Genomic DNA, 57,296 nt, shown 5'->3' with positions numbered 1-57,296 from the left:
CCCCGGCTGTGCCCTGCTGGGCGGCCAACTTCGCGGATGCGGCCCGCGCCTTTGCCCGCGGCGGCGCGCAAGGTGAAGAACCCGGCGCGGGCGGCAAGGAGAAAGCCCATGCCTGACGCGCCGCGCGTTTCCGTTATTATTCCGGCCTGGAATCTGTGGGAGCTGACCGCCGCCTGCCTGCGTTCCCTGGCCGCTCATTCCCAAGGGGAAAATCTGGAAGCGGTGGTGGTGGACAACGGCTCCACCGACGCCACGGCAACGGAGCTGGAACCCCTGGGCCGGGCCCTCTTTGGTGCGGCCTTCCGGCCTGTGCGGCTGGCGGAAAATCAGGGCTTCGCCAGGGGGTGCAACGCCGGGGCTGCGGCCGCAGCAGGGCCGCTGCTGTTTTTTTTGAACAACGACGCCACGGTAACCCCCGGCTGGCTGCCGCCCCTGCGCGCGGCCCTGGAATCGCCCCGCGTGGGGGCCGTGGGGCCGCTGCTGCTCTACCCCGACCGCACGGTGCAGCACTGCGGCATTTTTATCACGCCGTTCCACACGGTGGGGCATCTGTACGAGCATTTTCCCGCCGGGCACCCGGCCGTGGCGCGGCCGCATCCGCTGCAGGCCCTCACGGGCGCGGCTCTTTTGCTGCGCGCGGCGGATTTTCAGGATTGCGGCGGTTTTTTTACGGGTTATCGCAACGGCTTTGAAGATCTGGACCTCTGCTGCGCCCTGCGGGCGCGGGGCCGCAAACTGCGGGTGGCGGCCCAAAGCGTTGTGCTGCACCACACCAGCCGCACGCCGGGGCGCTTTGACCACGACCAGGCTAACGGGGAGCTCTTTGCCCGCCGCTGCGGCGCGGCCTTGCGGCCGGACTGGCACCTTCTGGCCGCCCTGGACGGTTACCGGCTTTGCCTCGGGCCTGGGCTGGCCCTCTGGCTGGAGCCGGAGCCGGAGCGGCAGGAGGCCTGCGCCCGCGCATGGCGGGAGGCGGGCATGAGCCCGGAGGCCTGCGTCCGCCTGCTGGAGAAAGAGCCCCTGTGGCGCGAGGGCTGGCTGCGGCTGGCGCGCCGCCTGGCGGATTTGGGCCGGGCGGAGGAGGCTTTTGCCGCGGCCCTGCGCTGCGGCCGGTTTTTCCCGCACCCGGAAGTGGGGGCCCTGCTGTTGCGCCTGGCGCGCGCGCTGGGCGATCCCCAATGTCTGCGCGAAGTGATGGAGATAGTGGCCAGCCTGCCTCAGGCCCACGCCCTGACGGAAGTGGAGCGCGCGCGGCTGCGCCAGGCGCGCCGCCGGGCCATTGAGGCGGGAGACGACCTGCTGGCCGGGCTTTGCGCCCGCTGGCTGCGGACGGCCTGATCCCCACCGCGCGGCGGCGTTCGTCGGCAAAGCCGACAGCGCGGCCCCGTTTCCCCCGGCCTTCGTTGCCCCTGCCCCGAACGCCGGACTGCACGACGGCGGTTTTATTCCGTCGTTTCGGGCTGCTCCTGGCGTTGCCCTTCTTCCTTGATCTGCCGCATATAGTTGTAGACGGTATAGATGGAAATGCGCATGGCTTTTGCCAGGTGCTGCACCATGCCTTTGATCTGGAATGCGCCTTCTTCGTCCATCATCCGCACAAACTGTTTTTTCTCCTGCCGGTTCATGGCGGCGGGGTGTTTGCCGGCCTTGCGGATGGCCGTCTCAATGATGGAATAGCTGGCATCGCTGGTGCAGGCGGGGAAGAGGTTGGTCGGCTCTTTGTCCGAAGCGTTTTCAAAGCGCAGCAGGCCGTGCAGCACGCCCTGAAAGCGTTCCAGGTCCGTAAGGTCGAAGTGCAGGCAGACAGCGCCCACCACTTCGCCCCGCCGGTTGCGCAGAAAGCAGACGGAGGATTTGAGCGTCAGGCCCGCAGGCGTGGTGGAGGAAAAAGCAATGGCGTCTTCCACCTCGTGGCCGCTCCGGCGCAGGGCTTTGGTCAGGAGGCCGGCGACGGGCGCGCCCACGCGCCGCCCTGTGAGGGAACCCTCAATGTGGATAAGGGAGTGGTCCATATCGCTGAAGTCGTGTACGGCCACCTCGCAGAAGGGGCCCAGGGTGCGGACCATCATGCTCGCCAGGCGGACGGCGTTGGCAAAAATGGCGGCGTTTTCTCCCTGGCTGCGGGCGGCCCGCTGCGGGACGCGGGGGGACGTTGGCGTGCGGTCGGGCGGGGCCGGTGGGGGTTGGGGGGCATTGGGTGCGGGCATGGGGCCTCCCGTGCAAAAGGAACAAAGTTTTTTGTTACCATATACCAATAAAACGATTTTGCCTACCCCGTTGCGCAGGGCCCCGCAAGGCTTGTGGACCGCCGCACGGCGGACGGCTTGCCAGCCGGGCGGGCCTGCCCTATGGTGCCACACTGACGCCCCCGCCGGGCGTGGTTGCGGCGGCTGCGTCAAGGAGACGCTATGGAACAACCCAGGATCACCCCGGCCAACGTGATCAAATCCATGGGCCTGGTGTTCGGCGACATCGGCACCAGCCCCATCTACACGCTGGCCGTGGTCTTTATGCTTACCGGGCGCACTGAGGCCCATTTTTTGGGCATCCTTTCCCTGATTGTCTGGACACTGCTCCTGCTCGTCACCGTGGAGTACGCCTGGCTGGCCATGAGCCTGAGCAAGGGGGGCGAAGGCGGCACCATTGTGCTGCTCTCGCTGCTGCGGCCCCTGCTGCGTTCGGGCCGCTCCGCGCGCGCGGCCACGCTGCTGGCCTATGTGGGCATTTCTCTGCTTATGGGCGACGGCGTCATCACCCCGGCCATCAGCATTCTTTCGGCCGTGGAGGGGCTTACGCTCATCCCCGGGCTGGCGGCTGCACCCAGGGCCGTGCTGGCGGGCCTGGCCGTGGCCGTGGCCGTGGCGCTGTTCTCTTTACAGCGGCGGGGCAGCGGCGCGCTGGCGGCGGTGTTCGGGCCGGTCATGGCCCTGTGGTTTGCGGTGCTGGCCGTCTCCGGCCTGGCGGCCCTGACGCAGGCCCCGCAGGTGCTCAAGGCCCTGAACCCCTGGTACGGGCTGGACTTTATCCTGCACAACGGGCTCACGGGCTTTTTTGTCCTTTCGGAGGTCATCCTCTGCGCCACGGGCGGCGAGGCCCTGTATGCGGATATGGGGCACATGGGCCGGCGGCCCATTCTGGCGGCCTGGGGAGTGGTCTTCTGCGCGCTGGTGCTGAATTATATGGGCCAGACCGCCTTTCTCATCCGCAATCCGCAGACGGACAACGTGCTCTTTGCCCTGATCCACAGCCAGACGCCCCTGCTCTACATTCCCTTTCTGGCGCTCTGCCTGCTGGCCACGGTCATTGCCTCCCAGTCGCTCATCAGCGGGCTTTTTTCCATCATGTACCAGAGCATGGCCACCCACATCATGCCCCTGTTCAAGGTGGACTACACCTCGCCGGAGATGCATTCCCAGATCTACATCAACACGGTGAACTGGGCGCTCTGCCTGGCTGTGGTTCTGGTCATCTGCGGCTTTGGGGAGTCGCACCGGCTGGCTGCCGCTTACGGCCTGGCCGTCACGGGCAGCATGACCATCACGGCCGTGTTCATGGTCTGGATTTTCCGCCTGCGCAGGCAGCCGGGCCGCTGCGCCCTGGCCCTGGGCATCTGCGCGCTGGATGTTGTCTATCTGCTGGCCAACTTTTACAAGCTGCCGCACGGGGGCTACTGGTCCGTGGTGCTTGCCGCGGCTCCGCTCTCGCTCATTCTGGTCTACACCTGGGGGCAACGGGCCGTGTACGCGCGCATGCGCCCCATGCGGCAAGGGGTCTTCCTGGCCGCCTTTACGGCCCTGCGGCGCAAAAACCGCCCCATCCGGGGCACGGCTATTTTCTTTTTGCGCAGCCTGGAGGCCATCTCGCCCTATATTGTGAAGACCATCTTCATGAACGGCATTATGTACGAGCGCAGCATTATGCTGAGCGTGACGCGCACTTTTGAGCCCCTGGGGCTGGAGTGGCGGCTTACGGCAGGCCCTGCGCCGGGGCTGAGCGTCTTTGAGGTCAGCGCGGGCTATATGGAGGTAGTGGATATCGCCGCCATCCTGGCGGCGGCGGGCATCCGGCCCAGGGCCATTTTCTACGGGGTGGAGGACATCATCACCAATCGGCCCCTGGCCAGGGCTTACGCCCTGATCAAGCGCCTGGCGCCTTCCTTTGTGCAGTTCTACAAGCTGCCCACCCACGCCGTGCATGGGGTGGTGAGCCGGGTGACCCTGTAAGGGGCCGCCCACAACGCCCAGGGAACGGCTGCCGCAGCACACGACAATTGATTATGAAAAAGCGCCTGCCCAGGGTACGGCCTGCGCGCTTCCCCCGCCTGAAAAGCACATGCCGCGCGCAGCGCTACGCGGCTTCCTGCGGGCAGGGGAGCCCGGCGGCGCGGCGGCGGGCCAGCAGATCCTGGAGGACGTTCCAGCCCACAAACAGGCCGCCGTAGCCCTTGCCCAGGCTGATGGCGGGTTTGTTGGCCCCGTGGTAGTCGGAGCCGCCGCTGACGCCGAGGTTGAAGCGTTTGGCCAGGGCGAGGCAGGTGCGCACGTCCTCCTGGGAATGTTCGCTGTGGTAGGCCTCTATGGCGTCCAGGCCGCAGTCTTTGAGGCGGCCGAGCATTTTCCCCAGCCAGCCTTCCGGGGCTTTCCAGAGCAGGGGATGGGCCAGACTTACGGTGGCCCCCACGCGGGAGAGAAGGCCCACGCCGTCTTCGGGTTCCAGCACGGTTTTGGGCAGATAGGCCTTGCCCTTGCAGCCCAGGTAAGCACGGAAGGCCTCGCCCGGGTCGCGCACATAGCCTTTGCGCACCAGCACGGCGGCGATGTGCGGGCGGCCCACGCTTTCGCCCCTGGCTTCGGCCCGCACCTCGTCCATGTCAACCTCCAGCCCCAGGGCCTGGAGTTTGGCCACAATGCCTGCGTTGCGCTCGTCCCGCTTGCTGCGCAGCCAGGTCAGCTTTTCCTGCAGCGGTTCTGTTTTTTGCGGCAGCCAGAGGCCCAGGATGTGCAGTTCGCCCAGCTCCGTGCCCGTGGAGATTTCGCAGCCGCGCACCAGCATGACGCCCGTTTCCCGCCCTGCGGCGGCGGCTTCGTCCAGGCCGGAAAGGGTGTCGTGGTCGGTTACGGCCACGGCCGCCAGCCCGGCCTTGGCCGCGTTGCGCATGAGTTCGGCGGGGGCGTCGGTGCCGTCTGAGGCGGTGGTGTGGGTGTGGAGGTCTATGCGTCGCATGGGGTGGTGTCCTGACGGCAAGGCGTTCTGGACTTCAAGGTTCCGTTGCCGTTGCGTTTTGCTCGGCGCGTCCGGGCTGCCGGGCACTGCGAAGATACCAGTATACCGCACAGCGGTGCAAGCGGGCAAGTCTTGAACTCCCGACGGCAAGGGACTATGCTTGCCTTTTGCCATCTGGAGGAACCCATGCCCCTGGAAACCGGAGAATTGCTGCGTATTCTGGCCTGCCCCCGCTGTCTGGGCGGCCTCAAGGCCCTGGAAGAGGGCGGACAGACGGTGGGCTTTGCCTGCCCGGCCTGCAAGGTGGTCTATCCTGTGCGGGACGAGATCCCCATTATGCTGGACGAAGAAGCCAAGGATCGCGCCGCCTGGGACGCGGCGCACCCACAGGCCGTGGAGCGCGGCTGATGCGGCTGCTCATTGCCTCCGATTTGCACGGCTCCCTGCACGGCCTGCGTTTTTTGCTGGAGCGGGCCCGCGCGCTGCAGCCGGATCTGCTGGTGCTGCTGGGCGACCTGGTCTACCACGGGCCGCGCAACCCGCTGCCCCAGGGCTATGACACGCCCCAGGTGCTGCGCGCCATGCCAGATCTGACGGGCCTGCCCTGCCCGGTCATGGCCGTGCGCGGCAATTGCGACGCCGAGGTGGACCTGGGCCTGCTGCCCTTTCCCGTGGCGGAAAACGCCTGGATCGACGCGGACGGTCTGCGCATTTTTGCCAGCCACGGGCACCGTCTGCCGGAGCGGCCCCCGTGCCCCGGCTTTGCCCCCGGCACGGTGCTGCTGCGGGGGCATACCCATGTGCCGCGCGGCGAGACTCTGGGGGGCCTGCACTTCTGGAACCCCGGCTCCCTTTCCCTGCCCAAGGGCGGTTTCCCGCCCAGCTACGGGCTCTATGAGGCCGGCGTTTTCCGCGTTCTGGACACGCAAGGCGCGGAAGTGCTGCGCCACGCGCCGCAGGCCTGAGCCCCGCATGGCTGGCCGTTCCGCCTTGTCCGCTCCACGGCGGCGCTGCCCCCTATGAGCGCCCCCGTCTTGGCGCCGCTTTTTGCGTTGCGGCCCGGCTGCCGCCTGGTGCTGGCTTCGGCTTCGCCCCGGCGGCGGCAGTTTCTGGAAGAGTGGGGCCTGTCTTTCACGCTGGCCCGCCCCTTGGGCGCAGAGCCCCGGCCCTGGCCCGGCGAGCCGCCTGAAGCCTATACCCAACGGGCCGCAACGGCCAAAGCGTCGGATGTGGCCGCCGGGCTGGCTGCGGCGGAGCGCGCCTGCAGTCTGGTGCTGGCTGCGGATACGGTGGTGGCCCTGGGGGACGAAATCCTGGGCAAGCCCCGCGACCGGGCCCACGCCCTGGAGATGCTGCGGCGTCTCAACGGGCGGGAACACGCGGTGGTCAGCGCCGTATGCCTTGCGCCGCCGCGCGGCGCGGCGCGGGTGTTCAGCGACGTAAGCCGGGTGCGCTTCGGGCGTTGGCCTGAAGCCGTGCTGCGGGCCTATGTGCGCACGGGCGAACCCGACGACAAGGCCGGGGCCTACGCCATTCAGGGCCAGGGCGCTTTTTTGGCGGAGCGGGTGGAAGGCTCCTGGAGCACGGTGGTGGGGCTGCCGCTGGCCCCGCTGGCGCGCGAGCTGCTGGCCGCGGGCTGGATGACGCCCGTTGGCGACGCCGGCCTCTGAGGTCTTCCCAAGAGTTTTTCTGCCGCGCCGCGGGCGCAATCCTCATCAAAATCAGGGCTTACAGCCCCCGGGCGCGGAAGCGTGCCCGCAATTCCCGCACGTCCTGCCGGGTAAGGCCCAGCACTGCGGGCACCCCCAGGCAGAGCAGCCCCAGGCAAAGGGTGTAGACCGCGCCGGAAAGGATGAAGCGGGGGATGGAATCCACGCCGCCCAGGCCCAGGGCGGGGGCCAAGTGCAGGGTGCCCTCCCGGCAGGCGAAGGCCAGGGCCAGCAACACGGCCAAGCTCCAGACCTGATGGGCCAGGTTGCGCCAGAAGTGCAGGGGGATGAAGCGCGATGCCAGCCAGAGATAGAGGTTGACCGTGATGATCTGTACGGCCACGGTTTTTATGGCCAGGCCCACAGCCCCCAGGTTGCAGCCCCAGAGATCCGGCGGGGCCAGCAGGAACCAGGCCGTGCTGAAGCCGTAGACGCATTCCAGGGCGGCTATGTTGCGCAGCACGCGGGTGCGGCCCGTGGCGTGGAAGACGGAGCCCGCCAGTTGTCCGTAGGCCTGGTGCAGGGGGTAAAGGGCCATGATCTGCACGGGCAGGGTGGCGGCGGCGAACTCCGCCCCGCCGAAAAAGCGCACCAGGGCCGCGCCTTCCGCCAGGGTAAAGCAGGAAAAATAGGCGGCCACCACATAGAGCAGCGGGGCAAAGCGGTCCAGCAGGCGGCCCATGGCCGCGCGGTCGCCGTGGCCCCAGGCTATGGAGAGCTCGCGCATGATCAGGGGCGTCATGGCCGAGACAAAGAGAAAGCAGGCCATGCTCACTTTCTGGGAAAGGGCGAAAAAGCCTTGCTGCACGCTGCCGTCAAACCACTGCAGCAGCCAGCGCTCTGCCGAGAGCAGCAAAAAAGAGAGCAGGGCCTGGATGAACAGGGGGTGACTGTAGGCGAAAAATTCCCGCCCGTAGGCGCGGGTCTGCTCCGGGGTCAGGGTCAGGCGCAGAACCTGATCCCGGCTGCGCCAATAGGCGCGGGTCACCAGCCAGTAGGCCAGGGCCGTGGCCCCCAGCATGAGGTATTGCTGGGCAAAGAGGCTGTAGATGTTCAGCTGATCCGCCCAGAACAGCAGGCCCAGCAGGCCCACGGCCAGCAGGGAGAGCACGGTGCGGGCGAGCTCCGAGGAAACCGTGATCCCCACGGCGTCGTTCATGGAGCGCAGCACGCGCCCCCACCAGGTGAGGAAGGCCCAAAGGGCGGCCAGTGGGGCCAGCCAGAGGGGCACGTCGGGCATGAGCAGGCCGCCCACGGCCGGAATCTGCAGGCAAAGGGCGGCCAGGGCGCTGACGCCCAGCACCAGCAGACCCACCCGCAGATAAAAGGCGATGAGGCCGCATTCCTCCTGCCGCCGGGAAAGGGCGTTGTAGAAGCAGGTGGAGGTGCCCATATCCAGAAAGCCGGAAAGCTGCTGGAAGAGATTGGTGGCAAAGCTGTAGTTGCCGTACATGCGCGGCCCCAGCGCGCGCGGCAGGATGGCCTCCATGGCCAGATAGACGGGCACGGAAGCGACATTGGCCAGCAGCTTGAAGACGTAACGGCGGGCCAGGGTGGGGGTGGCGCTTTGCATGGCCGGAAATTAACGCACTTCCCGGCGGGCCACAAGGACCAGACGGCGCGCAGGCAGATGCCCGCCGCAAAGGCGCAAGTGCAGCTTTGCGGCGCTGTTAAGCGCTGAAACGAGCGTGCCGTAAACTTTGAGGATGCATATTCTCGACGTTAATCTGCCCTAGGGCTGCGGCGGGGGGAGGGGCGCGCCCAGGACTTCGGCGATGCGCCGGACGCGCTGCGTATAGCTGTGGCGGGCGCGCAGGTGCCGCCGCCAGGCCAGGCGCAGATCGCGGGCCTCTTGCGGCCGGGCGCGCAGCTCCGCCAGGCGGCGGGGGAAGTCTTCCGGCCCGCGCAGGGCAATGGGTTCCGTCAGTTCGCGGGGGAAAAGATCCAGTCCTTGGGTAGCGTCGCTGAGCAGCAGGCCGCCGGCGGCCCAGACGTCAAAATGCCGCTGGCTCAGGCTGTGGGGCAGGAGCAGGCTGGTGACGTTGAGCACGGCCGCAGCCGCGGCGTAGAGCCCGGACAGCTGTGTGTAGTAGTCCACGGGCGGCAGGATTTCAGCTTCCGGCAGCAGGGCGCGCCAGCCGCCGTCGCCCACCACGCGCAGACCGCCCCCTTCGGCTCCGGCGGCCTTGAGCCAGTGGGCCCGGTTGGCCAGAGAGCAGCGCTCCGCGCCGAGGCCCGCGCGGCGCACGTCGTTGCCGGGCCAGGGCGCGCGCAGCCCCAGGCTGCGCTGCCACCAGAAAAAGTGCGGCGCATCGGTTGGGCCGCGGCTCTGCTGCAAAAGTGCGGCGGCCTCTTCCCCGGCGGCCTGCGGCAGGCGTGCGGCGGCAAAAAAGCGGTCTTTTTCGGGGAAGGCCGAACGCCCCACAAAGAGCGGCGGGGCCGTGAGCTCCGGCAGGTCGTCGTCCGCGCCGCGCCACATGTGCGGGGCTGCGGCCAGGGGCAGATAGCTCACGCTCTGCGCCCCCTGGGCGCGCAGATCCGGCATGAAGCCGGGGTCGGTGACGAAGAGGTGCGCCCCGCGCCACCAGGGCAGGCGCAGGGCGGAGAGCACATGCCAGGGGTTGTCCACAAACCAGACGCCCACCGGAATGCCCAGGGCCCGGCAAAGATGGAAAACCCTGCCCTCAGGATCCAGCCCGCGCAGGTTGACGGAAAGCAGCATGGCGGGCTTCTGGGCGGGCAGCAGGTCGCGCCAGGCCGCCGCAAAGGCGTCCGCAGCGCGCGTGCCCCGCGCGTTCCGTTCCGGATCGGGCCGGGGCAGACGGGTAAGCACCGGCCCGTAGCCGCAGGCCGCACAGGCCTGGCGCAGCTCCGCATGCAGAAGCTGGTTGTCCGCGCCCGGCAGGAGGACGGCCCCAAGGCCCTCGCCGTCCTGATCGGGAGCGTCCGAAAAGGCGCGGGCGGGGCCGGGGGCCAGGCCCGCTTGGCGGGCGGCCCAGGCCGGAAGCAGCAAAGGCTCTGCCGTCGCCGCGACCAGGGCGGCGTCCACGCGCCCCAGCAGGGGGCCCCAGAAGTCGGGGGCCAGCCGCAGGCCGGGCAGATAAAAACAGCACCGGCAGCGCGGGGCCAGGGCCACGGCGGCGCGGGGCGAAACCTCCCGCCAGTGGGGAGGCAGGCTGCGGCGCGCGGCGGCCGCCTCCGGAGCGCAGGCCTCCAGGGCGCGTTTGACGGCGGCCGCCTCCAGCCAGAAGACTGTAGAGGCCTCGCGGGCAAAGGGCAGGTCCTGGGGGCGGTCCGGGCCCAGGCCCAGCAGCAGCACGGCCTGGCCCTGGCCCCGGCATTCCCAGGCTTGCGGGCTTGACGAAAGGTGTATGGGCGCGCCGGTGTGGTCGGGCAGGCGCACGCGCCCCAAGGCGGGACTGGCCGAAGGCATGCGCGGTTCCCCTAATACACGACGCTGTAGGACATGACCTCAGGCCGGTGGAAGAAAAATTCCACCCGGCGGTTGGCGGCGCGGCTTTGCTCGTCCAGGCCGGGGCGCAGGGGGCGGGTATCGCCGTAGCTCACGGCGCGCATGCGGGTGGGCTTGATGCCGTGGGTGGCCAGGTAGTTGACCATGGCGGCGGCGCGCGCGCCGGAAAGCTCCCAGGCCGAGGCGAAGGGGGGGCGGGTTTCAGCGGCGTCGGCGTGGCCGCGCACCACCAGGTACAGGTTGTATTCGTTCATGAGCTGGAGTACGCCCTGGAGCACCTTGTCGCCCTGGGGCAGGAGTTCCACGCTGCCGGGCTTGAACAGCACGTCGGAATTGACCCTGAGCTGCACGCCCACGTCGTCGGCGCTGATGCCCGAAGCGCTTTGGGGGACGGCGTCGGCCATGAGCATCTGCTTGATTTTTTGGGCGATGGCGTAGTGGGATTTTTCCACTTCGCTGATTTTCAGGTCGCGGGTATCGATTTTATCCGTATTCTGGATAAAGGGATTGTTGGAAATGGGCGAGGTGGAGCTGGAATCGAAATTGCGGTCGCCGCTGAAGTAGGCGGCAAGGCCCGCCTTGGTGTCCGGCGGCACCATGCTGAGCACCCAGAGCAGCAGAAAAAAGGCCATCATGGCCGTGACAAAGTCGGCGTAAGCCACTTTCCATGCGCCGCCACCCATACGTTTTCCCCCTTGCGCCGCGCGCAGCCTGCAGTCAACCAGAAACGGAAAAGATGCGCGGGCCGGCGCCGCGTCAGGATGCGCCTGAACGCGCCGCGCCTCAGGACGAGCCCGCGGTCAGGCTTGTCCGGCCCGCAGGGCCTGACCATTGCCAGGCCAGGGCGCAACGGCGTCGACCGCGCAACGGCAGTGCGCTGCAGGCGTCGGCCGCGCTAGCTGCTTTTGAGCCGCTCTTCCATTTCCGCAAAGGCGGGGCGGAAGGGGTAAGGGATGGCCCTGCGCCCGTATTCCACGGCGATGAGCGGCGTGGAGCCCCGGATGGCCGCAGCCACGGCTTCTTTGACGGAATGGTAGTAAAAGTGTTCTTCGGCCACATAGTTTTCCAGCTTGGAGCCCATGGGGCCAAACAGGCCGTAGCAGCACAGGATGCCGAAAAAGGTGCCTACCAGGGCGGCCGCGATGTAGTGGCCCAGGATCTCCGGCGGTTCGTTGATCTTGCCCATAGCCAGCACTACGCCCAGTACGCAGGCCACAATGCCCATGCCGGGCATGGATTCGGCCATATGCGACACGGCGTGGGCGGGCAGAATGCCTTCTTCGCGCATGGTGTTGATGTCCACGTCCATGAGGCTGTCAATATCGGCCGGGTCGCCGGTGGTCAGGTAAACGCGCAGGGTATCGCCGATAAAGTTGACGACCTTGCTGTCTTTGGAAATATTGGGATATTTGCTGAAAATGGGGCTGGATTCGGGCTTTTCCACGTCGCTTTCAATGCTGATGACGCCTTCGCGGTGCATTTTGGAAAACAGGGCATAGAGCAGGGCCAGGGTTTCCAGGTAGCGCCCTTTGCTGGAGCCGGGGTCGGCAAACAGGTGTTTGAGGCTTTTGACGATGAGGCTGAAGGTGTACTTGGTCTGTGAACCAAAGAAGGCCCCCAGGCCGCAGCCCAGGATAATGATGAATTCGGCGGGCTGAAACAGCACGGCCCACTCGCCGTGGGAGAGCGTGTAGCCGGTAAACACCGAAATTGCGACTATGACCAGACCAATAACTAGATACATACTGCCGCCTGTGGGCTCAGGGCTTGCCAGGGGTATTGCCCCTTCCTGGGAAGGGGCGGGGCCGCTGTTCGGATCCCGCGCGGGGGGCGCGCGCCGGGGCGATGTTCCGGCCGGACCGCCGAGGCGGGGGGTCTCTATTCTTAACGTCAGGCCGCCCAAAATGTTTAGTCCATACGACGCAAAAGGCAAGCCAATAGAAAAATTCTTTCTTCACACAAAGGGCTATTTGCCCAGTAACTGCCGCAGCAGGCCGCCTGCGCCCTTGACGGCCTCGCCGCCTGCCGCGCCCGCCTTGCCGCCCGTATCCAGCAGTACGCCGGGGAGTTTGCCGGCCACGTCCAGAGCAAAGCGGGGGTCCACCCCGTAGCTCAGGTGCTGCAGCGGCCCCTTGATCACGACAGGCACGGCAAGGCCCAGGGTACGCACTTCCGCTCCGGCGTCCAGATGCTGACGCGGCAGGCTCAGCGCGGCTTCGCCCTTGGCGTTGAAATCTTTGGCCGTAACGGTGACGGGCCGGGCCACGAGCAGGCCCTCCTTAACGGTAAAAGGCGCGCGCACAAGGTCAAAGGTTTCGGGCACCAGGGCCCGTTTGCCGACCAGGCCGGGAATGGGCTGGGAAGCGGCCCCGCCGGGGCGCAGGCGGCGGATTTCCAGCAGGCCCTCGCCCGTGAGGCTGCTGCTCAGCGCTGCGGCCGAGGCGCAGTCGCCCCGCAGGTCCGCGCGCAGGTCCGCCAGGCCGTCCACCGAGCTGCCCTGACCCAGGGCCTGGAGCAAAGGCCCCAGGCGCACCGCTGCGGCCGTGCCTTTGAGGGCGCAGCGCCGGCCAGGCAGATCCACGTTGCCCGTTGCCCGCACTGCGCCGCCCGTTTCCAGGTCGGCGGCGGCCTCGGTGAGGGCGTAGCGTCCGGCGCTCCCTTTGAGGGCCAGGCGCACGGCGCGCAGCGTCAGGCCGTCGTAGCGCAGGCGATCCGCCGCCAGGTGCAGATCCAGGCCGGGCAGCGCGGCGCGGTCCGCCGCCGCACGGCGTTCGTGGGCCGCGGCAGCCGCGTTGTTCCCGGCCGCTTCGGCGGCAGGGGCGGGCGCGGCCGGCGCGGTTGCGGCGGGCAGGGGCAGGGCGTTGAGGTCCAGCACGTCCGCGTGCAGGTCGGCCTTGAGCTCCAGCGGCCCGTCCGCGTGCAGGCGCAGCCGGGCCGCCCCTGTGAGGGCCGCGGCGTCCAGCCGCGCCGTCAGCCGGGGAATGTCCAGGGCGTCGGCGGCGTAAACCACGCGGGCTGCGCCCGCGAGCGCATCCTTGCCGCCCGCCGGGGCGGGCGTGAGGGGGCGGCCCCAGATTGCAGCCAGCCGGCGCGGCGCGGCTTCAAATTCCAGATCGACGGCCGCGGAAAGCGGCGCGAACCCCGCCGTGCCGCGCGCCTCCACATGGGCCTGGGGCGTGGTCAGGCGGGCCTTGTCCAGCCGCAGCTGCGGGCCCTGGGCCGGGTCCAGCCGCAGCGCGCCTTCGGCGGCCAGTTGCAGCGGCCCGGCCTTTTCCGGCAGGTGGCCGCCCAGGGGCGTCACAGTTACGGAAGTCTGCCGGAAGCGCAGCTCCGGCGGCGCGTAGCGCAGCTTGGCCGAAAGGGCAAGGGTGCCGGTCAGGGGCGCGGCGGATCCGTCAGGGCCGGGGCGTGCGGCCTTGTCGGGCGCGGCGGCTGCGGGCGCGGCGGCGAAGGCAAAGCCCTGCGGCAGGCTGAAGGCAAAATCGCATTGCAGGGTGGCTTCCGCATCGCTGCGCAGCTGCTCCAGCGAAACATTGAGATCCTCAAGGCGGGCCGTGCGTCCGGCGGCGTCGGTCCAGAGCACGCTGCCCTGGCGCAGCACCAGGCGGTCCAGCTCCACCGGCAGGGCGGCGGGCAGGGCAAGGGGCTTCTGCGCGGCCGCAGGATCCGGGGCCGCGCCGTCGTTTTTGCGGGCGTCTCCGGGGGCAAGGGCGGCCGCGCCCAGGCGCAGCACGGGCGCATCCAGGCGCACTTCCCGCACCACTATCCGGCCCCTCAGCAGGGCAGCCCATTCCAGCTGCGCCATGCCGCCTTTGACGGTCAGCGAGAGGCCGGTGGCGGGCTGCGGCGCGGGGGATTCGGTTTCGGCCCCGGCGGGCGGGGGCGCCTCCCCCCAGCGGGCCTCGCCGAAGCGGACCCCAGGCGGAAAAAAGGCAATGTGCGGCGCGCTGACGAAGACCAGCGGCCGACCGGTGGCCCTGGCTGTGGCCGCGGCGATCTGGCGCACCACAAAGGCCGTGTCCACCCGCCCCAGCAGCGCGGCCCCCGCAGCCGCCAGAAGTATGATAAGCGCCAGTATGGCCCAAAGCACCTTACGCATTCCGTCTCCTGGCCAGCCGGGTCTTTTCGCCGCAAGCGCGAACAGTTACCGGCAGCATTTCAAGTATACGGAATGCGCGTGGATTAGGCAAGGCGGCGGGACTGCGGCCTACAGGGCCTTGCGGCGCACCCAGACGTGGCGGGCGGCCAGCACGCTCCAGGCCGCGCCGGCCAGCACATGCAGCCGACCTGCGCCGGCCAGGCCTGCGGTGAGACAGACGGCGGCGCAGCCCAGCAGGCTGCGGACCTCAAACTTGCGCTGGGAGATGCCGCAAATGAGGCTTCTTCCGCGGTTGTCCTTGCCGTAGAACGGAGCCAGCGCGCTGCAGGACCGCGCGGGGGTCTGCGGCGCGCGACGGGCGCGTTTGACTGCCCGCCGGCTGGCGGCAGCCTCTGCCTGAGGCGTGCGCAGCTCGGGCAGGGCCGCCTCCAGGGCCGCGCACACGGCGGCGAAATCCGCTTCCGGGCTCAGAATGAGCAGCAGGGAGGCCGTCCCCGGCCGGGCTTCCAGCACGCCGGGCTGGCCCAGGACGGTCTTTTGCGCTGCGGCGCGCCGCGTTGCATCCTCCAGAAAAGGATGGCGCAGCCGCGCCCGCCCCTCCATCACATGGGCTACGTAGGGAAGTTCCATAGCGTCTCCTTGGGCAGCGTCTGCCGTTTTGCGGGCGTGCCGTCCCGCGGGGCGTCGCGTCCGGAGCGTGTTGAAATCGACTTTCTTTTCTCTTGACACATGTTCGACATAAGGGCAAGCTGCAAACCGGACCACGCCCCAGGCGGTTATGCCGCCGGAATTTCCGCGTCCGGGCGGCGTCGCGGAGCAGGGGCGGGCGCGGGGCAAAACGCTGCTTTGGGCATTAATCAAGAGTGAGAACACACATGAGCCAGATTGTCAATCTGCGTCAGATGCAGGTGGGTCAGCAGGGCAAGATTGCCGCTGTGGAAGCCCTGGGCGAAATGAACCGTCGCATCCGCGACATGGGCCTCATCCCCGGCACCACCGTTTCCGTGGTGGGTCGCGCGCCCCTCAAGGATCCCGTGGCGCTGCGGCTTTCGGGCGTTACCATCTCCCTGCGCAACAGCGAGGCCGACTATATCAAGGTTGACCTCTCCGGAAGCGCTAATTAGACTGATTGTCAGGTCTGCGTTGCGGCGCGCGGCCGCGGGACAGGCCGTTCATGCGGCGTCTTTCCCTTTGGGGCGCGCGGCGCGAACGGCGGGCCTGCTGCGCTTTTGTCCGCGTCGGCCCGGCTTTTCTTGCAGCGGCCCGCGCAAGGGGGCGGGGTGGAGTGTTTTTTTGCGGTTTGCGGGGGCGGTTGGGGCTCCCCCCGCGGACGGGCTGCAGCCCCATAGTGAGGAGATTCTATCATGAATAACGGCTGGAAGTATGCATTGTGGTTTCTGGGCGGCGTGGCCGTGGGCGCTGTGGGCGCTGTGGCCGTATCGCGCGGCAAGGTGAACTTCAAACCCCTGGCCACGGACCTCATCAGCCGCGGCATCGACGTCAAGGACGCCCTCATGAGCAAGGTGGAGGCGCTGAAAGAAGACGTGGAAGACCTGACCGCCGAAGCGCGCCAGGCCTCCGAGAAGCGCAAAGCGTCCACCAAGGACGCCGCTGAGGCGTAGGCGGCACGCGCATGCGTTTTTATATTGTCCACGAACTGCGGGGCGTTGCCACGCCCGCTTCCGGCAGAATGCGCGTGCGCGCTTCTTCCCCTCTTGCTCCGGCCAGCGCGGAAGCCCTGGCCGGAGCCCTTGCCACTCTGCCCGGCATTGCGGACGTGCGCTGCAACCCCGTTACGGGCAGCCTGTTGCTGTTCTACAGTGACGACAAGGCCCGCACTGACGCCCTGACGCTGCTGGTGGGCGCGGCCGACGCCTACGACAGCCTGGACGTTCCCCAGGGGCCCGGCGAAGGTGAGCTTACCCCCACCCAGGGGCTTATGCCTCTTTTTCGTTATATCTTTGTGCGGCCCTTCCTGCCTTTTGCCCTGCGCATCATCACCGCCGTGGCTGCGGCCGTGCCTTTTCTCTGCAAGGGGGCGGGCGCGCTGCTGCGCGGCAGGCTCAGCGTAGACGTGCTGGACGCGGCGGCCATTGGGGCCTCCCTGCTCATGCGTGACTTTCGCACCGTGAGCATGCTGACCGTGCTTCTGGGCCTGGGCGAAACCCTGGAATACTGGACCCGCCGCCGCTCCCTGGCCACCCTCACCGAAAGCCTGGCCCTCAATGTGGAAAACGTCTGGCTGCTGGCGGACGGCACGGAAGTTTCCGTGCCCCTGGCGCAAGTGCGCGAGGGCGATCTGGTGGTGGTGCGCGACGGCGGATCCATCCCGGTGGACGGCGAGGTGGTGGAAGGCTGCGCCCTGGTGAACCAGTCTTCCATGACCGGTGAACCCCTGGGCGTGCGCCGCACGCCGGGCGCTACGGTCTATGCCGGCACCGCCGTGGAGGAAGGCCGCCTGGTCATCCGCGCCAAAAGCGTGGGCGACGGCACGCGCCTGCGGCAGGTGGTAAAATTTATTGAAGAATCCGAAGCCCTCAAAGCGGGCATCCAGGGCAAGTACGAGCGCCTGGCGGACATGGCCGTGCCCTTCACCTTCGGCCTCTTCGGCCTGGTCTGGCTGCTGACCCGCAACTTCCGCCAGGCTTCCGCCGTGCTGCTGGTGGACTATTCCTGCGCGCTCAAGCTGGCCACGCCCCTGGCCGTGCTGGCCGCCATGCGCGAAGGCGCGCGCCACGGCATGGCCATCAAGGGCGGCCGTTATCTGGAGGCCCTTAACGAGGCCGATACCGTGGTTTTCGACAAAACCGGCACCCTGACCCAGGCCAGCCCGGCCGTGGCCGGCGTCTTTCCCGCGCCGGGCTTCCGGCGGGACGAGGTGTTGCGCGTCATGGCCTGCCTGGAAGAGCACTTCCCCCATCCCGTGGCCCGCGCCGTGGTGCGCCAGGCCGCCGAGGAAGGGCTGCAGCACGAAGAGGAACACGCCCATGTGGAATATGTGGTGGCCCACGGCGTGGCCTCCACCCTCCACGGCAAAAAAATTCGCGTGGGCAGCCGCCACTATGTGGAGCACGACGAGGGCGTGGACCTGGGCCCCCTGCGCGAGGAGCTGGAGCGCCAGAGCGCCATGGGCCGCTCCCTGCTCTTCATGAGCGAGGACAACCGCGCGGCGGGCATGGTGGCCATTGAAGATCCCCTGCGGCCTGAGGCCCGGCGCGTGGTGGAATGCCTGCGCGACCTGGGCGTCAGGCGGGTGCTCATGCTCACGGGTGACGACGAACGCACGGCCCGCGCCGTGGCCGCCAGCGTGGGCATTGAGGAATTTCGCGCGCAGGTGCTGCCCGCAGACAAGGCCCGCATTGTGCAGGAGCTGACCGACCAGGGCTGCAAGGTTCTTATGGTAGGCGACGGCATCAACGACGCGCCGGCCCTTTCCGCTTCCCTGGTGGGCGTGGCCATGAGCGACGGCACGGATCTGGCCCGTGAGGTGGCCAACGTGCTGCTGACCCACCCCAGCCTGGAAGGCCTGGTCAGCGCGCGCCTCCTGGGCCAGCGCACCCTGCGGCGCATCCGCGTCAACTTCGCCGCCACCATGACCCTTAACAGCCTCTTCCTGCTGGGCGGCATGTTCATGCTGCTCGGTCCCGGTCTTTCGGCCCTGCTGCACAACCTCACCACCCTGGGCGTGGCCCTCAACGCCATGCGCCCCCATCTGCCCCCCGCGCTGCCCGAAGAGGAGGTCCGTTTTGAGCGCCCCCCTGCATCTGCTTAAATACGTGCGCAGCTTTATGGATGGCCGCGTGCGCATCCGCCACCCGGCCCTGCAGCACGAACATGTGGCCGGCATTGCCAAATCCGGCATGGAAGCCGTGCCCGGCGTGCACGCTGTGGAGTGCAACCCCTTGAGCGGATCCCTGCTCATCCACTACGACAGCGCCGCCCTGCCCCGTGAACGCCTTTTTGCCCTGGGCGAAGCCTGGGCCCTCTACCTGGACGCCGTACTGGCCGGCAAGCCCGCCACCCCGCCGCAGGGGTAACAGACTAGAATTGTTGTGTGTATATGTGTGGGGGGAGGAAACTTTTGTGAACAAAAGTTTCCTCCCCCCACACATATAAAAGGCGCGTTTATTCCCGGCTACTGCGCGGGCTGCTGGTTGCTGCCCATGTTGTCGTGCTTGGGCGCGCGGAGGGTGCGGCAGAGGGGCTGGGCCGTGGCGCGGCCGGAGAAGATTTCCTCGGCGCTGGCGTCCAGGGCCTGGGGCAGCACTTCATCCACATGGTCCACGAAGACGATCTGGAGGTCTTTGAGCACCTCATCGGGCACTTCTTTGAGGTCTTTTTCGTTATCGCGGGGCATGAGAACTTTTTTGATGCCGCTGCGGCGGGCGGCCAGGAGTTTTTCGCGCAGGCCGCCGATGGGCAGCACCCGGCCGCGCAGGGATATTTCGCCGGTCATGGCCACATCGTTGCGCACGGGGATGCCCAGCAGGGCGGAGGTGATGGAGGTGGCCAGGGTGATGCCTGCGGAGGGGCCGTCCTTGGGGGTAGCCCCGGCGGGCACATGGACGTGGATATCCACCTTGCGGTGGAAGCGGGGGTCCAGGCCGAGGACTTCGGCGCGGGAGCGCACATAAGAGAGCGCGGCCTTGGCCGATTCTGTCATCACTTCGCCCAGCTGGCCGGTGGTCACCACATGGCCGGATCCGGCCATGAGGGTGGTTTCCACCAGCAGGATTTCGCCGCCGCGCTGGTTGTAGGCAAGGCCCGCGCAGACCCCCACCTGGGGGGTGTCTTCGCGCTCGTCGTGGCGGTATTTTTTGACGCCGAGGAAGGTGGGCAGATTCTGGAGCGAGATGGTCACGCTGCGCTCCAGGTTGTCTTCCTCCACAAGGCGGATGGCGGTTTTGCGGCAGAGGGCGGCGATTTCGCGCTCCAGGTTGCGCACGCCCGCCTCGCGGGTATAGGAGCGGATGATTTCCAGCAGGGCCTTGTCGGAAACGCGGAGGTTTTCGGGCTTGAGGCCATGCTCTTCAATCTGGCGGGGCAGAAGGAACTGCCGGGCGATATGGCGCTTTTCCGTCTCCAGATAGCTGTTGAGCTCAATGATCTCCATGCGGTCCAGGAGCGGTGCCGGGATGCTGTGCAGGGAGTTGGCTGTGGTGATGAAGAAGATCTTGGAAAGGTCGTACTCCAGGTCCAGGTAGTGGTCCATGAAGGCATTGTTCTGTTCCGGGTCCAGCACTTCAAGGAGGGCGGAGGCCGGGTCGCCGCGGTAGTCCGAGGTCATTTTGTCCACCTCATCCAGGCAGAAGAGGGGATTGTTGTATTTGACCCGCTTGAGGGACTGAATGATTTTGCCGGGCAGCGCGCCCACATAGGTGCGCCGGTGGCCGCGGATTTCGGCTTCGTCGCGCACGCCGCCCAACGAGAGGCGGATGAAGTCGCGCCCGGTGGCGCGGGCCACGGACTTGGCCAGGGAGGTTTTGCCCACGCCGGGGGGGCCGACGAAGCAGAGGATGGGGCCGCGCAACCCGTGAGAGAGCTTCTGCACGGCCAGGTATTCCAGAATGCGTTCCTTGGGCTTTTCCAGGCCGTAGTGGTCGCCGTCCAGGATGGCGCGGGCTTTTTCGATATTGATATCGATGTCTTTGAGCTCGTCCCAGGGCAGGTCCAGGATCCAGTCCACATAGTTGCGCACTACGGTGTATTCCGCGGCGGAAGGGGGCATGCTGCGCAGCTTTTTGGCTTCGGCCAGGGCCTTCTGGCGGGCCTCTTCGGGCATTTTGCAGGCTTTGAGCTTCTGCTCAATTTCGTCCACTTCGGCCTGAGGGTCGTCCTCACGGCCCATCTCTTTGTTGATGGCCTTGATCTGCTCGTTGAGGTAGTATTCGCGCTGGTTGCGCTCCATCTGAACCTTGACGCGGTTTTTGATGCGCTTTTCCACCGTGGCCAGGGCCACTTCGCTCTGGAGCAGGCCGTAGGCGGTTTCCAGGCGCAGGGTCACGTCGTCGATTTCCAGGGCTTCCTGTTTCTTGCGATAATCCACCTTAAGGTGGGGCAGAACGGCGTCGGCCAGGGGGCCGGGCTCGTTGAGGGCCATGATGGAGAGCACGGCCTCCTGGGAGATTTTTTTGTTGGTTTTGCCGTATTCTTCCAGGGCTTCGTGTGCAGCGCGCACCAGCGCCTGGGCTTCTTCGGGGCGGCTCTGCGTTTCGGCGCGGCGGCGCACCCGCACGGTGGCGCAGGCCTCGGTTTCGGCAAGGTCTGACCACTGGGCGCGGAAGAGGCCTTCAAAAAGCACTTTGATGGTGCCGTCGGGCAGGCGCAGCATCTGCAAGACCTTGCTGACCACGCCCACGGGGGCCAGGTCGTCGGCCTCGGGCTTTTCCAGCTCGGATTCGCGCTGGGCCACCAGGAAGATCTGCCTGTTGTAGCTGGCCTGAGCGGCCTCAATGGCTTTGATGGAGGCTTCTCGCCCCACAAAAAGGGGCATGATGGAGCGCGGGAACATGACCACTTCGCGCAGGGGCATGAAGGGCAGTTCGACGCCGCCGGCGGCGTCACGCAGCATATCGGTCATACGGTTCTCCCCAGGAAGACGGGCTGTCCTTTGGCGCGGCGGGTTGGCCCGGCCGGTCAGGACGCTTTTTCGCCGCCGGTCTTGCCGGCGGGGGCGGCATCGTCGCCGAACAGGAGCACAGGTTCCTTGCCCTTGTTGATGACGGCCTCGTTGATCAGGCATTCGCGCACATTGGGCATGGAGGGCAGCTTGAACATGATGTCCAGCATGGTGCGCTCCATAACGTTGCGCAGGCCGCGCGCGCCGGTTTTGCGCTCAATGGCCTTGGCCGCAATGGCCTTGAGGGCGTCGGGGGTGAAGCGCAGGTCCACGTTCTCAAGCCCGAAGAGCTTCTGGTACTGGCGCACCAGGGCGTTCTTGGGCTCGGTGAGGATGCGCACCAGGTCCGGCTCGTCCAGCTCGTCCACATGGGTAATAATGGGGATGCGGCCCACAAATTCCGGGATAAGGCCGAATTTGACCAGATCCTGGGGGTGCACCCTGTCCAGCAGCTCGCCCAGGGGCATTTCCTTGCTGGCACGCACCTTGGCGCCGAAGCCCATGGCCCCGCCGCTCATGCGCGATTCCACAATTTTGTCCAGGCCCACAAAGGCCCCGCCCACGATGAACAGGATGTTGCCCGTGTTCATGCGGATGAATTCCTGCTGCGGGTGCTTGCGGCCGCCCTTGGGGGGAATGTTGGCCTCGGTGCCTTCGATGATTTTGAGCAGGGCCTGCTGCACGCCTTCGCCCGACACGTCGCGGGTGATGGAGGGGCCGTCGCCCTTGCGGGAGATTTTGTCGATCTCGTCAATATAGATGATGCCCTTGCTGGCGGATTCCAGATCGTAATCGGCGTTCTGGAGCAGCTGGACCAGGATGTTTTCCACATCCTCGCCCACATAGCCCGCTTCGGTAAGGGTGGTGGCGTCGGCAATGGCAAAGGGCACGCGCAGGATTTTGGCCAGGGTTTTGGCCAGCAGGGTTTTGCCGCTGCCAGAGGGGCCTACCAGCAGGATGTTGCTTTTTTCCAGCTCCACGTCGTCGCCCAGGGCGTCGGCGTAGAACACGCGCTTGTAATGATTGTGCACGGCCACGGACAGGATTTTTTTGGCCTCGTTCTGTCCGATGACGTACTGGTCGAGTTTGTCCTTGATCTCCTGGGGGGAGAGCAGGCGCTCAGGGTTTTCCGGGCTTTCCATCTGGTCGCGGGCGATGATCTCGTTGCAGGCCTTGACGCATTTGTCGCAGATGCAGGCGCCGTCCTGCACAATGAGGTTGCGCACCTCAAGCTCGCTGCGGCCGCAGAAGGAGCAGCGCAAAGGCTCGCTTACCGTGGTGGGTGATTTTTTTTTGGGCATGTCATTCGCTCTTTTCCTGGGTCATTTCGTGGCGTGAAACGAGCACGCGGTCGATGATGCCCAGGTCTTTGGCTTCTTCCGGAGTCAAAAAATTATCGCGTTCCGTGGCCTTGACCACATCCTTGTACGGTTTGCCGGTATTTTCCGCCAGCATACGGTTGAGGCGTTCTTTGAGGCGCAGCACCTCGCGGGCGTGGATTTCAATATCCGTGGCCTGGCCCTGAAAGCCGCCCGAAGGCTGGTGGATCATGATCTGACTGTTGGGCAATGCAAAGCGCATGCCGGGCTTGCCCGCCGCCAGCAAAAACGCGCCCATGCTGGCCGCGCGGCCCATGCAGACCGTGGACACGGGCGAGGAAATGAAGCGCATGGTGTCGTAAATGGCCAGGCCCGCCGTCACGGAACCGCCGGGGGAGTTGATGTAGAGGTAGACTTCCTTTTCCGGATCCTGCGATTCCAGGAACAGGAGCTGGGCGCAGATAAGCGAGGCCACGGCGTCGTTAACCTCGGAGCCCAGCAGCACGATGCGGTCTTTGAGCAGGCGGGAATAAATATCGTAGGCGCGTTCGGAACGGCCGGTAGTCTCAATGACCATGGGAACCAGGGACATGGCAACCTCGCTGCGCGGCCCCGGAGGGCCGGATGGGGCGGCGTGCGCCGCCGGAGGGTGAGGGGCGGCCGGGCCCGCGTCCGCCTTCCTTCCGCCGCGGTCGGCGCGGAAAACCGGCGGGACGCTGAACCCGGTGCGGGGAAGGCCCCTCCGTAGGAGGAAACCTTCCCCGCGCCGCCCAAGAAATATAAGGTCCGCGCGGGCTGCGGCGCGACAGGAAGCAGCTTGCCGCTCAGGCCATGTCGCCCCCGCGCGCGCAGTTCGCGCGCCCGGCCTCAGGCCTGGGCCTCCGCGCCGTCCGCCGGGGCGGCCGGTTCCTGCGGCGCGGGCTTGGGCTCCACTTCTGTCACCTTGGCCCGCTCGTAAACCAGGTCCATGGCCTTATCGGCCAGGAGGCGATCGCGCAGAACAAAAATCATACCGGTGCGCTCATATTCCTCGCGCAGGGTCTTGAAATCCTCGCCCGATTGCAGGGAGTGGCGGTAGAGCTGGGTGGAAACCTCGGTTTCGCTTACCTCAAGCCCTTCCTTTTTGGCGATGGAAAGCAGCAGCACCTCGGCGCGGGTCAACCCCTCGGCCTCAGGCTGCAGCTCCTTGCGCAGCTCTTCCAAGCTCTTGCCCAGGGCCTGCAGGCTGCGCCCCTGGCGCTCCAGCCGGGCGGCCATATCCCCCAGCAGGGTGCGCATCTGGGTTTCCACCAGGCTGGGCGGCAGCTCAAAGGTAACCATTTTGAGCATGCTGTCCAGCAGGCTTTTCTGGGCGGCGCTCTTGCTCAGGCTGGTGCGGCTGCGGGCGTAGCTGTCCGTAATGGCCTCGCGCAGGGCCGCCACGGTGTCCTTGCCCAGGCTTTTGGCAAAGTCGTCGTTGAGCTCCGGCAGCTTACGTTCCTTGATGGCATGCACCTTCACCTTCATGGTGACGGTTTTGCCGGCCAGGTCTTTGGCCAGAAAATCGTCGGGAAAGTGGATCTGCCCCTGGCCTTCCTGGCCGTAGGGCACGGTCTTGACCAGGGCTTCAAAATCTTCCAGGGCCTGGCCTTCGCCAATGGCCAGGTCAAAATTCTCTGCCTTGATGCCTTCCACGGGCGTGCCGTCCTCGGCGTAGGCGGCAAAGTTCAGGCTGGCGACCTGGCCGTCCACGGCCGGGCCCGCGCCCTCCACGGGCACAAGCTGGGCGCGCTCACGCCGCAGGTGGTCGAGCACGTCCTCCACTTCCTTGGGGTCCACCTGGACTTTTTCCTGCTCCACCTCAAGCCCCTCGTAAGGCGGCAGGTCAAAGGCGGGCAAGGTCTCGAACTCAATGCTGTAGACGTAGTCCTTGCCGCGCTCAAAGCTCTGGGGCGCGTCCACATTGATGCCCGAAAGGGGCGCGACGCCGAGCTGCTGCATGACGTCGTTGATGTGGACGTTGATGAGATCCTGGCGGGCCTCTTCATAAATTTTGTCGTGGAAGCGCTGTTCAATGACCGAGGCGGGCGCTTTGCCCTTGCGGAAGCCGTCCACCTGCACGGAGGTCTTGTACAGGGCCACGGTGCCCAGAATGGCCGCTTCCACTTCCTGCGGCCCGGTGGTGATGACGACCTTTTTCTTTACGGGCGAGATGTCTTCGGCGCTATATTCCACGAGGGACTCCTTTTCGGATGGGATAGTGTGCGGGGAGGGAGCGGCCATCCGGTCAGCCCGGCGGCCGCCGTACCGGCGGCGCGGGCCGCAATCTGCGCACGCGGGCAACATATGCCTTTTCCATTCATGAGGCAAGACCGCGGCTGCCGCAAAGGGCCGATGCAAAGTGCGTGTTTGTACCAACGCGGTGAGGACTGTGTCAACAGCGTCAGCCTGGAGGTCAAACCCCTGCGGGCGTGGGGGAAGGCTTGACGCGCCTCAGGGATGCGCTGTTGACGATGCGGCCCAATGCCTTTATAAGATAGCTAAGGCTGTGCGTCAGCCAGCAGCCCCCCACAAGGGGCAGAACCCTCTGCTGCGGCGGAGGGTTTTATTTTTCCTGCCGCCCATCGAACACTAAAACACCCTCATGGGCGTGGTCAGGCGGTCCAGACCTCTATCTCGCGGCTGTCCAGGTTGACTTGGATTGTAAGCATAGGTATCCTCCTGCCATAGCTGATGCGGGCGCGAAAGCGGGGGCCTACTGGGGCACTGCACGCCTGACAGCCCTTGCGGTACCAGCACTTGCCGACAAGGGGCCTAACCCCGCATCAGCGCTTCCACACCAGCTAGCCCTCACGCAGCCGGTCCATATCCTTGGGCAGACGCTGCGTTGACCCTACCCCAGAAAATATCCCATTGAAAAGTTAGTATTCCTGGCAGAGGAGGGTAATTCCCCCCCCCATTTTGAGGAGCGATTGCAAGTAGAGCCTGAGACGCTTGCGCGAGCTTCATGGCGGGAGTTATGCCGCCAATGCCCATATGGGACGCTCGTTATTGCAGTTTGGCGCGGCTCTAGAGCAGATTACCTTTGAGAATGTGCATTCTCAAAGTTTACGGCACGCTCGTTTCGGCGCTTAACGGCGCAAATAAATTGCGCTTAGGCCTCCACAGCGGGCGTCTGCTCACGCAGCCGCCAGGGCATTTCAAAGTTGAACTGCCCTATTCCGGGGCGTTGTCACAATTGCGGCCGGCTTTGTCGGCAAGGCCCAGAAGGCCCAACAGAACGACTCAGCCCGGATCAAGGAGCGTTGCGCCAAGATTGGGCCTCACTGTGGAGAAAGATTTTTTACAGCGCCACAACGCAAAAGGCCGTCGGCAAACCAGCCAACGGCCTTTTTCTGCGGCAACAGCACGGCCTTGCGGCTGCGCTCGCCCAAAAGCTAACGCCCGCCGTTTTCCCGTTCTTCCTGGCAGGCGCGGCACAGGCCCACGCCGGGCAGGGCGTCCAGCCGTTTTTGCGGAATGGGTTCCCCGCACTCGCGGCAGCAGGCCACGCCGTCTATCCACTCCGGGCCGCCGCGGTCTACCGCGGCGCGCGCCCGCACCAGGGCCGATTCGCGGTCCAGACGTTCCAATTCTGTGGCCTGATCAAACACATCCATGCGTGACTCCTTGAAAAGGACGTTGCGTCCGGTATTCCGACGCCGCCCGACAATCCCGCCGGACGGCATCAAAGCAAGCGGCAACCCCGCTGCAGCAGGGTTGCCGTGTCGCGCCATAAGGCGCGAAGCCGGATATGTAGTCCACCGGGCGGGTTCTGTAAAGCCCCGGCAGAGGACAGCACAGCGCCGCAGCCCGCGCCCCCTGGAAATGCGCGGATTCTCAAGGGCGCGGGCGGGCGCTGCGGAACGTCAGGCCAGCTTGGAAAGCAGCGTTTCCTTAATGGAATCAATGCTGCCTTCGCCGTTGAGCTCAATATATTTGGTCTTGCCCTGGGCAGCCAGGTCCTTGAAAAAATAGGCCGCAGCCAAGGTGCCATCCTTGTCATTGTAATAAATGTCGTGGCGTTTGTTGATGGCGGCCTCGTCCTGGTCGTCGGAGCGGGCGGTAAGATCGCCCCCACAGACGCGGCACTTGTCGCCACTGGGCTTAATGGCGTCAATAAAGATGTTGTTGGGGTGGTTGTTGTTGTTCTTGCACAGGCGGCGGCCCATAATGCGGTTTTTGGCCACCTGGCGGGGCAAGAGGATCTCCACCACGTAGTCCAGGGGGATATTCTCTTTCTGCAGGGCCTCCCACAGCTTTTTGGCCTGCACCATGTTGCGGGGGAAGCCGTCCAGCAGCCAGCCGTGCTGGCCCTTGGACTTCAGCGTATCCAGCACCATGGGGATGGTGATCTCGTCGGGCACCAGATCGCCGCGGTCAATATAGGCCTTGGCCTTCTTGCCCAGCTCCGTGCCGCCGCCGATGTGCTCGCGGAAAATAGCGCCCGATTCGATGTGCGCCAGGTTGTACTTCTGTTTGATGAGGTCGCCCTGGGTGCCTTTGCCGCTGCCGTTGGGTCCGAAAATGAGAATATTCACCGCGTCTCCTCCTGCTTACAGAGCTTGTTTTCATGATGCGTGCCGCGTGCCGCCCACCGGCCCGCCAAGGTTGCCCGACCTGCGCTGCGTGGAACCGGCAGAGGCCGCCAGGTTGTGCAAAAAAGAACACACCGTCACCCTAGCCCCCGTCAGCCATTCTGTCAACGGGGCGGCGGAACAAAATCCGTTGCCTCCAACAGGGAAGGCGCGCCCGCCAGGCCCTTGCAGCCAAGCGCACGGCTGGCCGGCCGCACGCTTTTGCCCAAAAAGGGGATGACAGCGCCCTGCGCCCCCGCCGCGCACAAGTCTGCACAGGCGCGAGCCCCCTTGCGACGCCTGCCACTGCCGCACCTGTCGCGCGCCATAGCCCTGCACCTGCCCCGTATTGTCGCCACAGGCAGCGTCTTGTGCGCCACGCCCGCGCCCTTATCGGAAGAGCCGCCAGGTCCCTTCCACCACGCTGCCGAGCACGTCAATAAAGCCCTGGGTGATGCCGCCGATGGTGTTAAGCAGCAGGGTGCCCGCGCCGATGGAGGTTTTGCTGTTCTCCAGGCTGCCGTAAAGGCGCAGAGGGAAATCCGGGAAATTCTTCATGTTGACGGTAAAGTTGCAGTCCAGGGTCTCGTTGTTGAAGTCGATCCAACCGCCCCCGCGCACACTCAGGCCCTGGCCCTTGAGATAAAAATCACTAGTTCGGGCCACGCCCTTGGCAATGATCCCCGAACCGCCCGCCGCTGCAAAGCGGGTGGGGCTGCCCTTAAGCGCGCCGTCCCCGGAGCGCCGCTGGTAGGAGCCGTCCCGCACGGTAAAATCCCAGGAGCCGTCCAGGCGGGCGGGCAGTTGCCCCGGGCCTTCCATCTGCCCGCGCACGGTAGAGTGCAGCACGCCCCGGCCCCCCAGCACGGCCGCGCCGCCCCTGTCCCGGCTGGCGGCGGTGAGATCAAAATTTTCCACGCCCAGGGCGTTCTCAAAGCTGAGGCCTTTGTCAAAGACCATAGTGCCCTGATTGTGCAGGGGGGCGCCGTAAAAATCGGCGGCCTTGGCCTCGTAGCGCAGGCGGCCTTTGGCCAGGCTGCTGGTCAGGCGCAGCTGGCGGGTCCGCAGCTTCCAGGAGACCAGCTCCCCCACCCGCAGCTCGCCCTTGGCGTTCAGGGCGCGCAGCCAGCGCAGATCCCAGGCTTTGCCGCCGCTTTTATCCTTCTGCGCGGCGCTCTTGCCCCCCGTGCCTGCGGCGCCCTTGCCGCCGTTGAGGTAGCGGTCCAGGTCCAGGCGGTCCACGGCCAGGCTGTAGTCCAGGGTCAGCGCCTGCCGCCAATCCAGGCTCAGCTTGCCCGTCAGCACGCTCTGGTCCAGCCTGGCGCGGATGCCGGAAAGGTCCAGACTGCCGGGTTCGCCCTTGAAGGCGGCGTCCATTTCCAGTTTATTCCAGGCAGCGGGCACGGCGGCAGGGTAGCCCGCCAGGCGCAGCGTGCGGCCAAGGTCCGGGCTGTAGGCGGAAAGTTTGCCCTGCCAGGATGGGCTGGCCCCCAGGGTGACCTGCACGTCGCCGTGGGCTTCGGCCCCCAGGGCATTGATGTGCCCCTCGCGCACGCTGAGCTGGCCGCGCGCCGCCCGGCAGGCAAACGTGCCGGATACCGAGGCCTTGAGCCCTTCCGGCCGCCCCGCGCGCTCCGGGCTCAGGGTCAGGGAGCAGGCCCCTGGCACGTTTTTGATCTCCATATCGCCGCCGCCGCTGCCGTCGCCGCCGAACCAGAGAGTGCCGTTAAGCTCTGTGCGGGCTTCCAGGCCCGTGTCCGTCAGGGCGGCGGTCCACTGGCCGTCCAGCCCCAGGCGGCTCTGGTCCCAGGCTCCGCCTTTGAGTTTCAGGCCCACATCCAGCGCGCCAAAGGCCGCGTCCCCCGCGCCGGCCTTTGGCCCGCCGTGCAGGCTGCGCAGCCTGCCCCGCTCGGCACGGGCGTTCACCGTGCCCCGCAGGCTGCGCAAAAAAACGTCCAGCTCCCGCCCCTGGCTCAGAATATCCACATCAGCGCGCAGGCTGCCGCCGCTCACGGGCATGACCGGGAGCGCCCGGCCCAGGGCCGTGCCGTCCACATTGCGGAAGCGCATGCGGATGGCGTAGGGCAGGCTCTTGTCTCCGCCCAGCACGGTCTCGCCTTTGACGCTGCCGCCGTACAGCCCGCCGGAAACCTCCAGCACCGTGTCTTCCAGCCGGGTTGTCGCGTCCACCAGGCCCTGCCGGATGACCACCAGGGCATTGTCGATGACTAGGGGGCCGTAATCCACCTTGTCCGCCGCCAGACGGATATTGTAGTCCAGGCCCGCCTCTCCGGGCAGCACGGGCGCGCCGGGCAGCGGCGTAAAGGGCCCGTGGCCGAACTGCGGTTCCGCCGGCAGCGTGCCCAGGGATTCTGGCAGGGCGCGGCCTAGGTTCACGCGCGGGGCGCGCAGGTCCAGATCCAGCTCGGGCTTGCTCCACCGGGCCACGCCGCCGGAACCCGTAAACCGGCTGCCCGCGGCGCTCACCGCAATGTGCGGCACGCGCAGGCCTGCGCCGTCCAGAGAAAAATCCAAGGTTCCTTCCGTGAGATCGTCCAGGGCCCACTGCAGGCCGGGGGCAATAATCCGCCCAAAGCCCAGCCACTGGGTCAGGCTCGCGCGGATGAGCCGCAGGCGGCCCTCCAGGCTGAAGCCGCCCGGAGCCGCGGCATCCAGGGTCAGCCGTCCGTCCAGGGCCACGTCGTCCCTGTCAAGGTGCAGGCGCACGTTATCCAGCCGCACGCTGCGGGCGGCGCTGTTGCGCAGGGAGGCCGCGCCCGTAAGGCGAAAAGGCAGGGCCACGCCGTCCTTGCGCAGCTCTCCGCTCAAAACGGGGCGCAGGGTCCAGCCCGCGGCGTCGGCCGTGAGCGTGCCTTCCAGGCGCAGCCGCTCCACCAGGCCGGGTGAGCGCAGTTCCCCCCCCACGGTCAGGCGGGGGCTGCGCTCCAAGGGGGCGCTCAGATCTGTGCGGCCTTCTGCCTGCAGGTCGCCAAGCTGCCAGGGCGGGGCGTTCTTCGGCTCCAGCCGGGCCAGGGCCAGGCTGAGCCGCCCCTTGAGCCGCGCGGGCGGGGTCAGGTCCAGGTCGCAGTCCAGCTTTTCCAGGCGCAGCACGGCCTTGTCCGTACCTGCCACCAGGGCCGCGCCGTCGGTGACGCTCAGGCGGCAACGGCCGGTAAGGCCCAGGGCGGCAAGATCGGGCAAAGCGCGCGCGGCCGCGGCGGGTGGGGGGGATGCGGGAAGCCCGGCGGCGGTCGTCGGCGCGGGCGCGGCAACGGAGGGAGGCGCAACGGCCCCCTGGTCGTCGCTGGGCTTTGCGGCGGGCGCGGCGGTTTCTTTTTGCCCGTCCGGCGTTGCGGCAGGCGTTGCATCCCCGCCCGGCAGCAGCGCGGCCAGGGGCAAGGGCACGCTCCCCTCCAGGCGGGGGCGCAGCAGCCGCACATGGCGGGGAACGAAATCCCCGCGCAGCAAGGCCAGAAAATCCGGACGCACCGTGGCGTAAGCCGTGTGGAACCGCCACCCCGCGCCCTGCAGCGCCGCGTTGCTCAAGGCCAGGGAAGGCAGCGGCAAAATGACCACGCTCACGGCCTCGGCGCTCACGCGCAGGCCGCTGCGGGCCGCGATCATGGCCAGGGCGCGGTCGGTAAGGTTGCGGGGGTTGCTCTGCACCAGCAGCACCAGCCCCAGCGCCAGCAGGGCCAGACTCAGGAGCAGGCCCAGCAGGACGCGCAGCAGGATGCGTATGGATCGGGGGTAGAGCAGCATGGCGGTCTCGCGCCTTGACGCTGGCGCGCGTCAAGGCTAAGTCTTCAGCGTAGTGTATCCGGCATTGCCTGACAACAGGGCGGCAAGCGCGCCGGGCCGCCCCGGCACGGGAACCGCCGGGCCGCCGGAAGGCCCGCCGCGCCCATAACGCGGCCGCTGTTCCCCATATTTTGTCCCAAGGAATTCCATGCCAAGGCTCTTGTGGATAGGCAGCCCGTTTTTCTGTCGCTCCTTGCGCCGCTGCGGCTGGGATGCCGTGGCCGCGCACAATTTTGAAACGCCGGAAACCTTTGGCTGGGATGCCCTCTGCCGCCTGGCGGGCTTTACGCCCGACGTGCTGGTGGTGGCCGACAAAAGCCGCCCCCCCTTTGTGCTGGGGGTGGAAAACTTTCCCTGTCTCACGGTCTTTTACAGTGTGGATGCCCACATCCACGCCTGGCAGCCTTTCTACGCTCAGTCCTTTGACGCCTGCCTGGTCTCCCTGCGCGACTATCTGCCGCGCTTTGCGGGGCCCTTTCTGCCCGCCGGGCGGGTGTGGTGGTCGCCGGCTTTTGCCTGGCAGGAGGACGCCCCCGCGCCGCAAGCGCCCAAAGACTGGGACTGCCTTTTTGTGGGCAGCCAGGGCCCGGAGCTGCCCCGGCGCGCGGCCTTTCTGCAGGCCCTGCAGGCCCGCCTGCCCGGCCTGCGCATAACCTGCGGCCCTTACCGGGGGCTCTACCCCCGCGCCCGCGTCGTCCTCAACCACTGCGAGCACGGCGATCTCAACTTTCGCGTCTTCGAGGCCCTGGGCTGCGGCTGCTGCCTGGCAACGCCGCGTATCGGCCACGGTCTTGCGGATCTGTTCGCCGAGGGCGTGCAGCTTTGCTGTTACGAGCCCGACAATGTGGAAGATGCCTGCCGCCACATCAGCCGCCTGCTGGAACATCCGCGCGAGGCCGCGGCCATGGGGCTGGCCGGGCTGGCCGCCGTGGACGCCGCCCATCGGGAACGGCACCGGGCGCAGGCCTTTACCCTGCGCGTCCGCGCGCTGCTCGCCGCGGCCCCGGCCCTGCAGCGCCGCCGACGCCGCCGCGCTGCCCTGATCCGGGAATCTTCCCTGCGTCTGCTCTATCTGGCCCAGGCCGAGGCCAGCGCCGTCCCGGCCCTGCGCCAGGCCTACCTGGACGCCGCCAGAGGAAGCGTATAAACTCCCACCGCCCTGCGCCGCACAGGCCGTGCTGCAAGCTGCGGCCGCGCGGTCTGCCGTTCTGAGCCGCCGGAACGCCGCCCCAACCGCCGGAAATTCCCATTGAAATCGGCAGGGCAAACGGTCATCTTACCGGCGCGGCGCATCTTCCTCAGGGTCAAAATGCAGGTCCAGCGCCGGGTCCACCACGCCTTCGCTTGCGCCGCGCCCGCGGCGGGGCTGCGCCTCCGCATCAGGGGCGTCAAAGCTCAGCCGCAGCAAAGGATCTTCGGCCGAGGCCGCGCGGCTGGAAAGATCCACGGCGCGGGACGGCGCGCCGCCCTCCCCATGCGCGTCGCACAGGACGTCCAGGCGGGATTCCAGGGCGCGCAGCAGGACGCGCAGCTGCGCGTGCTCCTCCCGCAGGGACTGACAGAGCTTTTCCTGACTGCGCAGCATGTAAAAAAGCGCGGCCAGGATGCCGAAAAAACAAAGAAAGATGAAGAGCATGAACGAAAACACGGCGGGCCTCCCAAACTGCGGGCCGGGCGGGCCCGGCCTGTTGTTATAGCCGTTCGCTTACGCGGGGGCAAGGAGGTTTTATGGCTGCCAGACATGTGACGCCGCACCTGGTCATGGCCGACGCCCAGGGCAATATCTACGACGATCCTCAGCTGCTCATGGTCTGCCGCCGGGGCGCGGAATGGGGTCTGCCCCGGCCGGACGAGCTCATTCCCCTGCCGGAAGAAAGCGAATTTTTTCTGCTGCCCGGCCGCCGGGCCGTGGGCCTGGACCCGGAAACAGGCTGCATGCGCGAACCTGAGGGCGAGGCCCCCCTGGCCGTGGCCGCTTTTGCCGCGCCGGGGCATACCCTGGCCGCCCACCCGGCCTACGAAACCGAGCCCGGCGCCCCCCTGCTGCCCCTCTTCGCCTACGGCGCAGTAGGCTTCGCCCACGGGCGCTTCTACATCTGCGCCCGCCGCGTGGACGACGACCCCCGTCAGGTCTTCGCCCATATCCCGCGCAAACGCATCGAACAGGGCGCGCGCCAATTGCTGCGCGACTACCCCCAAAACCGCCTCATCGGCCATATCCTCAACAACTGCGTGGCCCGCTACGACTGCCCCGCGGCCCGCAACTTCGCCCTGGGCCGCTACGAGGCCCCCCTGCCCACCTCCCGCACCTGCAACGCCCGCTGCGTGGGCTGCATCTCCGCCCAGGAGGCGGGCTCGCCCATCGTCGCCACGCCCCAGTGCCGTCTGGAATTCACCCCCAGCCCCGAAGAAGTGGCCCAGGTCATGACCATCCACGCCGCGCGCGAAACCCGCACGCCCATCTACTCCTTCGGCCAGGGCTGCGAGGGCGACCCCCTCATGAATCCCGACCTCCTGGAAGCAAGCGTCCGCCTCTTCCGCACCCAGGGCGGCGAAGGCACCGTCAACTGCAATACCAACGCCTCCCGCCCTGATGCCGTGGCCCGCCTGGCCCAGGCCGGGCTCACCAGCCTGCGGGTAAGCCTCAACAGCGCCCGCCCCGAAGCCTACGCCCGCTACTACCGCCCCACCAACTACAGCCTTGACGACGTGCGCGAAGCCATCCGCACGGGCCGCCGCCTGGGGCTCTGGGTCTCCCTCAATTTGCTCTACTTCCCCGGCCTCACCGATACGGAAGCCGAGCTGGAAGCCCTGGCCCGCCTGGTGGGCGAAGACGGCGTGAGCATGATCCAGTGGCGCAACCTTAATATTGACCCGGAATGGCACTGCCGCCGCATGTGCGAACCGAACCCGAACCAGCCCCCCGCCAGCCCCGCAACTGCAGCCGCCGTACCCGCAAACGCCGCCTCGCCGGACGCGCCAGGGCTTCCCCCGGACGCCGCCCCGCCCGAACCCGGCATGGGCCTGATCCGCTTCATGAAACGCCTCAAAAAATCCTGTCCCTGGCTGCGCTACGGCTACTTCAACCCCTACCTGGGCACGCAGGCCGCTATCGCCGCCCCTCTCCCCGGCCAATGGCAGATGCCGAAACCGGAGCTTGAAGAAGGGGAGGAGTGAGGGGATATTGAAGCGTTGTGTGGGGGGAAGGGGAAACTTTTGTGGACAAAAGTTTCCCCTTCCCCCCACACCCCCCCCCATCCTCTTCAAAAAACTTTCCTCTCTCAGGCAACGCCACAGGCATACCCTGGGCGACTGCCCTGTTTCCCTGGGCAGCCTGCCGACAATCGTATTCCCCGCAGGGGCGGCGCCGCACAAGGGGCGTACGGGGGGGCGCCTGGGCGCGATTCCCGACTGCTCTCTTCCGTGTAACTTATTATTTTTCTAAACTTTTTTTTGCAGGCCCAGGCGCTGGACCACGGCTTGCGCGCCCTTGCGGGTAAAGTCTTCGGGGCTGCAGTTCTGGCGTTCGGTTTCGGGCAGGAGAAGCTCCGGCCGGTTGGCCAGGCTTTTGTCCGGGGTGACGCCGTAGGCCGGGGGGAAGCTGTCAGTAAAGTACATGTCCTGGAATCCTGCGAACTTGAGAGCATGGGCCGTGGCGTCCAGGAGGGCGAATTCCTTCTGGCCCACAAGGCCCAGCTGCAGGGCGTTGCGCAGGCCGGCCAGGCATTCGCCGCCCTGGGTGCAGGCGATGTGGCCGTGACGGTTGGCCAGGAGCATGGCGTCCATAATCTGCTGTTCGGTAACGCGCACCACCTGGAAGGCGCGTTGGCCGCCTTGTTCCACAAAGCGTTCGGCCAGACGGCGCACGCGGGGGAAGGACACGGGGTTGCCGATCATGGCGGCCTGGGCCACGCTGGGCTGCACGGCCACGGGCTCCCAGTGCCGGGAGGCGGCGGGCGCGTCGTAGTAGCGCCAGACCGGGTCCGCGTGTTCGGACTGCACGCCGAAGACGCGGGGCAGGGCCGTGATGATGCCGAGCTCCAGCATTTTGAGGCAGCCGGACATGATGGCCGTGATGTTGCCCGCATTGCCGATGGGCACAAAAAGGCAGAGGTCGGCCACGTCCCAGCCGTACCACTGGGCGGTCTCGTAGGCGTAGGATTCCTGGCCCAGGATGCGCCAGCTGTTTTTGGAGTTGAGCAGGGCCACGCGGTAGTTTTCGGCCAGCAGTTCCACCACCTTCATGCAGTCGTCGAACACGCCGGGCAGTTCCAGCACGGTGGCCCCGCTGCCCAGGGGCTGCGAAAGCTGCTGCGGCGTGACCTTGCCGTGGGGCAGGAGCACCACGGACTTGAGCGGCGTGCCCACATAGGCGGCATACAGGGCCGCTGCGGCGGAGGTATCGCCCGTGGAGGCGCAGACCGTGAGCACCTCGTCCCAGCTGTGGCGGCGGCAGAGCCACTTGAGGTAGCTGAAGGCGCAGGCCATGCCGCGGTCCTTGAAGGAGGCGCTGGGGTTCTGCCCATCGTTTTTATAGGCAAAGGGCAGGCCCACCGCGGCGCGCAGGGCCGGGGCGGCCTCCACAATGGGGGTCAGACCCTCGCCCAGATAGACGATGTCGTCTTCTTCCAGCAGGGGGGCCAGCAGCTCGTAGTAGCGAAAAATGCCGCGCAGGGCTGTGGTCCGGCTGGCGGCGCGGCTGTCGAACAGGTCGCGCCATTCCTGGCCGCTGCGTTTTTTGAGCTGGTCGAAATCAAGATTCTCCAGCAGGAAGACGCCGCCGCATTGGGGGCAGGTGTAGAGCAGGCTGTCGCCGGGGTAGCGGGCCCCGCAGTCCAGGCAGACGTATTCCATGCGGCCCCTGTAGGCCGGAAAATCCGTAGTCATGCACAACTCCTTTTACTGCAAGACGCTTCGCGGGGGCTGCCCGGTGCGGCCCCTGCCGCAAAAATGTCATTCTTTGCCTTTGCGCCAGGTTTTTTCTGTGCCGGCGCGGAGGCGGGCGATATTTTCGCGGTGTTTCCAGAGCACCAGGGCCCAGATGCAGAGGGCCAGGGGCAGCCAGTCCCACTGCCCGGTCAGGCAAAGGCCCAGAGGCAAGGCTGTGACCAGAACAAGAGAGCCCAGCGAGACGTAGCCGCCGCGCCAGATGACCAGTACGCACAAAAGGCTGGCGCCCAGCAAAGGCCAGAAGGCCAGGGGCAGAAACACGCCGATGCTGGTGGCCACGGCCTTGCCGCCCCGGAATTTCATGAAGCAGGAAAAAATGTGCCCCAGCACGCAGGCCAGGGCCACGGCGCTGACAAAGAGGGGCGCGGGGTTCACGTCAAGGGCCAGCCACACGGGCAGCGCGCCTTTGAGCACGTCGCAGGCCAGGGTGGCCACGCCCCAGCCGAAGCCGCAGAGCCGGGCCACATTGGTGGCCCCGGTATTATGGCTGCCGTCCCGGCGCGGGTCCACCCCGCAGCAGGTTTTGGCGATGACCAGGCCCCAGGGCACGGAGCCGAGAACATAGGCCAGAACAATGCACAACGCTTCCAGCATGGGGATATTCTCCGCGCAGGTTTCGCTTATCGTCCAGCTTTTTTGTTAATATTGAACCGTTCCAGCTCCTGCCTAAAGGTTCGCTCTTCAGGAAGGAGGTTTATGGCGCGCCTGTAGTCGCTCTCAATCTCTTTCCTGGGAAATCCCAGCCACCGTTTGACCCGCGCTAAATCACGATACGCCCAGGCGCGACGCGCATCTGCATCCGTAAGCTGCACTACGCGCCCAAGCTGCCCCATGGCCTCGTGCAAAAGGCGGTTGTAGGCTTCGCGTTTCTGCGGGATGTGCAGCAAATGCTCGGAATAGAGTTTTGTCGCAAGCTGCATCTTCGTTTGTGCAAACTCGTGCAGCCCTTTGGGATCTTCAGACAAAAATTTTTCTATTTTTTCAAAATATCTGTGCGCGTTACCATACTTTTTCAATCTCTTGCAGGAAATAGCGAAGTCCAGAGTCTCGCGCGCGGAGGCCTCTTTCGGCATATCGCCCAGAAGTTTTGCGGCCTCGGCGTCTTTATGGGCTTCCAGCAAGGCTTCAATATACCTGTTAAGCACAACGCCGCAAAACATTGGCGGCGTTTCCGCTTTAAAAGAGGCGTATACGGTCTTTGCCGCTGTGAACTTGCCTCCGGCAACAAGTTTTGAAAGCAGCTCCCCTGTAATGGCTGAAGATTTTTTATTTCTATTCCAACCTTCTTCCAGCTTTTTCAGGGCCGCAATGGGGTCGCCCTTACTTTCCAGATAGGCAACATCCCGCAAAACAGTGATGGCGGCGTATTCAGGATGCGCCGGCAATATCACACGAAAATAGCTGCGCGCTGCGTCAAAATCGAATTGGGGTGCAGGTGAGCCGTTAGCCTGCATGGCGCTAAAAATCTTCGGTAAGCCTGTACCCCGCCCCTCGGCCATACGCAATTCTTTTAAAAACTCGCCAATTCTCCTGTTTCTGGCGGGGAAAGGAGGCATGGGCTTTTGCTGGTTCAGGTGTTCCAGTTCAATCCCCGCAATCGGGCCAGGATAGCTGATAATTTCCATCCTGTCTGAATACAGATTGATCTTCACCGGCTCACGCGTTTCATAAGAGCGGTGATACACAGCGTTGACCACGGCCTCGCGCAGCGCAAGGCTGGGGTAGCTTACCCAACCGTGGGCAAGTGCGTGCTGCGAACGCTTCTCCGTATAGCTGCTGGAAAAACTTTCAAGGTACTCCAGGCAATTCTTTAGCTGGGCATAGATGTCGCCGCGAAAGTACTTTTCTTCAATAACATTGCCGGACGTCCCTTCAATAAACTGCACGACTTCAATCCGTGCCCCCTGGAACCAGGATTCCGCGTCTTCAGAAAACAGCATCAATCCCACGTTCACCGGCGCGTCGTGCGCATTGACCGGCCTTGCGATACGCAGGCGGCGGTACAGGGCCTGCGCATCTGTTTCTTCCGCTAGGCCGCTATTTACATTACGCAAAAATTCCATCACCTTGGCGAATCGCATATCTTCCACTCTGGCCTGCAGAGCAAGACGGTCGTCAAAAGGCACGCGCGCGGTCAGCTCCAGCAGCTGGGGCAGGAGGCCGTTCGCCTCTGCGTCCACCGTTTCAGAGCCGATGCGGACATAGTACTTTTTACCCTTTTCTTTAGCCGCTACCGGAGCCTTATAGGGCCGCGTGTCGCCGCCCGGCGCCCAAATGACCAGTAGCAGCCGCCCCTCCACAACTTCAGGCGAAAACACCGGCTGGTAGACAGGATCCAGCTGTTTGCAATGTCCGCGGATCCACTTTTGAATATCGTCCAGCGTCTCTACGGCAAGGCCGTTGGGAGGAAGGATGGCCCTCCCCCCTTCTTCCGCAACGCCAAGAACGATATAGCCGCCATTCAAGTTCTGAAAATCATTCGCGAAGGCACAAACGGTGTGTAAAACTTGATACCCAACAACTTTCGGATCCCAACTGGCTTTGAATTCAATTCGACTGGATTCAACACCGCGGAATTGCAATAAATCTTTAATATTTATTGAAAGGATTGAATGTGCCATAGCTTTCCCCGACCACAACCAGATAAAAATCGCTTCACAACAGGAATGCAACTACGGGATCACTCCGCCGTAACGGCTTCGAGGATCTGGATCTCGTTATACAGGGGCTGCACCTTGCCGAGGCGCAGGCGCACGTCCATGCCGGGGCAGGCCCGCTCGTCAAAGAGCCGCCGCCGGCCGCGCACAAAGAAGCCCTGCTCCGGCAGGCTCACGCTGACCATGACGTCGTTTTCTTCCGTGATCACGCCGGGCCACCAGACTTTGTCGCCCTGCTGGCGGAAGTAGAGCAGCTTCCAGTACCGCGGCCGGAAGCGCTGCACCTGGCCCACGGCGTCCAGCACGGGGTGCAGGATCTGCAGCAACGCGGTCAGGGCCTCCGCGTCCCAGCGGGGGCCGCCGGTACGCAGAAAATGCACCAGTTGGGCCTCATTGACAAGGTCAGGGTAGCGCCTGAGGGGCGAGGTCATGGGCGCATAGCGGGGAAGGCCCAGGGCCGCGTGGGGCCGGGCCTGCACCTCCAGAGCGGAGGGCGTGAGCGCCCGCATGACGCGGGTCATCTCCGCCGGGGCGGTCCACACCCCGGCGTATTCCTTGGGCAGGGCCACGTCCTGGGTGCGGTGGAGCATGGGCAGGCCCGCGTCCTGCGCCAGATCGGCCACTGCGGCGCTGGCCAGGATCATCATTTCCGCCACCAGCAGCTGGGCGTCCGGGGCGTGGTAGTCCAGGGCCACTTCCACCTGCGGGTCCGTTGCCGGGCCGTGCAGGCGGATGACGGGCTCCGGCCGGTCCATGACCACGGCCCCGTCGGCGATGCGCGCGGCCTGTCGCCGCCGGGCCAGATCAAGGCCCAGGGCAAGCTGGTCGGCAAAGGGCGCGGCGGGGTTGTCCGGCGGGGCCACCCCGGCCGCCTGGGCGTCCAGCACGGCCTGGCAATGGTCGTAGCGCAGGTTGGCGGCCAGGCGCGCGCGGGCCGTGAATATCTCGCAAGGGGCAAAGCCGCCGGCGGCGTCCACGCGCACCCGCACGCAGAAGGCCGGGCGCTCCTCCCCGGCCCGCAGAGAATAGGCTTCGGTGCCCAGGCACTGGGGCAGCATGTGGCAATCGCCTTCGGGCAGATAGATGCTGCTGCCGCGGCGGAGCACGGCACGGTCCAGGGGGCCGCCGAAATCCCAGCACAGGGCCGGACAGGCCAGGGCCAGGGTCAGCTCCAGGCCGCCCTCCGTCTGCCGCACATAAAAGGCGTCGTCCACGTCCCTGGTGCTGGCGCTGTCAATGCTCACAAAGGGCAGGGGGCAGAGGGGCAGGGCCCCTGCGCCTTCGGGGCTTGCCGCAGCCAGCGTCAGGGCGCGGATCTCCCCGGCAAAAGGCTCCCACCAGGCGTCGCCGGGGGCGTAGTCCGCCCGGTCCAGCCAGAAATTGTAGTGCGGCGGCAGCTTGCCCCAGGCCATGAGCAGCTGGAGGGGCAGATGGGGCACGTCGGGCAGGCCTTTGCTCAGGCCGCGCCAGAGGACGTCGTGCTCCTGGGTTTCCGGATCGGCCATGCGGACGCGCAGCACTTCTTCCAGGCGTTGGGCCACCTCCGGGGAGGGCCGCTCCTCGCTGCCCGGCCCCTCTTCCGGCGGCAGCGCACGCTTTTTGCAGGCCACGTCCCACAGCAGGCGGAAAAAAGCCGCCCCTCCGGCCATCAGGGCCTCGCGCTCCTGGCGGGTTTTTTCTTCGGCGGCGCGCCTGGCGGCCGTCTCTGCGGAAAAGACCTGAAACTCCGGCGGCTGAAAGCGGAAATGGCTTTTGCAGCCCAGCAGGGCGCGGCCCCAGGCGGCCACCGCGTCCACATCCGGGGCATCGGCGAAAAGTTCGGCAAACCACTGGGCCGGGGCGCTTTCCACTTCGCCCTGGGCCAGCTCCCAGGCCTCTTCAAGGGGCGCGGCGGCGGCGGCTTTTTCGCGGGCTTCTCTATGTGTTTCCAGCAGGCGGACCATCTCTTCGCGGCCCAGACCCCCCGGATGCTGCGGCCCCAGCCAGGGCAGGAGGCGCGCGGCGTTGAGGCGGGTTTCCCGCCGGTTGGGCAGCAGCAGGCGCAGCCGCCCGCCCGTTTCTTCCGTAACCAGGGCGATCTGGACGGCATTGCCCTCCAGGTATTCCACAACGCACCCCGACGCGGGGTAGCGCACACATCCACTCATGCCCGCTCCTCAAGTAAGCGCAGTTTGCTGCCCGTTCCAACGCTTTGCCGCCGCATGCCGCAACTATGCGGGCCGACGGCGCGGCTCCGGCCCACGACTTTCCTTCATTTTGGCCTGCCTGGCAAGTGCCGCCGCGCCTGACCTGCGCCCGCCACTGGACGCGCGGCCCCGAAGCCGTTATAAAAATTCGGTCACTACAACCAAGAAGCAGCGCGCGCGGCGCGCACACGGGACGGAGCATGAGCAGCATTATTCACCGCAGCGGGAGCGACCGCACCCTGACCCTGCAGGATCCGGAAAAGCCGCAGCTGTACCGCGAGCTTTTCCCCTACACCAGCATCTGCCGCACCTCGTTCGACGAAGTGCTGCTGGCCCCCAGGCCCGCGGAGCAGATGCGCATCACAGACACCACCTTCCGCGACGGCCAGCAGGCCCGCCCCCCCTACACGGTCAAACAAGTCGCAAAAATGTTTGACTTTCTGCACCGTCTCGGCGGCAAAACCGGGCTCATCACGGCCTCGGAGTTTTTTCTCTACTCCGCCAAAGACCGCAAGTGCATTGACGTCTGCCGCGCGCGGGGCTACCGCTTCCCGCGGGTGACGGCCTGGATCCGCGCCGTCAAGGACGACCTGCGCCTGGCCCGCGACATGGAGTTTGACGAAACAGGCATGCTCACCAGCGTGTCGGACTACCACATTTTCCTCAAGCTGGGCAAAACCCGCCGCCAGGCCTTTGACATGTACACCAGCATGGCCGAGCAGGCCCTGGAGTGGGGCATCATCCCCCGCTGCCACTTTGAGGACGTGACCCGCGCGGATATCTACGGCTTCTGCCTGCCCCTGGCCCAGAAGCTCATGGAGCTTTCCCAGCAGAGCGGCATGCCCGTCAAAATCCGCCTCTGTGACACCATGGGCTACGGCGTGCCCTACCCAGGCGCGGGCCTGCCGCGCTCTGTGCAGCGCATTGTGCGGGCCTTTACGGACGAGGCCGGCGTGCCCGGCCAGTGGCTGGAATGGCACGGCCACAACGACTTCCACAAGGTGCTGACCAACGGGGTCACGGCCTGGCTTTACGGCTGCGGCGCGGTGAACTCCACCCTTTTCGGCTTTGGCGAGCGCACGGGCAACACGCCCCTGGAGGCCCTGCTGGTGGAATACATCTCCCTCACGGGGGACGACGCCGCCGCGGACACCACCGTCCTCAGCGAAGTTGCAGATTTTTTTGAAAAAGAGCTGCACTACCAGATTCCCCACAACTATCCCTTTGTGGGCCGCGACTTCAACGCCACCAGCGCGGGCGTGCATGTGGACGGCCTGGCCAAAAACGAAGAAATCTACAATATCTTTGACACCAAAACCCTTCTGGGACGGCCCGTGCCCATCATCATCACGGACAAAACGGGCCGCGCCGGCGTGGCCTACTGGATCAACGCCAACCTTCAGCTGCCCAAGGGCCAGCAGGTTTCCAAAAAGCACCCCGCCGTGGGCCAGATCTACGACGCGGTCATGGCCATGTACGAAGAAACCGGCCGCACCACCAGCCTTTCCCACGAGGAAATGGAAGCCCTGGTGCAGCGTTTCATGCCGGAGCTCTTCGCCTCGGAATACGACCACATGAAGCAGCTGGCCGGGGAGCTGGCCGCCAACCTCATGGTGCGGCTCGCCCGCAGCGAGGATCTGCTGGATTTCGGCCCCAAAGCCACGAACAGGCTGCACCAGTTTGTGCAGGAGTATCCCTTCATCCAGTACTGCTGCCTCACCGACGCCCAGGGCCGCCTTATGTGCTCCGCCGTCACCGACCCCGAATACAAGGAGACTTACGACGCCCTGCCCGTGGGCTACGATTTCTCGCAGCGGGAATGGTTCAAGGTGCCCAAAAAGACGGGCGACCTGCACATTATGGATGTCTACCAGTCGCACTTCACGGGCAAGCTCATCATCACGGTTTCCTGCGCCGTGACCGACGAACGGGACAGCATCCTGGGCGTCATCAGCGTGGACATCCAGCTGGAGCAGCTGCTCAAGCGGGCCCGCTCTCTGCAGCAGGAAGTGGGCGCGGACGACTCGGAAGATTCGGACGACGCCGGCACTGTGGCTTAACCCGCGCGCGCCCCCCCGCCGCACAACCAAGGATCGCTCTACCATGCGCACCACTGTTTACTGGATAGAGGGCGACGGCATCGGCCCAGAAATCTGGCGGGCCGCCCGCCCGGTCATCGACGCCGCTCTGGCCGCCGCGGCCCCGGAACACGCCCTGGAATGGGTGGAACTGCTGGCCGGCGAAAAAGCCGTCAAGGCTACGGGCAGCCCCCTGCCGGAAGCCACCCTGCAAACCCTGCGCACGGCCGCCGTGGCCATGAAGGGCCCCCTGGGCACCCCCGTGGGCACGGGCATCCGCAGCCTGAACGTGGCCCTGCGCCAGGGGCTGGATCTCTACGCCTGCATCCGCCCCGTGGCCCATCTGCCCGGGCTGGAAACCCCGGTCAAACACCCTGAGCGCGTCAACATGGTCATCTTCCGCGAGAATACGGAAGACGTTTACGCCGGCGTGGAGTTTGCCGCCTGCACGCCCGAAGCCCGCAAGCTCGTCACCTTCCTGCGCGAGGAGCTGGGCGTCAGCAAGGTGCCCGAAACCGCCGCCGTGGGCATCAAGCCCATGACCGAAGAAGGCTCCAAGCGCCTGGTGCGCCGCGCCCTGCGCTTTGCCCTGGAGCGCGGCCTGCCCAGCCTTACCCTGGTGCACAAGGGCAACATCATGAAGTTTACCGAAGGCGCCTTCCGCCAGTGGGGCTACGATGTGGCCGCCCAGGAATTCGGCGACCGGACCTGCACGGAAAAAGAACCCCTGCCCGGCCGTCTGGTGGTCAAGGACCGCATTGCCGACGCCATGTTCCAGGAGGCCCTGCTCCGCCCGGAGCAATACCAGGTGCTGGCCACCCCCAACCTCAACGGCGACTACCTTTCCGACGCTCTGGCCGCCCAGGTGGGCGGGCTGGGCCTGGCCCCCGGCGTGAACATGTCCGACACCCTGGCCTTCTTTGAGGCCACCCACGGCACGGCCCCCACCATTGCCGGGCAGGACAAAGCCAACCCCGGCAGCATCCTGCTCTGCGGGGCGCTTATGCTGGAGCACATCGGCGCGGCCGCCGCGGCCGAACGCCTTCGCAAGGCCGTGGCCAAGGCCATAGCCGCCAGAACCGTGACCCAGGACCTGGCCGACCAGGTGCCGGGCGCGCGCGTGGTAGGCTGCCGGGAATTCGGCGAAATTGTCGGCGGCCTCCTGTAACAATCGCTTTTGCCGGGGCGCGGGCCGGGTGCGGGCCGCGCCCCGTACCGGGCCTGCCATGACAACTCTGGACAATCTGCTGCTGTTCGTGCCCCTGGCTGCCTTGCTGGTGGTGCTGCCCGGCCCGGATTTCGCCCTCATTGCCAAGATATCGCTCTGCAACGGCCGTCCCCAGGGGCAGGCCGCGGCCTGCGGCGTGGCCCTGGGCATCTGCCTGCACACCACGGCGGCCATGCTGGGCATCTCGGCCCTTATCGCTCAATCCGCCTTCCTGTTCGGCATCCTTAAATATCTGGGCGCGGCCTACTTGATCTGGATCGGCATCCAGGCCTTGCGCCACGGTCCGGCCACGCGCGCGGCTGTGCTCCGCACCGCCTCAGCCGCAGACGCCGCCCTGCCGGCCCCGCGCCTTACGGCCGGGCAACGGCTGCGTTTTTTCCGCCAGGGCTTTCTGACCAACGCCCTCAACCCCAAGGCCGTGCTCATTTTTCTGACGTTTCTCCCCCAGTTTATGGACCCGCACGCCCCCCTGGCCCCGCAGTTTCTGCTGCTGGGCGGCATCCTTTCCGGCTTGTGTCTGCTTTGGTATGTGCCGCTGGCCTACATGCTGGGGCGCATCCGGCGCGTTTTTGAAAACAGTCGCTTCCAGCTCTGGCTGCAGCGCTGCACCGGCCTCGTCTTCATCGCCTTCGGCTGCAAACTGGCCGCGGCGCAGTCCCGCTAACCCGCGTCGCGCCAGCGACCGCCAACCTGCTAAAAGGTCTTTCCCATGATTGAGCTTGTGAACAACCCCGTGGTCATTGACGGCGCCGCCCTGCAAAGCGCCGAAGAAGCCCGCGCCAAGGGCGTGGACCTCGCCGCCGCCCGCTCCGGCACCCTGGCCGCGCGCATCCTGGATGCGCACAACACGGCCCCGCAAGGGGAAGACGTGCTGCGCATCCGCTTCGACGCCCTGGCCTCTCACGACATCACCTATGTGGGCATTATCCAAACCGCCAGGGCCAGCGGCCTCAAGGAATTTCCCCTGCCCTACGCCCTTACCAACTGCCACAACAGTCTCTGCGCTGTGGGCGGCACCATCAACGAGGACGACCACCTCTTCGGCCTGGCGGCCGCCCGCAAATACGGCGGCATCTTCGTGCCGCCCAATCTGGCGGTTATCCACCAATATGTGCGCGAAATGATGACCAAATGCGGCGGCATGATCCTGGGCTCGGACAGCCATACCCGCTACGGCGCGCTGGGCGTCATGGGCGTGGGCGAAGGCGGGCCGGAGCTCGTCAAGCAGCTTTTGGGCAAAACCTACGATCTGCCCCGGCCCCAGGTGGTGGCCGTGTGGCTGGAAGGCGCGCCGCGCCCCGGCGTAGGCCCGCAGGACGTAGCCCTGGCCCTCATCGGGGCCGTGTTCAAATCCGGCTTTGTGAAGAATAAGGTGCTGGAATTCATGGGCCCCGGCGTGGCCAATCTTTCTGTGGAATACCGCTGCGGCGTGGACGTCATGACCACGGAGACCACCTGTCTTTCGTCCATCTGGACTACGGACGAAAAAGTGCGCGCCTATCTGCGCCTGCACGGCCGCGAGGCGGACTACGCCCCCCTGCAGCTGGAGGGCCCGGCCTGTTACGAGGCCTGCATCCGCGTGGACCTGAGCCGCGTGGTGCCCATGATAGCCCTGCCTTTCCACCCCAGCAACGCCTGGCCCGTGGCCGAAGTGGTCAAACGCCCCAAGGAAATTCTGGCCGCCACTGAAGCCGAGGCCGTGCGCCAGTTCGGCGCGGTGGGCAAAGCCCTCAACCTCTGCGCCAAGATCCACGACAACGGCGTGTGGGTGGACCAGGGCGTCATTGCGGGCTGCGCCGGCGGCAGCTTTGAAAACATCACCCTGGCCGCCGCCGTGCTCAACGGCAAAAGCACGGGCAACGCCGCCTTCAGTCTCTCCGTCTATCCGGCCAGCGAACCGCAGGGCCTGGCCCTGGTCAACAACGGCTCCTACGCCAAACTCATGGCCGCGGGCGCGGTGCTCAAAAACGCCTTCTGCGGACCCTGCTTCGGCGCGGGCGATACCCCGGCCCACGGCGCGCTCTCCATCCGCCACGCCACCCGCAACTTCCCCAACCGCGAAGGCTCCAAACCCGCCAGCGGCCAGCTTTCGGCCGTGGCCCTCATGGACGCCCGCTCCATCGCCGCCACCGCCGCCAACGGCGGCCGCCTGACCCCGGCCACGGAGCTGGACTGGTCCACGCCGGAGCTCGCCCAGGCCGATCTGCACTACCGCTTTGAGCCGCTCATCTACCACCGCCGCGTCTACAACGGCTTCGGCCGCCCCGAACCGGAAACGCCCCTGGTCTTCGGCCCCAACATCGCGGATTGGCCCAGCATGAGCCCCCTGCCTGAGCACCTGCTGCTCCAGGTGGCCTGCGTCATCACCGACCCCGTCACCACCACCGACGAGCTCATCCCCTCGGGCGAAACCTCCTCCCTGCGCTCCAATCCGCCCAGGCTGGCGGAATACACCCTCTCCCGCAAGGATCCTGGCTATGTGGCCCGGGCCAAAGCCGTGCAGCAGATGGAAAAGCGCCGCCTGGCCCACCCCGAAGACCCCGATCTGCTGGCCACGGCCCGCGCCCTCTTCGCCCTCTGCGGGCAGGATCTGCTCCCCAGCGGCGCGAACCTCAGCAACGTGGGCCTGGGCTCCACCATCTTCGCCCTCAAGCCCGGCGACGGCTCGGCCCGCGAGCAGGCCGCCTCCTGCCAGAAAGTGCTGGGCGGCTGGGCCAACCTGGCCGCGGAATACGCCACCAAGCGCTACCGCTCCAACCTCATCAACTGGGGCATGCTGCCCTTCATCGCCGATGCGGACCTGGCCCAGACCCTGCAGGTGGGCGACTGGCTGGCCGTGCCCCACATCCGCAGCGCCGTGCAGAACGCCAGCCCCACCATTCTGGCCTATGTACTGCGCCCCGACGCCGCCGACGGCGCCAAATGCCAGCAGATAGCCCTGACCCTGCGCGAACTCACCGCCGACGAGCGCCAGATCATCCTCGACGGTTGCCTGATCAATTTCTATAATGCTGCCAGGGGAAAATAGGCTTTTTGCGTGTGGAGGGGGGAGGGAACTTTTGTTCACAAAAGTTCCCTCCCCCCTCCACACTAGAGCAGATTATCTTTGAGAACAGGCATCCCTATAAAGTTTACGGCACGCTCGTTTCGGCGTTTAGCAGCGCAAATAAATTGCGCTTACGCCTCCACGGCGGGCGTCTGCTCACGCAGCCGCCAGGGCATTTCAAAGTTGCAATGCCCTATAAACCAGCCCTGTTCTACAAATTGGCAGCGTACCAGTCCCCGGCCAGGCGCAGGCCCTGGCGCACGTCGAACTGGGGTTCGTAACCCAGAAGGGTTCTGGCGCGGGTGATGTCGGCCAGGGAGTGGCGCACGTCGCCGGCGCGGAAGTCACGGTGCACGGGCTGGGCCTGGCCGGCTTCGGGCTTGTGGCGGGCCACTTCTTCGCGGATCAGGGCAAAGAGCTCGTTGAGGGTGGTGCGCTGGCCGAAGGCCACGTTGTAGATCTTGTTTCTGGCCGCGTCGTCGGCGCAGCTGGCCAGCAGATTGGCCTGCACCACGTTGTCGATATAGCAGAAGTCACGGCTGGTTTCGCCATCGCCGTTGACGTAGACGGTCTCGCCCTTGAGGCAGCTGGCGAACCACTGGGGAATAACGGCGGCATACGCGCCGTAAGGATCCTGGCGCTGGCCAAAGACGTTGAAGTAGCGCAGGCCGATGCTGGAAAAGCCGTAGCAGCGGTGGAAGACGTCGGCGTAGAGCTCGTCCACATACTTGGTGACGGCATAGGGCGAGAGCGGGTGGCCGATCTTGTCTTCCACCTTGGGCAGCTCCGGCGAATCGCCGTAGGTGGAAGAGGAGGCGGCGTAGACGAAACTTTCCACGCCTTCGTCGCGCGCGGCCACCAGCATGTGCAGAAAGCCCGTGATGTTGCAGCTGTTGGAGAGCAGAGGGTCATCAATGGAGCGGGGCACGGAGCCCAGGGCCGCCTCGTGCAGCACATGCCTGACGCCGCGGCAGACCTGGCGGCAGGTGTCCAGATCGCGGATGTCGCCCTCCACAAAGGTAAAGCGGCTCCAGGCCTCCGGCCCCACCAGATCGCGCACCATGTCCAGATTTTTCTGGTAGCCGGTGAGGAAGTTGTCCAGCCCCACCACGGTCTGGCCCATACGCAGCAGGCGCTCCAGCAGGTTGGAGCCGATAAAGCCGGCCACACCCGTGACCAGCCAGCGCGAGGGCTGCGCCGTGAGGGTTGCCTGTAATTGGGTATACGCGCTCATAGGGATTGCGTCCTGTGGTTGCATGTTGGCAAGAGCATTGTCTGTGCTCCAGAAGTGCATAACTGCCCGCCCGGCGCGGCAGCATGCGCCGCCTTGGGCGTGGCCCGCTTGTACTCCGGCCGTCCGTCTCTGTAAAGCGGGCCGGACGGCGAAGGCCTACAGCGCCGTGGCCGGTTGCGATGCCGCGGGCGCGGGCGCTTCCGGGGCCGACGGCGCGGTTTTTTCCGGCGCGGATTCCGTGGGGACCGGCGTTTTTACCGCCGGCGGCGCGGCGGCTTCAGGCGCAGCCGGAGTTGTCGGGGTCGGCGCAGGCGCGGCCGGGGCCTCCTGCGCTGGAGCCGGCACAGGGGCGGAAGATGGCGGCGCGACGGCTTCCGGGGCGGCGGGCGCGGGCGGCGTGGTTTTTTCCGGCGTGGGTTCCGCGGGGGCGGCTTCCAGCGGCGCGGCTTCGGCCGGGGCCGACGGCGCGGGGGCCGTCAGCGCTTCCAGACGTTTGAGCCCGGCTTGCGGCAGGACGTCCAGGCGGGGGCCCAGCAGCAGGGCTGCGGTCAGGGTCAGCGCCACGGAGAGGCAGGCCCCTAGCAGGAGCGTCGCGCCCATGCCCGCTCCGGTGGCGCGGGGGCGGGCCAGCAGCACGGCCGCAAGCAGGCAGACGCCGCCCAGAATGGGCAGGCCCGTGAGCCCGGCAAGCGCGGCGACGGCTTCCGGCGCGAGGGAGACGCGCAGCAGGCCGGCTATCCAGTTCAGGCTGAAGCTGAAGCCCGCGGCCGCCAGGGCCAGGCCCGCCAGCAGCAGGATGAGGGCCGCCAGCCAGCGGAAGAGCTTCCCGCCCACAGGGGAAAGACGCAGCACGGCCTTGCCCAGCAGCGGCGCGGCCAGGCAGGCCAGACACAAGGCCGCCGTGGCCGGATGGGGCGTGGCCAGGGCCAGCAGCGCGGCCAGGAGGCAGGCGATCCAAAGGAAGGCCACGCCCGCGCGCTCCCGCCGGGAGGCCGCCGCATCCCGCGCGGCCGTGCGCAGTACGCGCGTCCAGGAGACGCAGAGCAGCGCGCCCAGCCACGGCAACAGGCCCAGGCCAGCCAGTAGCCAAGGCAGCCACCAGTGGGCGGGGTCGGGGTGGATCCACAACTGCCCGCGCAGACCGGTCAGATAGCCTTCAGGCTGCGCGCCCAGCATGAGCGCGCCCAGCCAGAGGCCCAGCAGCGCCAGGAGGAGGGCAAAGCCGATAACCCCGTCCAGAGCGCGGGCGCGGGCAAAGCCGCCGCTGCGCCAGCACAGAAAAACAAGACTGGTCAGCAGGGGCAGCAGCACATGGAAGAGCCCGCCCGTAAGCCCGGCCAGGGCGGCCAGGGCAAAGCCCAGGGGCAGCAGCAGCCAGGCCCGCGGCTTTTGCCAGCCGACGCAGAGGCAGGCCAGGGAAAAGGAGGTCAGGGCCGCGGCCAGGCTTTCCGGCCCCACAAAATAGGCGGCCGGCACGAAGATGGGCGCGGCCGTCAGGAGCAGACACCCGGCCAGAGCTTCCCGCCGATCCAGGCCCGCCGTGCGGGCCAGAACCCATACGGCTTTGAGGGGCAGCAGCGCGCCCAAGGCCGCGGCCAAGGGGAAGAAGAACGCCAGCCCTTGGGGCGCGGCGCTCGCCAGCAGGGCGTGCAGCCCGCCCAGATACCAGAAATAACCGGGCCAGAGGCCGGATCCCGCTCCGGCCGCCAGCCAGCCCCCCTGTTGCAGGCCATCCTGAAAGGCCAGGACGGTGTGGGCCTCGCGCGGGCAATACAGGCCATTGCCCAGCAGCGCGGGCCAGGCCAGGGCCAGAAGCAGCAGCAAGGGCACAAGAGGGCCCAGGCGGCTCAGAGCGTTGAACAACTTGTCCGCGGGAAGCGGAGCAGCCGCGGCAGCCGCGGCGGACGCGCGTTCTGCGGACGGGGCTGCGGGCGGCGTGAGCGTCAAGGGCGCGTCGTCCTGCGCCGCTGTGGGTGCGGTGGGCGCAGTCAGGGCCCCTTCCGGCGCGGCGGGCGTACTTTTCCCCGACGCGGCGCTTGCGGCGTCCGGAGCATGGGGCGCATCAGGCGCATTCTGGCCCGGCGTGGCCTGTGCGGCGGCAGCCTCCGGCGCGTCCTCATTTGCTGCGGACCGCACCGGACCATCCGACGCGGCATCGCGCTCCGGCGCGGCGCTTTTGAAGGCCGCCCAGGCGTCGGGTGCAGTCGGCGCGGGGGACGGCGCGGCCGGAGCTTCTGGCCTCGGAACTTCTGGGATCGGAGAGCCTGGGGCCGTGGCCGGTGCGGCCTGCGGCGCGGCGCTTTCCGGCGCGGCAGCGTCCGCGGGGTGCTGATCGTCCGCTGCGGCGCGAGAGGGAGATTCGGGGGTGCTGTTCTGGGTCATGGCGAGACTCCTTGCGTCGGGTGCGTTCCGCCCACCAGGATATGCCGGGCCTCGCGGGCGTCAAGGTCCACTTCCAGAGCGCGGTCCCGCAGGACGACGGGCTTGCCGTCAAGGTCGCGGGCCGGACCGGAAGCGACGGCGGGCAGCGTGCAGACAAGGCGCTGTCCGTGGTCGGAAAAATTGGCGGCCAGAAGCCAGTGCCCCCCGCCGGGCAGGGCGCTCAGCACGGCCACGCAGCCTGGCGGGCCGCTCATGACGGCCAGCATCTTGCCGCCCGCCAGGCCCGCCGCCCGGCGCGCCGCCAGCAGCCGGGCCGCCTGCCGGGCAAAACTGTCTTCCTCCGCCCACTGGCGGGCCAGGGAGCCAAAGGCCAGCGGCAGACCGGGCGTGACGGCGGCGCGCTCCTCCCAAAGGGGCGTGGCCTGGACAGCCTTGCCCTTGGCGACGGCGGCGCCGGGAACAACCAGCGCGCCCGTGAGATCCTGGGGGCTCACAAAAGCCAGGCCTGGCAGGCCTGCCCGCCAGGAGAGCAAGAGCAGGGCGGCGCGGGCCAGGGCGGCATCCGGGGCAGCAGCATCGGCGCGGGCCGCGTCAGTGCGCTGGATTGCAGCCACCGCGGGCGGCGCGGCCTGCGCTGCCGACCGCCCCAGGGCGCGCGCCGCCAGGCCGGCCAGGCTGGCGTCCAGATAGGGGGCCTCCGCCGCCGCGCCCGCCTTTTGCCGCGCCCGTTGGGCCCAGGCCGCAAACGGGGGGGCCTCCGGCAGGGCGCGCAGCTCCACGCGCAGGGCCTCGTGCAGGCCGCGGGCCTGACGGCTGAAATCCACGTCGGCGCGCAGGGCCTCCCGCAGCAGCTGGGCCAGAGGCGCGGCGTCCCCGGTGAGCAGGGCGCAGGCCGCGCCCGCCGTAGTGGCGGCGTCACGGGTTACATCCACGGCGATTTTCTGCAGGGGGGGCGTCAAGGCGGCGGGCAGGGCGTCGTCCAGCATGGCCCAGCCGCCGTAGCGGTGGATCTCCCGCGCCAGATCGTCCGCCGCTTCCGGGCCGGGACTGAGCGCGGAAGCCGACGCCGTTGCCCCGGCTGCGGACGCGCCGCCCACGTCCAGCCCCATGAGGGCCTCCAGACGCAGACCGGCCAAAGCCTGGCCCTGCAGACCCGTATGACGGATGACCGCGGCCGAGAACACGCGCCGCGCCTGGCCCGAAGGATCCTGCCAGAGCAGCACGGGGCGCAGGGGATGGCCGCAGTAGCGGTAGGCCCAGCGCCGCGTTTGCCCATCCGCGCCGCGCACCTCGCCAGTGGCGGCCCATCCGCTGGGCGTGGCCCAGGCAAGGCCGTCCCTGCCCAGGGCTTCGGGCAGCACGCCGCGCGCCCGCAAAAGCTGCACGGCCTCAGGCCGCAAGGGCAGGCAATCCCATTCGCCGCCCGTAACGGGCAGCGCGTCCCAGTCCTTGCGCGGCACGGCAATCATGGCGTAGAGCCCGTCAAAACGCGAGGCGCGGCGCGCCTGAAGAATAAAATCCGGTCCCAGACCGGTGGCCGCCGGGGGCAGATCGCCGCCCAGCTGCAGGTTGTGGGCCTCCGCCAGCGCGGCCAGCCGGGCAAAGTCTTCGTCCGAGCCCAGGGCGGGATCAAAGCGCAGGCTGACGGTGTTGGTGCCCGGCAAGGCATAGCGGTCAGGCGCGGCGGGCGCGCCCTCGGTCCAGATGTCGCCTCGCTCCCCGCTGGGCGCAAGAAAAAGCCCGTCCAGCCCGGCCTGGTTCAGGAAGCCGAGCACGTCCGGCCGGGCCAGCGCCCGCAGCAGCGGTTGCCCGGCGTTCAGGGTGAAGGGGTTCACGTCCAGCCAGTTGGGCGCGGCCGCTAGCAGCACGGGCAGCCGCCGGGCTGTGGCGCTGTTGCGCCAGACCCGATCCGTGCCGGAAACCTGCCCCGTGAGCTCCGGCGCGGCCCCCAGCAAGGACTGCCGCTCCAGCCACTGGAGGTAGCCGGGGTCTACGCGCGGCAGGCCGCTCTGGGCCTGAGGCGCGCCCGCACGAGCCGTGCCCTGGCGGTGCGGCGTGCAGGCCGCAAGCCCCCACAAAAGCGACAGCAGCAAAAGCGCGGCCAGCACCGGCACAGCCGACGCTCTGGCCTGGGCGGCTCCGGAGGCCCTGCCCCCGGCCCGCACAGCAAGCATGCGCATCCACAATGTTTTCAAGGTGTTCACTCCGAAGCGCGCCGCGCCGACGCGGCAACGTCTCCGCCAGGCAGTCCTGCCGCAGCTGCACGGCAGGACAGGCCCGCTGCAACGCGCAACGCGGCGCAGGAGCGGCCCATGTCAGTCCTTCTCCGCCTCTGGGGACGGCGCGCCCACTTCGCGGCGCGGCCTGGCGGACGAAGCGTCGGCGGCCCCCGCCGCCTGCGGGGCGTCCGCCGTTTCCTGCGCCTTGGCCGCGTTCCACAAGGCGTCCTTCTCGTCCAGGCTCAGGGCGGCGAAATCCTTGCCCTGCGCGGCGGCCATAGCCTCCATGGCGGCAAAACGCCGCAAAAAGCGGATGGCGGCCAGATCCAAGGCCTCGCTGGCCTTGATGCCCTTGCGCCGCCCCAGCTCCGTGATGCTGAAAAGCAGGTCGCCCAGCTCGTGCTTCTGCGCCTCCTGGTCGCCGTTGGCTGAGGCGTCCAGCCACTCCAGCCATTCGGCCTCCACCTGCTGCTCCACCTCTTCGTCTTCCTGCCAGGTAAAGCCCACCCGCGCCGCTTTGGAGTTGATGCGGTAGGCCTTGATGAGCGGCGGCAGGCTGGCGGGCAGGCTGGCGTAAAGGCCCTGTGGCTTGCCTGCGGCGTCCTGGTGCTCGGCGCGTTTGATCTGCTCCCAGGCGGCCAGCTGGGCGTCGCGGCTGTCAAAGGTGGCGTCGCCGAAAACGTGCGGGTGGCGGCGCACCATCTTGGCCCGGTTGTTGTTCAGGGCGTCGTCCAGGCTGAACTGGCCCTGGCGCTCGTACAGCCGGGCCACGAACAGGAGCAGAAAGGCTACGTCGCCCAGCTCCTCCCGGATGTCCGCCACGTTGCCGGAGCGGATGGCGCTGACCAGCTCGTGGCTTTCTTCAATGATGTAGTCGGCAAGGCTTTGCGGGGTCTGTTCTTTGTCCCAGGGGCAGCCGTCCGGGGCGGTAAGACGGTCGATGAGGGCTTGCAGCGCTTCAAGAGCGGTGGGTTCCATGCGATATCCTTCGGCAAAAGTTAGAAACGGCAAGGATCAAAGGCCCAGGCGGGCGAGCAGATCGGGCGGCAGCCAGCCGCGCACCTGGGCTATAAGCGCGTTAAAATACGGCAAGGTGCGCGAGTGCTGCATAAAAGCGGCCTGGGCAAAAAATTTTTGCAGCAACAGCAAGGCCAGGGCGCAGAGCAGCGTGCCCTTGGCCAGGCCCACAGCTCCGCCCGCCAGCTTGTCCGCCCAGGCCACAAAGGAAAAGGAAAGGATCTTTTGCAGAATGCGCGCCACCAGCGCCACGGCAATGATGACCGCCAGAAAAATGAGCACATAGGCTGCGATGGCCCGCCAGGAAGGATCGGCTATGGCCGTGAGGCGCGGGGCCAGGAGCGCGTGGTAGTGGTGCGCGGCCCAGAAGCCGCCCAATAAGGCGACCAGCCCTGCCACCTCGGCCACAAAACCCTGAAAAAATCCCCGCCCGGCAAACACCACCAGGGTGAGCACCACCACAAGGTCAAATACGTCCTGCCCCATGCCTTTGTTCTCCGTGGTCCGCGCCATCGGGGGAGCCGGGATGCGCCCCGGCGCGAACGCCCCGCGCAGTGGCCGGAGCATAGCAGATGCGCGGGCGGGGCACAATGCGCGGGGCAGGCTTTTGCCTGAAGCGCAGCACGCTATACGGCGCGGGGATGGGGTGCACAGGGAACAGCCAACATACGCGCCAGTGGTCCCGTGCGTGGCGCGGGAGAACAGGAGGAAGAAACCGGCGCAGAATACGCGCATGCAGAACCGCTGCGCGGAGCGGCGTGGGGCGCATCCCGGCTCCCCCGACGGCGTGGACCACGGAGAACAAAGGCTTGATGCAGGACGAGGAACAATGCGGCCGGAATGCCGCGCTGAACCCCGCACCACCACGGGCAGCGCGCGGCCTGACGTGCCTGGGGCCAGAACTGCCTCAAGAAAAATCACAAAAAACGAAAAAGTCGCTTGACAGCCCAGACAGGAAGGACTACATATTGCTTCTCGCAACGAGGAACGTTGCCAGATGGCGCGGGGTGGAGCAGCTCGGTAGCTCGTCGGGCTCATAACCCGAAGGTCGTAGGTTCAAATCCTGCCCCCGCAACCAGATAATTCAAGCCGTTAGAAGTAATACTTCTAAAGGCTTTTTCTGTTTTTCTAACCTATTTCTAACCAGAAGGCCACAATGCCCTACCCCGTGGGGCGTGGATTGACGCGGCTTTGCTGGGGGTGATGGGGCTTGCGGCGCGGGGCTGGGAATGTGGTGGGAAGAGGAATTTTTGTGCGATTCTCCTCCTCTGGGATGGGGAGAAAAATCGGCTGAGGGACGCGTCCTAACCACGTTCCTAACCATTTTCTAACCAGCGTTTCTAACCAGACACTCCTCAAATACGTTCAAACCCTTCACGAATAACGTGCGCCATAAGTTGTCGACGTTGGGGAAGAAATTCATCGTAGCTCATTTTTTCCCAGCCTTCCGGTAGTGCGTGCCAGTGCGCAAAGCACCGCAGTTCGTCATCTGTAAACTGGCCGCTTTGCATGATCCTTGGCACATAGTCTGACGGTGCGTCATCTTTGATAGTAATATTCTGCGGCCATTCAAGCAGGGCCATGTTGGCGATCTGGTTGGTCTGTCGCACAGCGGTGATGCCGTGTTTTTTCAAAAAACCCTTGGGGAAGAGGTGGTGCCTGTCCAAAAGGGCTTTGCGCGGCTGCAAGCCAGGCTCCATCAATTCCGATATTTTTACCTTGGAAAACAGGACGCGGGCATCGAGCAGGTTGAGCGTGGCAAAATAGGCAGCGAGTTCAGGGCTGCGGGCCGCCGAAGTCGCCATATTGCCGGGCAGTGTAATGTTCCAATAGTCCTGAGTCAGGGTCAAGGCCATCTGGCCTTCCAGATAGGTGACAAACTCCTGCGCGGTGCTGATGTCGCGCAGGGCGGCCATATCTTTTTCCATAACGGATTCAGGGGAGGTGCTGTATCTCGCTGTCAGGGCGCTGGCAAAAAACCAGCGGGCAATGACCTTACGCAATTCTGGCTGTGCGACGCCAAAATTGTGCTTGCCGATCAGAAAGAACGCATAGGCATACACCGCCGCCATGTTGGAGATGAGCAGGTCTTCGCGACGGTAGCCTGCCTGGGTGAGGCAGGTCAGAAAGGCGAACCAGTCAGTCAGGTTCAGAACTTTTGCCTGGGCCTGCTGAAGTTTGTCAAACTGCTCATCGCGTCGTGCCGGGCTGAAGGCGTCGGTTTCCATATCCTTGCCACGCAGCACGGCGTATACGCTTTGCAAGCGGGCACGACGGAAGGCCAGCGCCACGCCAACGCGCAAAAGGTGATCCGGTTCCGGCCTGAACTGGAAATTGAAAGGGACTTTTGCGCCTGCTGCCGGTGGAATGCGGCTTTCACGGGCAAAGCGTTCCAGCTCATGCCGTCCGGTATCCCAATAGACTGACATGAGGGTAAGGATAAAATCTGCCTGGTTCAGGCGTTTACCCATGCTGTTGACCCGCACGAATACCTGCGAGACCTCTTCTTCCGTCATATCCGGCACCAGTTGCAGCACGGTAAAGCTGTATGTGCCCGGTAGGCTGTACAGCTTGTTCAGGGCATTTTTGATATGGGTTTCGTCTTCCGGGCTCAGACTGTCTTCTCCTCGCGCGGCTCTGTACCGGGCAAGGTAGTCCGGCACGATGCTGAACAAGTCCGCCCCCGGTTTCCAGATAACAGAAATATCGGGCAGCCAGGCCGGGTCTTTGGGAGTGGAGGCGTCCGGCACCATGAATTCGTCTTTCAAGGGGTTGAAGGCGATGCGGATGTGTTCGCGTTCGTAGTTGTTACGCAGTACAGCCACGCCTTTGATGACGGCATACAGACCTGTCAGGCGTTGCTGCCCGTCCACAATAAGGCTATGGGGCACGGTCTGATTGGCTTCCCCGATACTGCGCCCAGCCTGGGCATTGTTGCTGGTCAGCCAGAAAAGCAGTGTGCCTACAGGATAGCCCCGGTACATGGAGTCGAGCAGGTCACGCACCTTGGCATTTTCCCAGACAAAGGGGCGCTGGATTTCCGGCAGGGCCAGAATGCCGGAATCAATATTGGCGATGAGCGTTTGCAGCGTATAGGGAATCTGTGTGAAGAGGGACATGGGGGCTCCAGGCCGAGGGCCTCAACAGCAAGATCATGGCCATCAAGAGGAAGGCTTGCGGTTATAGGAACCGGGAGCATTTCAAGACAGCCATCTACTTCTTCTGTGGCGGTCTAAACCTCTACCCGGCCAGTTCCTGACAGGGGTTACCCACGGAAAACCCGGAAGAACCATAAACCATTGCTATAATAAAAATCAAGTTACGGATATGGTTCCGTAATGCAATTAATGGATAGCTGGATTTTTTTCATGAGTACGATTAGGAGCTGACAGAATTCACCAGCAGGCCCATTTCACTGGTAATTTAATCATAGAAAACGCAAAAACCCCCGACCATTTTTCA

Annotated in this window: 42 protein-coding genes, 1 tRNA gene and 1 pseudogene (1 of these 44 running past the window's edge); 18 read left to right on the top strand and 26 right to left on the bottom strand. The window is 66.2% G+C overall.

Going from position 1 to position 57,296, the window contains the following annotated elements:
* Both BLS55_RS05755 and BLS55_RS05750 read left to right on the top strand, forming a co-directional pair.
* On the top strand, positions 1 to 116 hold the final stretch of the coding sequence (locus tag BLS55_RS05755; RefSeq protein ID WP_092153413.1) for a cobyrinic acid a,c-diamide synthase CobB. 1,639 nt of this gene lie to the left of the window's left edge; the window shows 116 of its 1,755 coding nt (coding positions 1,640-1,755); the start codon falls outside the window, past its left edge; its stop codon occupies positions 114 to 116.
* Complete coding sequence (locus BLS55_RS05750; RefSeq protein WP_092153412.1) at positions 109 to 1,338, top strand: glycosyltransferase family 2 protein; 1,230 nt, start codon at positions 109 to 111, stop codon at positions 1,336 to 1,338. The genes BLS55_RS05755 and BLS55_RS05750 overlap by 8 nt, the downstream gene beginning before the upstream one ends.
* Positions 1,339 to 1,442: 104 nt before the next feature.
* Here BLS55_RS05750 and BLS55_RS05745 read toward each other — a convergent pair whose 3' ends face one another.
* Positions 1,443 to 2,207, bottom strand: coding sequence for a helix-turn-helix transcriptional regulator (locus tag BLS55_RS05745; RefSeq protein WP_092153411.1), 765 nt, complete (start codon positions 2,205 to 2,207; stop codon positions 1,443 to 1,445).
* A 201-nt stretch (positions 2,208 to 2,408) separates the two neighbouring features.
* On the opposite strand from BLS55_RS05745, the gene BLS55_RS05740 reads away from it, so the two are divergent.
* Complete coding sequence (locus BLS55_RS05740; RefSeq protein ID WP_092153410.1) at positions 2,409 to 4,223, top strand: KUP/HAK/KT family potassium transporter; 1,815 nt, start codon at positions 2,409 to 2,411, stop codon at positions 4,221 to 4,223.
* Between the two features lie 124 nt (positions 4,224 to 4,347).
* On the opposite strand, the gene BLS55_RS05735 is transcribed toward BLS55_RS05740, so the two are convergent.
* Positions 4,348 to 5,223, bottom strand: coding sequence for a PHP domain-containing protein (locus BLS55_RS05735; protein WP_092153409.1), 876 nt, complete (start codon positions 5,221 to 5,223; stop codon positions 4,348 to 4,350).
* A gap of 156 nt (positions 5,224 to 5,379) precedes the next feature.
* Between BLS55_RS05735 and BLS55_RS05730 the strand changes: the two genes are divergently transcribed.
* The 3 genes from BLS55_RS05730 to BLS55_RS05720 are packed head-to-tail and all read left to right on the top strand — an operon-like array spanning position 5,380 to position 6,893.
* Positions 5,380 to 5,631, top strand: a complete 252-nt coding sequence (locus BLS55_RS05730; RefSeq protein ID WP_373886021.1) for a Trm112 family protein — start codon at positions 5,380 to 5,382, stop codon at positions 5,629 to 5,631.
* On the top strand, positions 5,631 to 6,188 hold the full coding sequence (gene yfcE, locus BLS55_RS05725) for a phosphodiesterase (RefSeq protein ID WP_092153408.1): 558 nt from the start codon (positions 5,631 to 5,633) through the stop codon (positions 6,186 to 6,188). The genes BLS55_RS05730 and yfcE overlap by 1 nt, the downstream gene beginning before the upstream one ends.
* A 54-nt stretch (positions 6,189 to 6,242) precedes the next feature.
* Positions 6,243 to 6,893, top strand: coding sequence for a Maf family nucleotide pyrophosphatase (locus BLS55_RS05720; protein WP_092153407.1), 651 nt, complete (start codon positions 6,243 to 6,245; stop codon positions 6,891 to 6,893).
* A gap of 58 nt (positions 6,894 to 6,951) precedes the next feature.
* On the opposite strand, the gene BLS55_RS05715 is transcribed toward BLS55_RS05720, so the two are convergent.
* The 6 genes from BLS55_RS05715 to BLS55_RS05690 all read right to left on the bottom strand — a co-directional run bounded on the left by BLS55_RS05715 (position 6,952) and on the right by BLS55_RS05690 (position 15,133).
* The gene (locus BLS55_RS05715) at positions 6,952 to 8,505 is read right to left on the bottom strand and encodes a lipopolysaccharide biosynthesis protein (RefSeq protein WP_092153406.1); all 1,554 of its coding nucleotides are present in this window, start codon (positions 8,503 to 8,505) and stop codon (positions 6,952 to 6,954) included.
* A 159-nt stretch (positions 8,506 to 8,664) separates the two neighbouring features.
* Positions 8,665 to 10,365, bottom strand: a complete 1,701-nt coding sequence (locus BLS55_RS05710) for a glycosyltransferase family protein (protein WP_092153405.1) — start codon at positions 10,363 to 10,365, stop codon at positions 8,665 to 8,667.
* An 11-nt stretch (positions 10,366 to 10,376) separates the two neighbouring features.
* Positions 10,377 to 11,087, bottom strand: coding sequence for an OmpA/MotB family protein (locus BLS55_RS05705; protein WP_092153404.1), 711 nt, complete (start codon positions 11,085 to 11,087; stop codon positions 10,377 to 10,379).
* 212 nt (positions 11,088 to 11,299) lie between these two features.
* Complete coding sequence (gene motA, locus BLS55_RS05700; protein ID WP_092153403.1) at positions 11,300 to 12,148, bottom strand: flagellar motor stator protein MotA; 849 nt, start codon at positions 12,146 to 12,148, stop codon at positions 11,300 to 11,302.
* A gap of 222 nt (positions 12,149 to 12,370) precedes the next feature.
* Positions 12,371 to 14,503 carry an AsmA family protein gene (locus BLS55_RS05695; RefSeq protein ID WP_092153402.1) on the bottom strand — a complete coding sequence of 711 codons (2,133 nt, stop codon included), beginning with the start codon at positions 14,501 to 14,503 and terminating at the stop codon, positions 12,371 to 12,373.
* A gap of 108 nt (positions 14,504 to 14,611) precedes the next feature.
* Positions 14,612 to 15,133, bottom strand: coding sequence for a hypothetical protein (locus BLS55_RS05690; protein ID WP_092153401.1), 522 nt, complete (start codon positions 15,131 to 15,133; stop codon positions 14,612 to 14,614).
* Between the two features lie 245 nt (positions 15,134 to 15,378).
* Between BLS55_RS05690 and BLS55_RS05685 the strand changes: the two genes are divergently transcribed.
* From BLS55_RS05685 to BLS55_RS05670, 4 genes are all read left to right on the top strand, one after another.
* Entirely contained in the window at positions 15,379 to 15,627 is a 249-nt protein-coding gene (locus BLS55_RS05685) for a FeoA family protein (protein WP_092153400.1), read from the top strand.
* Between the two features lie 240 nt (positions 15,628 to 15,867).
* Positions 15,868 to 16,125, top strand: a complete 258-nt coding sequence (locus BLS55_RS05680) for a hypothetical protein (RefSeq protein WP_092153399.1) — start codon at positions 15,868 to 15,870, stop codon at positions 16,123 to 16,125.
* An 11-nt stretch (positions 16,126 to 16,136) separates the two neighbouring features.
* A complete protein-coding gene (locus BLS55_RS05675) occupies positions 16,137 to 18,275 on the top strand; it encodes a heavy metal translocating P-type ATPase (RefSeq protein WP_092153398.1) in 2,139 nt (712 codons plus the stop codon).
* Positions 18,250 to 18,540 (top strand): HMA2 domain-containing protein, encoded by a 291-nt coding sequence (locus BLS55_RS05670; RefSeq protein ID WP_257243147.1) that lies wholly within the window; start codon positions 18,250 to 18,252, stop codon positions 18,538 to 18,540. Before BLS55_RS05675 ends, BLS55_RS05670 begins: the two co-directional genes overlap by 26 nt.
* Positions 18,541 to 18,638: 98 nt before the next feature.
* Here BLS55_RS05670 and lon read toward each other — a convergent pair whose 3' ends face one another.
* The 7 genes from lon to BLS55_RS05635 all read right to left on the bottom strand — a co-directional run bounded on the left by lon (position 18,639) and on the right by BLS55_RS05635 (position 30,798).
* Positions 18,639 to 21,083 carry an endopeptidase La gene (gene lon / locus BLS55_RS05665; RefSeq protein ID WP_092153397.1) on the bottom strand — a complete coding sequence of 815 codons (2,445 nt, stop codon included), beginning with the start codon at positions 21,081 to 21,083 and terminating at the stop codon, positions 18,639 to 18,641.
* Positions 21,084 to 21,139: 56 nt separating this feature from the next.
* Positions 21,140 to 22,423: an ATP-dependent Clp protease ATP-binding subunit ClpX gene (gene clpX, locus BLS55_RS05660; RefSeq protein WP_092153396.1), complete on the bottom strand. Its 1,284-nt coding sequence runs from the start codon at positions 22,421 to 22,423 to the stop codon at positions 21,140 to 21,142.
* Between the two features lies 1 nt (position 22,424).
* A complete protein-coding gene (clpP, locus tag BLS55_RS05655; RefSeq protein ID WP_092153395.1) occupies positions 22,425 to 23,033 on the bottom strand; it encodes an ATP-dependent Clp endopeptidase proteolytic subunit ClpP in 609 nt (202 codons plus the stop codon).
* A 275-nt stretch (positions 23,034 to 23,308) separates the two neighbouring features.
* Positions 23,309 to 24,655, bottom strand: coding sequence for a trigger factor (gene tig, locus BLS55_RS05650; RefSeq protein ID WP_092153394.1), 1,347 nt, complete (start codon positions 24,653 to 24,655; stop codon positions 23,309 to 23,311).
* A 1,202-nt stretch (positions 24,656 to 25,857) separates the two neighbouring features.
* On the bottom strand, positions 25,858 to 26,079 hold the full coding sequence (locus tag BLS55_RS05645; RefSeq protein ID WP_092153393.1) for a TraR/DksA family transcriptional regulator: 222 nt from the start codon (positions 26,077 to 26,079) through the stop codon (positions 25,858 to 25,860).
* Positions 26,080 to 26,328: 249 nt separating this feature from the next.
* A complete protein-coding gene (locus BLS55_RS05640; RefSeq protein WP_092153392.1) occupies positions 26,329 to 27,000 on the bottom strand; it encodes an adenylate kinase in 672 nt (223 codons plus the stop codon).
* Positions 27,001 to 27,426: 426 nt separating this feature from the next.
* Complete coding sequence (locus BLS55_RS05635; protein ID WP_092153391.1) at positions 27,427 to 30,798, bottom strand: AsmA family protein; 3,372 nt, start codon at positions 30,796 to 30,798, stop codon at positions 27,427 to 27,429.
* Positions 30,799 to 30,985: 187 nt separating this feature from the next.
* On the opposite strand from BLS55_RS05635, the gene BLS55_RS05630 reads away from it, so the two are divergent.
* Positions 30,986 to 31,984 carry a glycosyltransferase family protein gene (locus BLS55_RS05630; protein WP_092153390.1) on the top strand — a complete coding sequence of 333 codons (999 nt, stop codon included), beginning with the start codon at positions 30,986 to 30,988 and terminating at the stop codon, positions 31,982 to 31,984.
* Between the two features lie 129 nt (positions 31,985 to 32,113).
* Here the strand turns inward: BLS55_RS05630 and BLS55_RS05625 are convergent, their stop codons facing one another.
* Positions 32,114 to 32,485, bottom strand: coding sequence for a hypothetical protein (locus BLS55_RS05625; RefSeq protein WP_092153389.1), 372 nt, complete (start codon positions 32,483 to 32,485; stop codon positions 32,114 to 32,116).
* 80 nt (positions 32,486 to 32,565) lie between these two features.
* On the opposite strand from BLS55_RS05625, the gene BLS55_RS05620 reads away from it, so the two are divergent.
* The gene (locus BLS55_RS05620) at positions 32,566 to 34,014 is read left to right on the top strand and encodes a radical SAM family protein (protein WP_092153388.1); all 1,449 of its coding nucleotides are present in this window, start codon (positions 32,566 to 32,568) and stop codon (positions 34,012 to 34,014) included.
* 264 nt (positions 34,015 to 34,278) lie between these two features.
* Here the strand turns inward: BLS55_RS05620 and thrC are convergent, their stop codons facing one another.
* The 4 genes from thrC to BLS55_RS05600 form a co-directional block, all read right to left on the bottom strand.
* Positions 34,279 to 35,724, bottom strand: coding sequence for a threonine synthase (gene thrC / locus BLS55_RS05615; protein ID WP_257243146.1), 1,446 nt, complete (start codon positions 35,722 to 35,724; stop codon positions 34,279 to 34,281).
* Positions 35,725 to 35,790: 66 nt separating this feature from the next.
* Positions 35,791 to 36,381, bottom strand: a complete 591-nt coding sequence (gene plsY, locus BLS55_RS05610) for a glycerol-3-phosphate 1-O-acyltransferase PlsY (protein ID WP_092153387.1) — start codon at positions 36,379 to 36,381, stop codon at positions 35,791 to 35,793.
* A gap of 26 nt (positions 36,382 to 36,407) precedes the next feature.
* The gene (locus BLS55_RS05605) at positions 36,408 to 38,408 is read right to left on the bottom strand and encodes an ATP-binding protein (protein WP_092153386.1); all 2,001 of its coding nucleotides are present in this window, start codon (positions 38,406 to 38,408) and stop codon (positions 36,408 to 36,410) included.
* Between the two features lie 59 nt (positions 38,409 to 38,467).
* A complete protein-coding gene (locus tag BLS55_RS05600; protein ID WP_092153385.1) occupies positions 38,468 to 40,591 on the bottom strand; it encodes a ribonuclease catalytic domain-containing protein in 2,124 nt (707 codons plus the stop codon).
* Between the two features lie 239 nt (positions 40,592 to 40,830).
* Between BLS55_RS05600 and BLS55_RS05595 the strand changes: the two genes are divergently transcribed.
* From BLS55_RS05595 to BLS55_RS05580, 4 genes are read left to right on the top strand one after another with little or no spacing between them, the layout of a single operon-like run.
* Positions 40,831 to 42,690: a triose-phosphate isomerase gene (locus tag BLS55_RS05595; RefSeq protein ID WP_092153384.1), complete on the top strand. Its 1,860-nt coding sequence runs from the start codon at positions 40,831 to 40,833 to the stop codon at positions 42,688 to 42,690.
* A 43-nt stretch (positions 42,691 to 42,733) separates the two neighbouring features.
* Positions 42,734 to 43,876: an NADP-dependent isocitrate dehydrogenase gene (gene icd, locus BLS55_RS05590; protein WP_092153383.1), complete on the top strand. Its 1,143-nt coding sequence runs from the start codon at positions 42,734 to 42,736 to the stop codon at positions 43,874 to 43,876.
* A gap of 58 nt (positions 43,877 to 43,934) precedes the next feature.
* Positions 43,935 to 44,600: a LysE family translocator gene (locus tag BLS55_RS05585; protein WP_092153382.1), complete on the top strand. Its 666-nt coding sequence runs from the start codon at positions 43,935 to 43,937 to the stop codon at positions 44,598 to 44,600.
* A 45-nt stretch (positions 44,601 to 44,645) separates the two neighbouring features.
* A complete protein-coding gene (locus tag BLS55_RS05580) occupies positions 44,646 to 46,964 on the top strand; it encodes a hydratase (RefSeq protein ID WP_092153381.1) in 2,319 nt (772 codons plus the stop codon).
* A 229-nt stretch (positions 46,965 to 47,193) separates the two neighbouring features.
* On the opposite strand, the gene BLS55_RS05575 is transcribed toward BLS55_RS05580, so the two are convergent.
* From BLS55_RS05575 to BLS55_RS05555, 5 genes are all read right to left on the bottom strand, one after another.
* Positions 47,194 to 48,216, bottom strand: a complete 1,023-nt coding sequence (locus tag BLS55_RS05575; RefSeq protein WP_092153380.1) for an NAD-dependent epimerase/dehydratase family protein — start codon at positions 48,214 to 48,216, stop codon at positions 47,194 to 47,196.
* A gap of 156 nt (positions 48,217 to 48,372) precedes the next feature.
* Positions 48,373 to 50,598, bottom strand: a complete 2,226-nt coding sequence (locus tag BLS55_RS05570) for a hypothetical protein (RefSeq protein WP_143339524.1) — start codon at positions 50,596 to 50,598, stop codon at positions 48,373 to 48,375.
* Positions 50,595 to 52,793: a hypothetical protein gene (locus BLS55_RS05565; protein WP_257243145.1), complete on the bottom strand. Its 2,199-nt coding sequence runs from the start codon at positions 52,791 to 52,793 to the stop codon at positions 50,595 to 50,597. Before BLS55_RS05565 ends, BLS55_RS05570 begins: the two co-directional genes overlap by 4 nt.
* A gap of 120 nt (positions 52,794 to 52,913) precedes the next feature.
* Positions 52,914 to 53,795 (bottom strand): nucleoside triphosphate pyrophosphohydrolase, encoded by an 882-nt coding sequence (gene mazG / locus BLS55_RS05560; RefSeq protein WP_092153377.1) that lies wholly within the window; start codon positions 53,793 to 53,795, stop codon positions 52,914 to 52,916.
* 36 nt (positions 53,796 to 53,831) lie between these two features.
* On the bottom strand, positions 53,832 to 54,347 hold the full coding sequence (locus BLS55_RS05555) for a CvpA family protein (RefSeq protein WP_257243144.1): 516 nt from the start codon (positions 54,345 to 54,347) through the stop codon (positions 53,832 to 53,834).
* A 488-nt stretch (positions 54,348 to 54,835) separates the two neighbouring features.
* On the opposite strand from BLS55_RS05555, the gene BLS55_RS05550 reads away from it, so the two are divergent.
* A tRNA-Met gene (locus tag BLS55_RS05550) sits at positions 54,836 to 54,912 on the top strand.
* Between the two features lie 277 nt (positions 54,913 to 55,189).
* Here the strand turns inward: BLS55_RS05550 and BLS55_RS05545 are convergent.
* Positions 55,190 to 56,953: a GmrSD restriction endonuclease domain-containing protein gene (locus BLS55_RS05545; protein WP_092153376.1), complete on the bottom strand. Its 1,764-nt coding sequence runs from the start codon at positions 56,951 to 56,953 to the stop codon at positions 55,190 to 55,192.
* A gap of 11 nt (positions 56,954 to 56,964) precedes the next feature.
* Here BLS55_RS05545 and BLS55_RS11870 point away from each other — a divergent pair.
* Positions 56,965 to 57,093: pseudogene (locus tag BLS55_RS11870) on the top strand (transposase); the annotation flags it as partial.
* Positions 57,094 to 57,296 lie beyond the last annotated feature (203 nt).

This window comes from Desulfovibrio legallii, assembly GCF_900102485.1.
Classification (GTDB): Bacteria; Desulfobacterota; Desulfovibrionia; order Desulfovibrionales; family Desulfovibrionaceae; genus Desulfovibrio; species Desulfovibrio legallii_A.
Note: the sequence above shows the minus strand (reverse complement) of the source record. Positions and strands in the feature narration are given on the sequence as shown.

Excerpts from the sequence above, each read along its gene's own strand:
- BLS55_RS05710 (WP_092153405.1), bottom strand. The coding sequence starts at position 10,365 with ATGCCTTCGGCCAGTCCCGCCTTGGGGCGCGTGCGCCTGCCCGACCAC.
- BLS55_RS05680 (WP_092153399.1), top strand. The coding sequence starts at position 15,868 with ATGAATAACGGCTGGAAGTATGCATTGTGGTTTCTGGGCGGCGTGGCC.
- BLS55_RS05605 (WP_092153386.1), bottom strand. The coding sequence starts at position 38,408 with ATGGCACATTCAATCCTTTCAATAAATATTAAAGATTTATTGCAATTC.
- motA (WP_092153403.1), bottom strand. The coding sequence starts at position 12,148 with ATGTATCTAGTTATTGGTCTGGTCATAGTCGCAATTTCGGTGTTTACC.
- BLS55_RS05630 (WP_092153390.1), top strand. The coding sequence starts at position 30,986 with ATGCCAAGGCTCTTGTGGATAGGCAGCCCGTTTTTCTGTCGCTCCTTG.
- BLS55_RS05595 (WP_092153384.1), top strand. The coding sequence starts at position 40,831 with ATGAGCAGCATTATTCACCGCAGCGGGAGCGACCGCACCCTGACCCTG.
- BLS55_RS05685 (WP_092153400.1), top strand. The coding sequence starts at position 15,379 with ATGAGCCAGATTGTCAATCTGCGTCAGATGCAGGTGGGTCAGCAGGGC.
- BLS55_RS05735 (WP_092153409.1), bottom strand. The coding sequence starts at position 5,223 with ATGCGACGCATAGACCTCCACACCCACACCACCGCCTCAGACGGCACC.
- BLS55_RS05555 (WP_257243144.1), bottom strand. The coding sequence starts at position 54,347 with ATGGCGCGGACCACGGAGAACAAAGGCATGGGGCAGGACGTATTTGAC.
- clpX (WP_092153396.1), bottom strand. The coding sequence starts at position 22,423 with ATGCCCAAAAAAAAATCACCCACCACGGTAAGCGAGCCTTTGCGCTGC.
- thrC (WP_257243146.1), bottom strand. The coding sequence starts at position 35,724 with ATGACTACGGATTTTCCGGCCTACAGGGGCCGCATGGAATACGTCTGC.
- BLS55_RS05750 (WP_092153412.1), top strand. The coding sequence starts at position 109 with ATGCCTGACGCGCCGCGCGTTTCCGTTATTATTCCGGCCTGGAATCTG.
- BLS55_RS05690 (WP_092153401.1), bottom strand. The coding sequence starts at position 15,133 with ATGGAACTTCCCTACGTAGCCCATGTGATGGAGGGGCGGGCGCGGCTG.
- BLS55_RS05745 (WP_092153411.1), bottom strand. The coding sequence starts at position 2,207 with ATGCCCGCACCCAATGCCCCCCAACCCCCACCGGCCCCGCCCGACCGC.
- BLS55_RS05580 (WP_092153381.1), top strand. The coding sequence starts at position 44,646 with ATGATTGAGCTTGTGAACAACCCCGTGGTCATTGACGGCGCCGCCCTG.
- BLS55_RS05635 (WP_092153391.1), bottom strand. The coding sequence starts at position 30,798 with ATGCTGCTCTACCCCCGATCCATACGCATCCTGCTGCGCGTCCTGCTG.
- icd (WP_092153383.1), top strand. The coding sequence starts at position 42,734 with ATGCGCACCACTGTTTACTGGATAGAGGGCGACGGCATCGGCCCAGAA.
- BLS55_RS05705 (WP_092153404.1), bottom strand. The coding sequence starts at position 11,087 with ATGGGTGGCGGCGCATGGAAAGTGGCTTACGCCGACTTTGTCACGGCC.
- BLS55_RS05570 (WP_143339524.1), bottom strand. The coding sequence starts at position 50,598 with ATGACCCAGAACAGCACCCCCGAATCTCCCTCTCGCGCCGCAGCGGAC.
- mazG (WP_092153377.1), bottom strand. The coding sequence starts at position 53,795 with ATGGAACCCACCGCTCTTGAAGCGCTGCAAGCCCTCATCGACCGTCTT.
- BLS55_RS05715 (WP_092153406.1), bottom strand. The coding sequence starts at position 8,505 with ATGCAAAGCGCCACCCCCACCCTGGCCCGCCGTTACGTCTTCAAGCTG.
- BLS55_RS05675 (WP_092153398.1), top strand. The coding sequence starts at position 16,137 with ATGCGTTTTTATATTGTCCACGAACTGCGGGGCGTTGCCACGCCCGCT.
- clpP (WP_092153395.1), bottom strand. The coding sequence starts at position 23,033 with ATGTCCCTGGTTCCCATGGTCATTGAGACTACCGGCCGTTCCGAACGC.
- BLS55_RS05695 (WP_092153402.1), bottom strand. The coding sequence starts at position 14,503 with ATGCGTAAGGTGCTTTGGGCCATACTGGCGCTTATCATACTTCTGGCG.
- yfcE (WP_092153408.1), top strand. The coding sequence starts at position 5,631 with ATGCGGCTGCTCATTGCCTCCGATTTGCACGGCTCCCTGCACGGCCTG.
- BLS55_RS05585 (WP_092153382.1), top strand. The coding sequence starts at position 43,935 with ATGACAACTCTGGACAATCTGCTGCTGTTCGTGCCCCTGGCTGCCTTG.
- BLS55_RS05720 (WP_092153407.1), top strand. The coding sequence starts at position 6,243 with ATGAGCGCCCCCGTCTTGGCGCCGCTTTTTGCGTTGCGGCCCGGCTGC.
- BLS55_RS05620 (WP_092153388.1), top strand. The coding sequence starts at position 32,566 with ATGGCTGCCAGACATGTGACGCCGCACCTGGTCATGGCCGACGCCCAG.
- plsY (WP_092153387.1), bottom strand. The coding sequence starts at position 36,381 with ATGCTGGAAGCGTTGTGCATTGTTCTGGCCTATGTTCTCGGCTCCGTG.
- lon (WP_092153397.1), bottom strand. The coding sequence starts at position 21,083 with ATGACCGATATGCTGCGTGACGCCGCCGGCGGCGTCGAACTGCCCTTC.
- BLS55_RS05545 (WP_092153376.1), bottom strand. The coding sequence starts at position 56,953 with ATGTCCCTCTTCACACAGATTCCCTATACGCTGCAAACGCTCATCGCC.
- BLS55_RS05645 (WP_092153393.1), bottom strand. The coding sequence starts at position 26,079 with ATGGATGTGTTTGATCAGGCCACAGAATTGGAACGTCTGGACCGCGAA.
- BLS55_RS05575 (WP_092153380.1), bottom strand. The coding sequence starts at position 48,216 with ATGAGCGCGTATACCCAATTACAGGCAACCCTCACGGCGCAGCCCTCG.
- BLS55_RS05600 (WP_092153385.1), bottom strand. The coding sequence starts at position 40,591 with ATGAGTGGATGTGTGCGCTACCCCGCGTCGGGGTGCGTTGTGGAATAC.
- BLS55_RS05740 (WP_092153410.1), top strand. The coding sequence starts at position 2,409 with ATGGAACAACCCAGGATCACCCCGGCCAACGTGATCAAATCCATGGGC.
- BLS55_RS05730 (WP_373886021.1), top strand. The coding sequence starts at position 5,380 with ATGCTTGCCTTTTGCCATCTGGAGGAACCCATGCCCCTGGAAACCGGA.